At 63.7% G+C, this 53,972-nt stretch carries 64 protein-coding genes, 1 tRNA gene and 3 pseudogenes; 28 read left to right on the forward strand and 40 right to left on the reverse strand.

Features of this window, described 5'->3' with window-relative positions; translation table 11 throughout:
• Positions 1-129 precede the first annotated feature (129 nt).
• The 5 genes from ABIB56_RS14215 to ABIB56_RS14235 all read right to left on the reverse strand — a co-directional run bounded on the left by ABIB56_RS14215 (position 130) and on the right by ABIB56_RS14235 (position 3,294).
• Complete coding sequence (locus ABIB56_RS14215) at positions 130-375, reverse strand: hypothetical protein (RefSeq protein ID WP_354569884.1); 246 nt, start codon at positions 373-375, stop codon at positions 130-132.
• Between the two features lie 173 nt (positions 376-548).
• The gene (locus ABIB56_RS14220) at positions 549-836 is read right to left on the reverse strand and encodes a PRC-barrel domain-containing protein (protein ID WP_354569948.1); all 288 of its coding nucleotides are present in this window, start codon (positions 834-836) and stop codon (positions 549-551) included.
• Positions 837-959, reverse strand: coding sequence for a hypothetical protein (locus ABIB56_RS14225; protein WP_354569885.1), 123 nt, complete (start codon positions 957-959; stop codon positions 837-839).
• A 513-nt stretch (positions 960-1,472) separates the two neighbouring features.
• The gene (locus tag ABIB56_RS14230; protein WP_354569949.1) at positions 1,473-2,120 is read right to left on the reverse strand and encodes an APC family permease; all 648 of its coding nucleotides are present in this window, start codon (positions 2,118-2,120) and stop codon (positions 1,473-1,475) included.
• A gap of 829 nt (positions 2,121-2,949) precedes the next feature.
• Positions 2,950-3,294, reverse strand: coding sequence for a hypothetical protein (locus tag ABIB56_RS14235; protein ID WP_354569886.1), 345 nt, complete (start codon positions 3,292-3,294; stop codon positions 2,950-2,952).
• Positions 3,295-3,588: 294 nt separating this feature from the next.
• Between ABIB56_RS14235 and ABIB56_RS14240 the strand changes: the two genes are divergently transcribed.
• From ABIB56_RS14240 to ABIB56_RS14250, 3 genes are all read left to right on the forward strand, one after another.
• Positions 3,589-4,281 (forward strand): GAF and ANTAR domain-containing protein, encoded by a 693-nt coding sequence (locus ABIB56_RS14240; RefSeq protein WP_354569887.1) that lies wholly within the window; start codon positions 3,589-3,591, stop codon positions 4,279-4,281.
• A gap of 28 nt (positions 4,282-4,309) precedes the next feature.
• Positions 4,310-5,044 carry a GAF and ANTAR domain-containing protein gene (locus tag ABIB56_RS14245; protein ID WP_354569888.1) on the forward strand — a complete coding sequence of 245 codons (735 nt, stop codon included), beginning with the start codon at positions 4,310-4,312 and terminating at the stop codon, positions 5,042-5,044.
• A 169-nt stretch (positions 5,045-5,213) separates the two neighbouring features.
• Positions 5,214-6,686: an MFS transporter gene (locus ABIB56_RS14250; protein WP_354569889.1), complete on the forward strand. Its 1,473-nt coding sequence runs from the start codon at positions 5,214-5,216 to the stop codon at positions 6,684-6,686.
• Between the two features lie 138 nt (positions 6,687-6,824).
• Here the strand turns inward: ABIB56_RS14250 and ABIB56_RS14255 are convergent, their stop codons facing one another.
• From ABIB56_RS14255 to ABIB56_RS14285, 7 genes are all read right to left on the reverse strand, one after another.
• Positions 6,825-7,781, reverse strand: coding sequence for an ROK family protein (locus ABIB56_RS14255; RefSeq protein ID WP_354569890.1), 957 nt, complete (start codon positions 7,779-7,781; stop codon positions 6,825-6,827).
• Positions 7,778-8,530 carry a copper homeostasis protein CutC gene (locus tag ABIB56_RS14260; protein ID WP_354569891.1) on the reverse strand — a complete coding sequence of 251 codons (753 nt, stop codon included), beginning with the start codon at positions 8,528-8,530 and terminating at the stop codon, positions 7,778-7,780. The genes ABIB56_RS14255 and ABIB56_RS14260 overlap by 4 nt, the downstream gene beginning before the upstream one ends.
• Positions 8,527-9,504, reverse strand: a complete 978-nt coding sequence (locus tag ABIB56_RS14265) for an asparaginase (RefSeq protein WP_354569892.1) — start codon at positions 9,502-9,504, stop codon at positions 8,527-8,529. Before ABIB56_RS14265 ends, ABIB56_RS14260 begins: the two co-directional genes overlap by 4 nt.
• Positions 9,497-10,360, reverse strand: a complete 864-nt coding sequence (locus ABIB56_RS14270; RefSeq protein ID WP_354569893.1) for an amino acid ABC transporter permease — start codon at positions 10,358-10,360, stop codon at positions 9,497-9,499. The genes ABIB56_RS14265 and ABIB56_RS14270 overlap by 8 nt, the downstream gene beginning before the upstream one ends.
• A gap of 10 nt (positions 10,361-10,370) precedes the next feature.
• Complete coding sequence (locus ABIB56_RS14275; protein WP_354569894.1) at positions 10,371-11,015, reverse strand: amino acid ABC transporter permease; 645 nt, start codon at positions 11,013-11,015, stop codon at positions 10,371-10,373.
• A 55-nt stretch (positions 11,016-11,070) separates the two neighbouring features.
• Positions 11,071-12,024 carry a glutamate ABC transporter substrate-binding protein gene (locus ABIB56_RS14280; RefSeq protein WP_354569895.1) on the reverse strand — a complete coding sequence of 318 codons (954 nt, stop codon included), beginning with the start codon at positions 12,022-12,024 and terminating at the stop codon, positions 11,071-11,073.
• Positions 12,025-12,107: 83 nt separating this feature from the next.
• Complete coding sequence (locus tag ABIB56_RS14285; protein WP_354569950.1) at positions 12,108-12,836, reverse strand: amino acid ABC transporter ATP-binding protein; 729 nt, start codon at positions 12,834-12,836, stop codon at positions 12,108-12,110.
• A 265-nt stretch (positions 12,837-13,101) separates the two neighbouring features.
• Here ABIB56_RS14285 and ABIB56_RS14290 point away from each other — a divergent pair, with 265 nt between their 5' ends.
• Positions 13,102-14,274 carry an ROK family transcriptional regulator gene (locus ABIB56_RS14290; RefSeq protein ID WP_354569896.1) on the forward strand — a complete coding sequence of 391 codons (1,173 nt, stop codon included), beginning with the start codon at positions 13,102-13,104 and terminating at the stop codon, positions 14,272-14,274.
• Between the two features lie 16 nt (positions 14,275-14,290).
• Here ABIB56_RS14290 and ABIB56_RS14295 read toward each other — a convergent pair whose 3' ends face one another.
• Together ABIB56_RS14295 and ABIB56_RS14300 are read right to left on the reverse strand one after the other, a co-directional pair.
• Positions 14,291-14,635 carry a YciI family protein gene (locus ABIB56_RS14295; RefSeq protein ID WP_354569897.1) on the reverse strand — a complete coding sequence of 115 codons (345 nt, stop codon included), beginning with the start codon at positions 14,633-14,635 and terminating at the stop codon, positions 14,291-14,293.
• A gap of 64 nt (positions 14,636-14,699) precedes the next feature.
• Positions 14,700-15,488 (reverse strand): alpha/beta fold hydrolase, encoded by a 789-nt coding sequence (locus ABIB56_RS14300; protein WP_354569898.1) that lies wholly within the window; start codon positions 15,486-15,488, stop codon positions 14,700-14,702.
• 145 nt (positions 15,489-15,633) lie between these two features.
• Here ABIB56_RS14300 and ABIB56_RS14305 point away from each other — a divergent pair, with 145 nt between their 5' ends.
• Positions 15,634-16,266: a TetR/AcrR family transcriptional regulator gene (locus tag ABIB56_RS14305; RefSeq protein ID WP_354569899.1), complete on the forward strand. Its 633-nt coding sequence runs from the start codon at positions 15,634-15,636 to the stop codon at positions 16,264-16,266.
• A 132-nt stretch (positions 16,267-16,398) separates the two neighbouring features.
• On the opposite strand, the gene ABIB56_RS14310 is transcribed toward ABIB56_RS14305, so the two are convergent.
• Together ABIB56_RS14310 and ABIB56_RS14315 are read right to left on the reverse strand one after the other, a co-directional pair.
• Complete coding sequence (locus ABIB56_RS14310; RefSeq protein ID WP_354569900.1) at positions 16,399-16,770, reverse strand: type II toxin-antitoxin system death-on-curing family toxin; 372 nt, start codon at positions 16,768-16,770, stop codon at positions 16,399-16,401.
• Positions 16,767-16,973, reverse strand: coding sequence for a ribbon-helix-helix protein, CopG family (locus tag ABIB56_RS14315; protein WP_354569901.1), 207 nt, complete (start codon positions 16,971-16,973; stop codon positions 16,767-16,769). The genes ABIB56_RS14310 and ABIB56_RS14315 overlap by 4 nt, the downstream gene beginning before the upstream one ends.
• A gap of 85 nt (positions 16,974-17,058) precedes the next feature.
• Between ABIB56_RS14315 and ABIB56_RS14320 the strand changes: the two genes are divergently transcribed.
• The gene (locus tag ABIB56_RS14320) at positions 17,059-17,847 is read left to right on the forward strand and encodes an isocitrate lyase/PEP mutase family protein (RefSeq protein WP_354569902.1); all 789 of its coding nucleotides are present in this window, start codon (positions 17,059-17,061) and stop codon (positions 17,845-17,847) included.
• Between the two features lie 69 nt (positions 17,848-17,916).
• Positions 17,917-18,753 carry a helix-turn-helix transcriptional regulator gene (locus ABIB56_RS14325; protein ID WP_354569903.1) on the forward strand — a complete coding sequence of 279 codons (837 nt, stop codon included), beginning with the start codon at positions 17,917-17,919 and terminating at the stop codon, positions 18,751-18,753.
• Between the two features lie 5 nt (positions 18,754-18,758).
• Here the strand turns inward: ABIB56_RS14325 and ABIB56_RS14330 are convergent, their stop codons facing one another.
• Positions 18,759-19,520, reverse strand: coding sequence for an SDR family NAD(P)-dependent oxidoreductase (locus tag ABIB56_RS14330; protein WP_354569904.1), 762 nt, complete (start codon positions 19,518-19,520; stop codon positions 18,759-18,761).
• A gap of 301 nt (positions 19,521-19,821) precedes the next feature.
• Between ABIB56_RS14330 and ABIB56_RS14335 the strand changes: the two genes are divergently transcribed.
• Positions 19,822-21,177, forward strand: coding sequence for an HNH endonuclease signature motif containing protein (locus tag ABIB56_RS14335; RefSeq protein ID WP_354569905.1), 1,356 nt, complete (start codon positions 19,822-19,824; stop codon positions 21,175-21,177).
• A gap of 106 nt (positions 21,178-21,283) precedes the next feature.
• Here the strand turns inward: ABIB56_RS14335 and ABIB56_RS14340 are convergent, their stop codons facing one another.
• The 5 genes from ABIB56_RS14340 to ABIB56_RS14360 are packed head-to-tail and all read right to left on the reverse strand — an operon-like array spanning position 21,284 to position 25,278.
• Positions 21,284-22,213, reverse strand: a complete 930-nt coding sequence (locus ABIB56_RS14340; protein WP_354569906.1) for a prenyltransferase — start codon at positions 22,211-22,213, stop codon at positions 21,284-21,286.
• A complete protein-coding gene (locus ABIB56_RS14345; RefSeq protein WP_354569907.1) occupies positions 22,210-22,524 on the reverse strand; it encodes a lycopene cyclase domain-containing protein in 315 nt (104 codons plus the stop codon). Before ABIB56_RS14345 ends, ABIB56_RS14340 begins: the two co-directional genes overlap by 4 nt.
• Positions 22,521-22,853 carry a lycopene cyclase domain-containing protein gene (locus tag ABIB56_RS14350; RefSeq protein ID WP_354569951.1) on the reverse strand — a complete coding sequence of 111 codons (333 nt, stop codon included), beginning with the start codon at positions 22,851-22,853 and terminating at the stop codon, positions 22,521-22,523. The genes ABIB56_RS14345 and ABIB56_RS14350 overlap by 4 nt, the downstream gene beginning before the upstream one ends.
• On the reverse strand, positions 22,853-24,415 hold the full coding sequence (gene crtI, locus ABIB56_RS14355; RefSeq protein WP_354569908.1) for a phytoene desaturase family protein: 1,563 nt from the start codon (positions 24,413-24,415) through the stop codon (positions 22,853-22,855). Before crtI ends, ABIB56_RS14350 begins: the two co-directional genes overlap by 1 nt.
• Positions 24,412-25,278: a phytoene/squalene synthase family protein gene (locus ABIB56_RS14360; RefSeq protein WP_354569909.1), complete on the reverse strand. Its 867-nt coding sequence runs from the start codon at positions 25,276-25,278 to the stop codon at positions 24,412-24,414. The genes crtI and ABIB56_RS14360 overlap by 4 nt, the downstream gene beginning before the upstream one ends.
• Before the next feature lie 108 nt (positions 25,279-25,386).
• On the opposite strand from ABIB56_RS14360, the gene idi reads away from it, so the two are divergent.
• On the forward strand, positions 25,387-25,983 hold the full coding sequence (gene idi, locus ABIB56_RS14365) for an isopentenyl-diphosphate Delta-isomerase (RefSeq protein ID WP_354569910.1): 597 nt from the start codon (positions 25,387-25,389) through the stop codon (positions 25,981-25,983).
• Here the strand turns inward: idi and ABIB56_RS14370 are convergent.
• Complete coding sequence (locus tag ABIB56_RS14370) at positions 25,980-27,167, reverse strand: FAD-dependent oxidoreductase (protein ID WP_354569911.1); 1,188 nt, start codon at positions 27,165-27,167, stop codon at positions 25,980-25,982. The genes idi and ABIB56_RS14370 overlap by 4 nt on opposite strands.
• Positions 27,168-27,236: 69 nt before the next feature.
• Between ABIB56_RS14370 and ABIB56_RS14375 the strand changes: the two genes are divergently transcribed.
• Positions 27,237-27,860, forward strand: a complete 624-nt coding sequence (locus ABIB56_RS14375; protein ID WP_354569912.1) for a TetR/AcrR family transcriptional regulator — start codon at positions 27,237-27,239, stop codon at positions 27,858-27,860.
• A gap of 10 nt (positions 27,861-27,870) precedes the next feature.
• Here ABIB56_RS14375 and dcd read toward each other — a convergent pair whose 3' ends face one another.
• A complete protein-coding gene (gene dcd / locus ABIB56_RS14380; protein WP_354569913.1) occupies positions 27,871-28,470 on the reverse strand; it encodes a dCTP deaminase in 600 nt (199 codons plus the stop codon).
• Between the two features lie 65 nt (positions 28,471-28,535).
• On the opposite strand from dcd, the gene ABIB56_RS14385 reads away from it, so the two are divergent.
• The 3 genes from ABIB56_RS14385 to ABIB56_RS14395 all read left to right on the forward strand — a co-directional run bounded on the left by ABIB56_RS14385 (position 28,536) and on the right by ABIB56_RS14395 (position 29,438).
• A tRNA-Gly gene (locus ABIB56_RS14385) sits at positions 28,536-28,606 on the forward strand.
• A gap of 278 nt (positions 28,607-28,884) precedes the next feature.
• The gene (locus ABIB56_RS14390) at positions 28,885-29,175 is read left to right on the forward strand and encodes a type II toxin-antitoxin system Phd/YefM family antitoxin (protein ID WP_354569914.1); all 291 of its coding nucleotides are present in this window, start codon (positions 28,885-28,887) and stop codon (positions 29,173-29,175) included.
• Entirely contained in the window at positions 29,172-29,438 is a 267-nt protein-coding gene (locus ABIB56_RS14395) for a type II toxin-antitoxin system RelE family toxin (protein WP_354569915.1), read from the forward strand. The genes ABIB56_RS14390 and ABIB56_RS14395 overlap by 4 nt, the downstream gene beginning before the upstream one ends.
• Before the next feature lie 126 nt (positions 29,439-29,564).
• Here the strand turns inward: ABIB56_RS14395 and ABIB56_RS14400 are convergent, their stop codons facing one another.
• Together ABIB56_RS14400 and ABIB56_RS14405 are read right to left on the reverse strand one after the other, a co-directional pair.
• A complete protein-coding gene (locus tag ABIB56_RS14400) occupies positions 29,565-30,011 on the reverse strand; it encodes an SRPBCC domain-containing protein (RefSeq protein ID WP_354569952.1) in 447 nt (148 codons plus the stop codon).
• 90 nt (positions 30,012-30,101) lie between these two features.
• Positions 30,102-30,263 carry a hypothetical protein gene (locus ABIB56_RS14405; RefSeq protein ID WP_354569916.1) on the reverse strand — a complete coding sequence of 54 codons (162 nt, stop codon included), beginning with the start codon at positions 30,261-30,263 and terminating at the stop codon, positions 30,102-30,104.
• A gap of 349 nt (positions 30,264-30,612) precedes the next feature.
• Here ABIB56_RS14405 and ABIB56_RS14410 point away from each other — a divergent pair.
• The 7 genes and pseudogenes from ABIB56_RS14410 to ABIB56_RS14440 all read left to right on the forward strand — a co-directional run.
• Positions 30,613-30,729, forward strand: a pseudogene (locus ABIB56_RS14410) (hypothetical protein); the annotation flags it as partial.
• Between the two features lie 58 nt (positions 30,730-30,787).
• Positions 30,788-31,000, forward strand: coding sequence for an SDR family oxidoreductase (locus tag ABIB56_RS14415; protein ID WP_354569917.1), 213 nt, complete (start codon positions 30,788-30,790; stop codon positions 30,998-31,000).
• Between the two features lie 53 nt (positions 31,001-31,053).
• On the forward strand, positions 31,054-31,515 hold the full coding sequence (locus ABIB56_RS14420) for a MarR family winged helix-turn-helix transcriptional regulator (RefSeq protein WP_354569918.1): 462 nt from the start codon (positions 31,054-31,056) through the stop codon (positions 31,513-31,515).
• Positions 31,512-31,757 (forward strand): hypothetical protein, encoded by a 246-nt coding sequence (locus tag ABIB56_RS14425; RefSeq protein WP_354569919.1) that lies wholly within the window; start codon positions 31,512-31,514, stop codon positions 31,755-31,757. Before ABIB56_RS14420 ends, ABIB56_RS14425 begins: the two co-directional genes overlap by 4 nt.
• 240 nt (positions 31,758-31,997) lie before the next feature.
• Positions 31,998-32,336 (forward strand): ArsR/SmtB family transcription factor, encoded by a 339-nt coding sequence (locus ABIB56_RS14430; protein WP_354569920.1) that lies wholly within the window; start codon positions 31,998-32,000, stop codon positions 32,334-32,336.
• Positions 32,337-32,576: 240 nt separating this feature from the next.
• Entirely contained in the window at positions 32,577-32,984 is a 408-nt protein-coding gene (locus ABIB56_RS14435; RefSeq protein WP_354569921.1) for a dihydrofolate reductase family protein, read from the forward strand.
• 9 nt (positions 32,985-32,993) lie between these two features.
• Entirely contained in the window at positions 32,994-33,455 is a 462-nt protein-coding gene (locus ABIB56_RS14440; RefSeq protein WP_354569922.1) for an SRPBCC domain-containing protein, read from the forward strand.
• Positions 33,456-33,589: 134 nt separating this feature from the next.
• On the opposite strand, the gene ABIB56_RS14445 is transcribed toward ABIB56_RS14440, so the two are convergent.
• From ABIB56_RS14445 to ABIB56_RS14470, 6 genes are all read right to left on the reverse strand, one after another.
• Complete coding sequence (locus ABIB56_RS14445) at positions 33,590-34,918, reverse strand: family 1 glycosylhydrolase (protein ID WP_354569923.1); 1,329 nt, start codon at positions 34,916-34,918, stop codon at positions 33,590-33,592.
• Positions 34,915-35,784, reverse strand: coding sequence for a carbohydrate ABC transporter permease (locus ABIB56_RS14450; RefSeq protein ID WP_354569924.1), 870 nt, complete (start codon positions 35,782-35,784; stop codon positions 34,915-34,917). Before ABIB56_RS14450 ends, ABIB56_RS14445 begins: the two co-directional genes overlap by 4 nt.
• Positions 35,774-36,718 carry a carbohydrate ABC transporter permease gene (locus ABIB56_RS14455; RefSeq protein ID WP_354569925.1) on the reverse strand — a complete coding sequence of 315 codons (945 nt, stop codon included), beginning with the start codon at positions 36,716-36,718 and terminating at the stop codon, positions 35,774-35,776. The genes ABIB56_RS14450 and ABIB56_RS14455 overlap by 11 nt, the downstream gene beginning before the upstream one ends.
• Complete coding sequence (locus ABIB56_RS14460; protein ID WP_354569926.1) at positions 36,718-37,983, reverse strand: ABC transporter substrate-binding protein; 1,266 nt, start codon at positions 37,981-37,983, stop codon at positions 36,718-36,720. The genes ABIB56_RS14455 and ABIB56_RS14460 overlap by 1 nt, the downstream gene beginning before the upstream one ends.
• Positions 37,984-38,040: 57 nt before the next feature.
• On the reverse strand, positions 38,041-39,105 hold the full coding sequence (locus tag ABIB56_RS14465; protein WP_354569927.1) for a LacI family DNA-binding transcriptional regulator: 1,065 nt from the start codon (positions 39,103-39,105) through the stop codon (positions 38,041-38,043).
• Positions 39,106-39,279: 174 nt separating this feature from the next.
• The gene (locus tag ABIB56_RS14470; RefSeq protein ID WP_354569928.1) at positions 39,280-40,503 is read right to left on the reverse strand and encodes a serine/threonine-protein kinase; all 1,224 of its coding nucleotides are present in this window, start codon (positions 40,501-40,503) and stop codon (positions 39,280-39,282) included.
• A 68-nt stretch (positions 40,504-40,571) separates the two neighbouring features.
• Here ABIB56_RS14470 and ABIB56_RS14475 point away from each other — a divergent pair, with 68 nt between their 5' ends.
• The 5 genes from ABIB56_RS14475 to ABIB56_RS14495 all read left to right on the forward strand — a co-directional run bounded on the left by ABIB56_RS14475 (position 40,572) and on the right by ABIB56_RS14495 (position 43,990).
• Positions 40,572-41,084 (forward strand): MarR family winged helix-turn-helix transcriptional regulator, encoded by a 513-nt coding sequence (locus ABIB56_RS14475; RefSeq protein ID WP_354569929.1) that lies wholly within the window; start codon positions 40,572-40,574, stop codon positions 41,082-41,084.
• 133 nt (positions 41,085-41,217) lie between these two features.
• Complete coding sequence (locus tag ABIB56_RS14480) at positions 41,218-41,382, forward strand: hypothetical protein (RefSeq protein WP_354569930.1); 165 nt, start codon at positions 41,218-41,220, stop codon at positions 41,380-41,382.
• A gap of 36 nt (positions 41,383-41,418) precedes the next feature.
• On the forward strand, positions 41,419-41,676 hold the full coding sequence (locus tag ABIB56_RS14485) for a DUF6458 family protein (protein ID WP_354569931.1): 258 nt from the start codon (positions 41,419-41,421) through the stop codon (positions 41,674-41,676).
• 120 nt (positions 41,677-41,796) lie between these two features.
• On the forward strand, positions 41,797-42,213 hold the full coding sequence (locus ABIB56_RS14490; protein ID WP_354569932.1) for an AMP-binding enzyme: 417 nt from the start codon (positions 41,797-41,799) through the stop codon (positions 42,211-42,213).
• 25 nt (positions 42,214-42,238) lie between these two features.
• Complete coding sequence (locus ABIB56_RS14495; RefSeq protein WP_354569933.1) at positions 42,239-43,990, forward strand: aldehyde dehydrogenase family protein; 1,752 nt, start codon at positions 42,239-42,241, stop codon at positions 43,988-43,990.
• A gap of 17 nt (positions 43,991-44,007) precedes the next feature.
• Here the strand turns inward: ABIB56_RS14495 and ABIB56_RS14500 are convergent, their stop codons facing one another.
• From ABIB56_RS14500 to ABIB56_RS14525, 6 genes and pseudogenes are all read right to left on the reverse strand, one after another.
• Positions 44,008-44,583: a TetR/AcrR family transcriptional regulator gene (locus ABIB56_RS14500; protein WP_354569934.1), complete on the reverse strand. Its 576-nt coding sequence runs from the start codon at positions 44,581-44,583 to the stop codon at positions 44,008-44,010.
• A complete protein-coding gene (locus tag ABIB56_RS14505) occupies positions 44,583-45,320 on the reverse strand; it encodes an SDR family oxidoreductase (protein WP_354569935.1) in 738 nt (245 codons plus the stop codon). The genes ABIB56_RS14500 and ABIB56_RS14505 overlap by 1 nt, the downstream gene beginning before the upstream one ends.
• A gap of 104 nt (positions 45,321-45,424) precedes the next feature.
• On the reverse strand, positions 45,425-45,760 hold the full coding sequence (locus ABIB56_RS14510; RefSeq protein WP_354569936.1) for a hypothetical protein: 336 nt from the start codon (positions 45,758-45,760) through the stop codon (positions 45,425-45,427).
• Between the two features lie 46 nt (positions 45,761-45,806).
• Positions 45,807-46,961 (reverse strand): GDSL-type esterase/lipase family protein, encoded by a 1,155-nt coding sequence (locus ABIB56_RS14515; RefSeq protein ID WP_354569937.1) that lies wholly within the window; start codon positions 46,959-46,961, stop codon positions 45,807-45,809.
• 9 nt (positions 46,962-46,970) lie between these two features.
• Entirely contained in the window at positions 46,971-47,546 is a 576-nt protein-coding gene (locus ABIB56_RS14520) for a TetR/AcrR family transcriptional regulator (RefSeq protein WP_354569938.1), read from the reverse strand.
• A gap of 162 nt (positions 47,547-47,708) precedes the next feature.
• Positions 47,709-47,915: pseudogene (locus ABIB56_RS14525) on the reverse strand (helix-turn-helix domain-containing protein); the annotation flags it as partial.
• A gap of 433 nt (positions 47,916-48,348) precedes the next feature.
• Between ABIB56_RS14525 and ABIB56_RS14530 the strand changes: the two are divergent.
• Entirely contained in the window at positions 48,349-50,922 is a 2,574-nt protein-coding gene (locus ABIB56_RS14530) for a GDSL-type esterase/lipase family protein (RefSeq protein ID WP_354569939.1), read from the forward strand.
• 475 nt (positions 50,923-51,397) lie between these two features.
• Positions 51,398-51,514: pseudogene (locus ABIB56_RS14535) on the forward strand (IS3 family transposase); the annotation flags it as partial.
• Between the two features lie 7 nt (positions 51,515-51,521).
• Here ABIB56_RS14535 and ABIB56_RS14540 read toward each other — a convergent pair.
• On the reverse strand, positions 51,522-52,811 hold the full coding sequence (locus ABIB56_RS14540) for an IS30 family transposase (RefSeq protein WP_502917613.1): 1,290 nt from the start codon (positions 52,809-52,811) through the stop codon (positions 51,522-51,524).
• Between the two features lie 123 nt (positions 52,812-52,934).
• Here ABIB56_RS14540 and ABIB56_RS14545 point away from each other — a divergent pair, with 123 nt between their 5' ends.
• Positions 52,935-53,468, forward strand: a complete 534-nt coding sequence (locus tag ABIB56_RS14545; RefSeq protein WP_354569941.1) for an NADPH-dependent FMN reductase — start codon at positions 52,935-52,937, stop codon at positions 53,466-53,468.
• A gap of 61 nt (positions 53,469-53,529) precedes the next feature.
• On the opposite strand, the gene ABIB56_RS14550 is transcribed toward ABIB56_RS14545, so the two are convergent.
• Entirely contained in the window at positions 53,530-53,790 is a 261-nt protein-coding gene (locus ABIB56_RS14550) for a hypothetical protein (protein WP_354569942.1), read from the reverse strand.
• Positions 53,791-53,972 lie beyond the last annotated feature (182 nt).

Raw genomic sequence — 53,972 nt, forward strand, 5'->3', positions numbered from 1 at the left:
CTCGCCAACGCCAACATCATCGACCGCAGACTCATCCGAGAAGGATGGACCCGCTACCGCTGGATCGGACGACCCACCCGCAAACCGTGACCTATCGACGCAATCTCTAAGGCATCTTGCGGCCGCTCGCTACTTTAGTTGTGGGTTTTCCCGATCATCGGCCATCGCGAGGTATCCGCTCAGCCGGTTGATGAAATCATCGTCAGGTATATAGTTCGGGTCGGCGAGACTCTTCGTGTACTCCCCTTGTAACTCATCGATTGCTTGATCGAATTGCAAGACGGCCAAGGCGTTGCTCTGCGAATTGTCAAGATCGACCAGCAGCGCGATCGCTCGATCGATATCCGCCGCTCCCCCATAGTTGTAATCGGCCATTTGGTGCCTCTCTCATAATTGGGAAAATCGTATCGGACTGGGCCGAGCGCTCGAATTAGCGGTGTTGCCGCCGAATCGACCTCAAGTGGTCCTCGCCACAACCCTGTGCGGGTGCGGTCCCGTCGCTCCGCAGCACCATCACGCGGAGCGCCAGTTTTGGGCCCGGAGCACTTTTATACTGTCCGGGGTACATGTATCCGACTCCCCAGAAGGGCAGGTATCCGTAGTTCGCGTGAGTGTCGGTGTAGAACGATTGTTCTTGCACGAGCGCCGGGTCGTACGGGGGGCGCTTCCGAAACTTGGCTTCGCGTGTGGTTGAGGTGAACTTCGTCTTCGCTGATCGAGGCGATAGCGTCGATTGGAATCAGTGACTTCTTTTCGCCGATACCGAGAAAGCCGCCGGTCTCGACCCGCAGGAAGCGAATCTTCCGTGCTTTGTCGTCGATGAGCAGAGCGTCGATCTATCCCATCTCTTGACCGTCTTTATCGATTACTTTGCGACCGCGAATATCGTTGCTCGCCTCGGCGACCGTTTTCCCGAGGTCGTCCAAAGTTACGAGCTTTGCGTACTCATCTGTTGCCATTGTGTCTCCTGACTTCGCGCGGGAAAAGGCGTAGCCGAGGGCTGGAGCAACACCGCGAACGTACCTCCACCAGGACTGGGGTGTCAATACGCAATGCTATTTGTGGATCTGGATTGCGAGTGTCGCGAGTCCACGGGCGGGATCCTCATTCACCCGTTCCAGCGGGTGGATCCGAAATCACCCATCTTGCCGAGGAAGATGTCGATGCATCGAATCAGGCAAGACTGCCTGTTTGAGCAGGCCCGCCGGTAGCGCACGGGGCCAGAATTTTAATTGCGGTCCGAGCCAGAAAGGAATTTCGAATGTTCGATGTGCCCGGGTGGATTCTGGATCGAACTTGAAGCGATAAAACCGTCGATGTCTTCCTCTAATGCCTGAATCACGGCAATCGGGGCGAGCAGTCGACCGCGGCATATTGAACAGATATTCTTGCTGTCAACAGCCTGACAGGCGCTGATGCCGAGTGAGCGCAGCTTCTGTCTCGGGGACAAAGGTCAAGCCGATGAAGTGCATTCAGGCGCAAGTTCTCTCTCGAGTCTTCAGACCGACCAGTTGCTGCCAACTCGGAAATGGCAGCAATATCACAAGGCCGACGACGAAGTTCACGATGAGACCCCACAGCGGAACGCCGAATCTGCTCCTTCGAGCAAGGGCAGCCGGAGCATCTTCGTTACGCGCCAGCGCGTAGGAAACTCGGGCGGCAACCGCCGTGTAGACCAGTCCCGTATCGGCAGGGGAGATGATGGCGTCGGCATAGAGGATGACGGCCAACCAGGTGGGGCCGGCAAGAGTGCTGATCGCCGCGAGCGGACCGAAGTCGTTTGCGAAGGCTGACTGTGCCCATCCACCCGGCTTTGCGCGAACCGAACCCGGCACACCCAAGGTGAATGCCATTTGCAACAGGGCATAGATCACGGAGGTGATCAGGATGGATCCGATCACCGCGAGGGGGATATTCCGGCTCGGGTTCTTGGTCTCACCAGCAAGCTCGATGCCCCGACGGAAGCCAAGAAAAGAAAAAGTGATCCCTGCAGTGGAGATGGCTACGAAAATACCCGGCATGCCTCCCGGGGCAAACCCGTGAGAGGTGAAATTGGCGGGGGAGCCCATGGTGGTTGTGGAGAGGGCAGTGAAGATGAAGACCACGATCACCAACAGAATGACCGCTAGTGTCGCGTGTTAAGGGTGCGCCACTTGAGAACACTCGGCTGGGACAACCCCGTCAGCCGGCCGATCTCCACATTCGCCGTGCCCTCAGAAGCCAACAACACCGTCCGGGCACGCACTGCCAGCGACGCCGATTACGCATGCCCGCGCGTCAGACGCTCAACACCAGAACGGTCGGCCTCACGCAAAACCAACGCTCGAGCCACATACACCATGACTCGACCCTCCTCACCAACCTAAAACCCTTCAACGACACGCGACACGCGACACGCGAGCCGAGTTCCTGCCCTGGATGGCCGGTGCTGGATGATCCATGTGCTTGCGAAGCTCAGGAAGGACCATGGTTGGTCAGCGTTCTTTCTGGAAAGCGAACCACCAGCATGTTTTGGCATGGAGCAATTGGGGAGCGTGTTCTCAGCTCCGTGCGGTGACATGGCAGATCGAATTCGGAATCGCGTCCTCGCTTGACCGCAAATGGTTCGCTATCGTGCAACGTCCTGGCCACGACCTAGCGTAGTGAAGCTACGACGATAGTGAGGGCTGGTGAACCGCGCGGGCGGCGGGAGGTGTTCCACGATGCGAGAGGGTTCCGTATCGCCGCTGTACCTCGGCTCTGTGGCGAAGGCGGCCGCTGCCAATCGAAGTGAGGAAACATAAGCCCATCGAGGCGGCTCTGTTGTCCAGAGCAGCTCGTAGCGCGAGTACCTCATTCGCTCAATGAAACCGAGAACGCGCCCCGGGTCTGACTGCAGCGCTCTGGCGTCCACCACCCGCCAGTCCGTGGGGGATGTTCGGACCAGTTCTAAACCGTCTCCGAGGGATGTCAGCTGACCCATGAAAGATTCCCATCGGCTCGCACGTGGTCAATTTCGGCCTGCGAGGCTGAAATGTGCTGGATGGCGGAATCCATCGTCTCGAACGTTGTCCACACAAACTTGTCTGCGATTTGCATCACGTCGTATTGGCCGGCCCGTTCGTCCACGAACGCCACCATTCGCCTGGCGGTCCCTTCGGGGATTCGACTATCGCAAACCCTCCACGAGTGCGGCGAAACCGGTTCGAGAATCAACGCTTCGTCAAAAAGTTGCCGCATACCAGCGCCCGCGCCGGTGCAGGAAACTCGGAAATCTTCGGCAAGATTTGTCGGAGAAACGGGTGCGCGAAGCATGGAGTCCTCGATTCGATCGCGAAATCAACCGACACCGAGGGCAAGAGTGACTTTGGTAAGTGTGCCGCCCACGATCAGCGAAGTCAATCGATACCGCGTTGGGATGTTCTCGGACTCCAGACCGATAAAGGAAACAACCTGTCGCCGAACCGTCTCGTGCAGGCGGGTCTGTGACGGATGCGTGCGTATGCGATAGCGTTGACGGACTGTCCTGGCCCCTGGCAGCTCCACTGCGAGAGGTTCCGATGTTTTCCTGTTCACTACCTCCGTCCATGCCAGCGGCCCACTGCGGCGATGATGATGGTTGACAAAAGTGGAGACCCCACCGCGACGCGCAATCCGGCGAAACTGGATTTGTGTCAACCGTTTCTCAACGACCTCCCCATTTCTGGGGCTTCGGTCACGGTGATCAGTTCCTCGGGAGCGCAAGTGGCGTTGTGTGCAAGCGATGCGGTGGCCGCTCGCCTGGATGAGTTGCAGTTCGAGTTAGGTGAAGGACCCCAGTGGGTCGCCACCAAAACCGGCACCGTAGTGCTGCTGCCCGACGTCTCCTCCGCTTCACATGAGCAGTGGCCGATATTTGCTGCATCGATGGGGCAGCTGAATGTGGGGGCGATCTTCTCCATCCCCATACGAATGGGAGCAGTAACTGTCGGGGCTGCCACGTTGTACCGCGACACTCCGGGTGAGTTGGATGAAGACCATCAATCGACCGCTCTGGCTATTGCGTCCGCGATTGCAAGCACGGCCGTGCAACGAGCTATGACCTTCGCCACCGACGACGATATTTCCGAATCGGTAGCGGTACCTGCGCTGCGCCGGGAAGTGCATCAAGCCACAGGCATGATCATGGTCCACCTGGACAGCACTGCAACCGTCGCTTACTCGCGGTTGCAGGGTTACGCTTTTGTTCAGGGACGCACAGTCCTCTCAGTTGCACGCGACGTGGTTGCTCGCACTCTTGTATTCGACGACTTGCCCCTCTAAACCACTGATGTAACAGGAGACGCTCACGATGACAGCCAACAGCAGAGAAGCTCAGCTCAGTGCTGCGTTCGTGAAACTCGCCGATACGCTCGTCACTGACTTTGATGTGGTCGACCTCCTCCACTGGTTGGTCGAGGAATGCACTCGCATTCTGGATACCGAAGCAGGAGGACTTCTCCTCGTCGACGCCGTCGGAGTTTTGCAACTCATCGCCTCTACCAGCGAAGAAGCGCAACTTGTCGAAGTCCTCCAACTCGCCGCCGGCGAAGGACCCTGCCTCGACTGCTTCCGCACCGGCACAGCGGTCACCGTCGGCGACATGCAAGTCAACGCCGGAAAGTGGCCCAAGTTCAGTGCCGAAGCCATTAGACGAGGATTTCTTTCCGTGCACGCAACGCCACTGCGACTCCGCGGTCAGATCATCGGCACGATGAACCTGTTCAGCACCCATACCGGAGAACTGAACCCGGCCGACATTGCTGTAGCCCAGGCGTTAGCAGACGTCGCCACCATCGGCATTCTTCAAGAACGCACCATCAAAAGCTCCAGCATCATCACCGCGCAACTTCAACACGCGCTCGATTCTCGTATTCTGATCGAACAAGCCAAGGGGGTTCTCGCCGCCACTTCCGGGATGACCATGAACGACGCTTTCATCGCGATTCGCGCGTACGCCAGAAACCACAACCTCACACTGGCGAAAGTCGCAGACGGGGTAATCGCACGCACTTTGGACGTCACCACCGCCACCATCGGCAAATGAACTAGGCCTGCACCGCAGGGACCGAAAAAGGTCGAAGCGTAGCTCGCAGGCCTACCTGCAGGCTGTGGACACGGGCGACTCGCTCGCCAGTTAATCCTCGGCGGTCCTCGGGCGAAACGACCGGTTCGGTGTCGCCGAATGTTTACCGGTCGCCACTAGCCTGTGGAACATGACGGACACTCCTCCCGCCGGCAGCAATGGCGCCACCGGCGATCCCAGAGCAAAACCGGTTCCGAAACCCGCGCGAACCGGCGCTATCGCCATCGCCGGCCTCGACCTGCAGGACGGCAAGAAGATCCCCCGCAGCTGGGTCGTCGCCTGGGCGTTCTGGGACTGGGGCGGGGCAGCGTTCAACGCCGTCATCACGACCTTCGTTTTCACCGTCTATCTCACGGGCAGCCTGTTCGTCGATCCGGTGCTGCGCGCCAACATGCTCGCCGAGACCGATCCCGCCGGGCCCGCGCACAAACTCGTCGCGGCCGCCGAGGCGCCGCTGTCATCCGGTCTCGGCTACGCGCTGGCCATCGCCGGCATCGTCGTCGCGCTGATCGCGCCCGTGCTCGGCCAGCGCACGGACGCCTCCGGACGCCGCAAACTCTGGCTCGCCATCAACACCGGTGTCGTGGTGCTGGTGACCGCACTGATGTTCTTCGTTCAGGGACAGCCCAGCTACTTCCTGCTCGGACTCGGGCTGCTCGCGGTGGGAACCGTCTTCTACGAGATCGCCACAGTCAACTACAACGCGATGCTCATCCAGGTGTCCACGCCCAAGACGGTCGGCAAGGTCTCCGGTCTCGGCTGGGGAGCCGGATACCTCGGAGGCATCGTCCTGCTGCTGGTGGTGTACTTCGGCCTGGTGGTCAACGGCGCAACGCCAGGCACGGGCGGACTTCTCGGCGTCACGGAAGACAACGGACTCAACATCCGCATCATCGCGGTGATTGCCGCGGTCTGGACACTGGTGTTCTCACTGCCGATCCTGTTCACCGTGCCCGAAATCCCGGCGGAGGCCAGGCGCGCCAGGGTGGGCTTCTTCGAGTCGTATCTCGTGCTCTTCCATGACATCGCCTCCCTCTGGAGGGAGAGCCGCAACACCGTGCTCTTCCTGATCTCGAGCGCGCTGTTCCGCGACGGGCTGGTCGGTGTCTTCACCTTCGGGGGCATCCTGGCGCAGGGCACATTCGGTTTCTCCAGCGGACAGGTGATCATCTTCGCCATCGCGGCGAACGTGGTTGCCGGCGTGAGCACCTTCATCTCGGGACTGTTCGATGACAGGTTCGGCGCGAAACCGGTGATCGTGGTCTCGCTCATCGGACTCATCATCGCCGCGATCGGCGTGTTCTTCGCTCACGACCTCGGCACGAACGCCTTCTGGATCGGCGGGCTCATCCTCTGCCTCTTCGTCGGGCCCGCGCAGTCGGCCAGCCGCAGCTTCCTCGCCAGGGTGACCCCGGCTGGCAGGGAGGGCGAGGTCTTCGGCCTCTACGCGACCACTGGACGCGCCGTCAGTTTCCTCGCCCCGCTGCTGTTCTCCACCTTCGTGGCGGTCGCCGGCGCACAGTACTGGGGCATCCTCGGAATCGTGATCGTGCTGTTCATCGGTCTCGTGCTGCTGATCCCGGTGAAGGCGACGGAGAAGTAGGGTCGCTGCACCTCTCCGCCCGAGCCCGTCGGCCACCCGAATGTTCCCGTTCGGAACGAGTGTGCCTGCTCGGGAAGGAACAACTCTTCCCAAGGGGAACGATCGCGGCTGGGTGCAGCTCGGCCACAGCGGGCGACGCTAGCTCGCGAGCACTCCCTCGCGGTGCCATCTGGTCACGACATCGCCGAGACCGATGCTGCGGAATGCGAGCACGGATGCCCCGATCCGGCCGGCATCGCTGCCGAGGGTCGACAGGGCGATCCGTGGGGCCGGGCGCCAGGTGAGCTGGGCGTCGAGCGCGATCCGCAGCGGGTCGAGCAGTGTGTTGCCGGCGCGGGACAGGCCACCGCCGAGCACCACGAGTGCCGGGTCGAGCAACTGCGTCACGGTGGCGAGGCCGAGAGCGAGTGCGTGCACGGCCTCCGCCCACACGGCGTCGGCGATCGGATCGCTACCGAGACGGGCGACGATCTGTTCAGCGTCGCGCGGTTCTCCCCCGCGCGCCTGGTAGCGGCGGGCGAGCCCGGCGCCGGACATATAGACCTCGAGGCAGCCGCGCTGACCGCAGGTGCAGGTCTCGCCGTCGGCGATCACCGGGATGTGTCCGAGTTCCCCCGGCGAACTGGTCGCTCCGCGTAGCACGGTGCCGCTGTCGAACAGGGCAGCTGCCACTCCGGTGCCGATGGCGACGTGCACGAAGTCGTCCACACCGCCCGCGGCGCCGAGCAGTTGCTCGGCAAGTCCAGCGGCGCGCACATCGTGCCCGATCGCGACGGGAACGCCCGCGCGCTCCGCCATCAGCGAGCCGAGCGGCACATCACGCCAGTCAAGGTTGGAGGCGTAGCCGATCACACCCGTCGAGTCATCGATCGTGCCGGGCGAGACCACGCTGCCGGCCACGATCCGGAGTCCGAGCGACTCTCCCCGTTCGCGCAGTGCGACCAGCAGGTCGCCGACAGCCTCGATCACCAGATCGCCACCGACGGGTGTGGGCCTCGCCTCCTCGTGCACGGTTCGGCCCGCGGCATCCACCACGGCGCCTTTCATGGACGTGCCGCCGAGATCGACGGCGAGAACTGCGGATGTCACGCTCATGCGCCAGCCTTCCCCAACATGGCCAAGTTAGCCAACTCGGCCACGACGCCGCGCACGACGCCTGGGTCCGTCGCCGTCACGCTCGCCGCATCGTATCCCTGCTCGGGATTGGACCAGCTGTTTACGCTCGGCCGCTGAACGGCCGCCTGCAGATGCACTTCTGTCACACCGCTGGAACTCACGACTTCGCCCGCATTCTCCGCGCGAATGGCGCCACCGGCCATGATGGTTACACGACCTCCGGCCTGCTCGACCAATGTGCGAAGCACCGAGGCGCCCTCGAGCGCGGTGCGCCGGCCGCCGGAGGTCAGCACGCGCTGCACGCCGAGGTCGATGACGGTTTCGAGTGATGATGAGAGGTCGCGGGTGCTGTCGAAGGCTTTGTGGAAAGTGACAGGAGCGTCACCGCAGGCGTCGACCAGTCGGCGGCTCGCCTCGACGTCGATCGCACCGGATGCCTCCAACGCTCCGACCACGAAGCCCGCAGACGGCGCGGCCGAGCGGAGCGACTCGATGTCGCTGAGCATCACCTGCACCTCCTGCTCCGAGTAGACGAAGTCGCCGGCGCGCGGCCGGATCAGCAGCATCAGCGGGATGGTCAACCGGGCCGCCACCTCGCGGACCAGGCCGATGCTGGGGGTGATGCCGCCATCCGCGAGTGCGTTGCAGAGCTCGATCCGGCCCGCTCCAGCCTGCTCGGCAATACGGGCACCGGCCACGTCGTCCAGGGCGATCTCGACGAGGGTCACCGGAGCGCGCTCATCGCGGCTTCGAGGTCAGAGCCTGCTGCGATCTCCCCGACGCGAACGCCTCCGCCGAGAACCGGCAGGGTGAGCAGAGCGTCGGCGGCTGAGATGTCGACGCCCAGAGCGCCGAGTACGTCCAGGCCGATGAGTGTGGTCGCGCGCGGGCTGCCGTCGATGACCTTCATCGACACCGATTCCCCGCTGGCCGCAGCGATGCCAATCACGCCCTCGGCACCGCCCTTGGCGAGCGTGCCGGGAACCAGGGTCATGGTGAGGGAGTTCTGGTGGTTCGTGCCGCCGACGTAGTAGGGGTAGGTGCGCATGGCCCAGGCGACATCGAACTCCGGGCTGCCCTCCTCGGCGAGCACGAGTCGTTGGAAGGCTGTCGCGATGCCGCGCACGGTCGTGCTGAACAGTGGGGCGCCGCATCCGTCGATGGCGTCGTGTTCCACCGGCACGCCGGTGAGCGTCACTATCGCCTCCCGCACGTGCTGCTGCAGCGGATGTTGCGGGTCGAGGTAGCTCGCAATGTCCCAGCCGTTCGTCGCCGCGGCCAGGATCATCGCGGCGTGCTTGCCAGAGCAGTTCATGCGAATCGGCGACGGACCCTCGCCGTCGCGGATCAGCCGCTCACGGGTCTCCGCGTTCTCCGGCCAGTCCGCGGGGCAGCCGAGCGCGCTCTCGCCCACGCCGGCCCGTTCGAGGAGTTCGCGAACCACCCGCACATGCTCGTCCTCCCCGGTGTGGCTGCCGGCCGCGATCGCGATCTCATGCTTCACGAGCGGCGCACCGGCCGTGAGGCAGGCGAGAGCCTGTGCGGGCTTGACGGTGGAGCGCGGGAGGATCAACGCATCCGGATCCCCGAGGCTCATGGCCACTGATCCGTCGCGGTGCAGGGCGAGCAGGCAACCGAAGTGACGGCTTTCGGTGACGCCGGAACGTCGAACGATGGCAAGTTCCGCGAGGAGGTCAGGCATGTGGTGCTTTCTGAGCTGTCGGGGTGAGGTCGGGCGTGACCGGAGGGCGGATGCCGCGGCGAACCGTGCGCGAACGCAGCCGTGAGGCGACCGCCGACAGGCTCCCGTTGCACACGAGGTAGATGAAGGTCACGACCAGGAAGGTCTGGATGAGCAGGTGGTTGAAGGCCGAGAGTACCTGACCGCGATAGAGCAGTTCGGTGAACGCAACGATGAAGCCGAGCGAGGTGTCTTTCAGCAGGCTGACCAGCTGGCTGACCAGCGACGGCGTCACGCTGCGCAACGCCTGCGGCAGCACGACATAACTCATGGCCTGGCGCGGAAGCAGGCCGAGGCCGAGCGCGGCCTCTTCCTGTCCCCGCGGCAGGCTGAGCACGCCGGCGCGGATGATCTCCGCGAAGACGGCAGAGTTGGCCACCGTCAGCGGGATCACGAGTTTCCAGATCGTCGGCACGTTGATGCCGTAGTGCGGCAGCCCGAAGAGCATGAGGTAGACGAGAAGCAGCACCGGAATGGTGCGGGCGATCTCGATGTAGGCGGTGGCGATCCAGCGGATCGGGCGCACCCGACTGAGGCGGCCGACGGCGAAGAGCGCGCCGAGCGGCGCGGACAGCACGGCGGTGAGGGCAGCGGCCTGCAGCGTGCCGAGCAGCCCGACCAGGAGGTACTGCCAGATCGGCCACTGCAGGAATGGCGCCCAGCGATCGCCGTCGAGCTGGCCGTGGTCGGCGAACTGCCACACCCCGAGGCCGATAATGCCGAGCAGCACGATCGCGCTGATGACCGAGCCGATGAGGATACGACGGCGGCCCTGCGGGCCCGGAAGGTCGTAGAGGTGGGAGAAGTTGTCGCTCATCGAAGTCTCCTCATCGAACAATCGCCACCCTTCGTTCGACCCAGCCAGCTGCGACACCGATCACCAGGGCGATGGCCATGTAGATGATGCCCGCGCCCGCAAAGATCGCGATCGGTTGCGCCTCGATCAGGTTGATCTTGTTAACCTCCGAGGTCAGTTCGACCACACCGACGGCTGCGGCGAGCGCGGTGTTCATCACCAGCGCGATCATCACGTTGCCGATCGGCTGCACGACAGCTCGCAGCGCCTGCGGCACCACGATCAGCCGAAGCGACTGCATCTGGTTGAATCCGAGGGCACGGGATGCCTCCAGCTGTCCGACGGCGACGGTGTTCACTCCGCTACGCACCGCCTCGGCCACATAGGCCGCCTCGTAGAAGGCGAGCACGATGATGGCCGTCGGTTCGAGCGGCGCGATGAGTCCGGCATCCGGAAGCGCGAAGATGGCGAGAACCAGCAGCGCCAGGAGCGGAACGTTGATGAAGAACTGCACGTAGGCGAACGCGACCCACCGCAAGAGCGGGATCGGGCTCACCCGTGCGACCGTGACCAGCACACCGATGACGATGGAGCCGATCCCGGCGATCAGGAACATCACCAGGGTGGTGGCGAGGGCACCGAGAACATCCCCGAGGTGATCGATCAGTACGTTCATGCCATTCTTCTCACTGGCGCTGCCGATTCACTGGCGCTGCCGATTCACTGACCGATCAGGAGCCGGGAACGGATCCGATGGCCGGAGGCGTCGGGATCTTAGAGTCGACGACGGTGCCGAGCGAAGCCTTCCAGACTTTGCCCCATGTACCGTTCTTCTGGATCTTCACGAGCCAGCTGTTGATGAACTTCTTGAAGTCGGAGTCGTCGTGCTTGAGACCGATGCCATACGCCTCCTTGGTGAATGGCTGCCCGACGACCTTGATCGCCTTATTGCTCACCGCGTCGCTCGCGAGCAGGGTGAGGTCCTGCACGTAGGCATCGCCGCGACCCTGGGTGAGCGCCTGCACGGCCTCGGGGTCGGTGCCGAAGCTCACAATCTTGGCTGTCGGCTGCTTTTCGGGGACCGCGGTGACGGCCGGCGTGTTGGCGCCGACGATGACGGTCTTGCCGGCAAGGTCGTCGATGCTCTTGATGTTCTTGTTGTCGGATTTCACCGCGACCGCGAGCCCCGACTCGAAATATGGTCCGGCAAAGTCGACCTGCGCTGCACGCTGCGTGGTAATCGTGTAGGTGTTGAACACGACGTCGACAGTGCCGTTGGCCAGCAGTGCCTCACGAGTTTCGGATGCCGGCGGCACGATCTCCACGTTCGGCTTGCCGATGATGTAGATGGCGAGCAGCTTGGCAAGGTCGGCGTCGAAACCGGTGACGCTGTCAGGGTTCGACGGGTCCTGCTGCGAGAGCAGCGGGGCGTCGAGTGCCTCGGCCACGATGAGCTTGCCGCGCTTCTTGATCGCGGCCATGGTCGAATTGGGCAAGATGTCCGCGGCCTTGGCGACGATCGCATTCTTGTACAGGGCGTCAGACGAGCCGGAGGCGGCTGTCGACGTTGCTCCGGGAACGGCGGTGGAGCCCGATGAGGAGCAACCAGCAGCGGTGAGAGCTACGGTCGTGAAAACCGCGGCGACGAGGGGTGCTCGCCATCGGTTCGAGGTAGACGTGAACATGGACTTTCCTTTCTGGTGCACGGGTACTGCGGCAAGCCGCTCGAAAATGAGCGGACGTCTTTCGTCGGTAATTTCTTTAGTGATTAGTGGTTAAGGACGGAAGACAGGAACGAGCGGGCTCGTTCAGACTGTGGGTCGTCGAAGAATGCGGCTGGCGCATTTTCTTCGACGATCTGGCCGTGATCCATGAAGATCACACGGTCGGCTGCCCGACGAGCGAAGCCCATCTCGTGGGTGACAACGATCATGGTCATACCCTCGGCGGCCAGTGAGACCATCACGTCGAGTACCTCGCTCACCATCTCGGGGTCGAGAGCGGATGTCGGTTCGTCGAAGAGCATCACCTTGGGTTTCATGGCGAGCGCCCTGGCAATCGCGGCGCGCTGCTGCTGGCCGCCGGAGAGTTCGGCAGGAAACTTGTTCGCCTGCTCGCCGATGCCCACGCGCTCGAGCAGCACCATCGCCTCGGCCTCTGCAACCTTACGGTTCACCCCGCGCACTTTGCGCGGCGCGAGCGTGACGTTGTCGAGGATCGTCTTGTGGGCGAAGAGGTTGAAGGACTGGAACACCATGCCCACGTCGGCGCGGTGCCTGGCGAGGGCTGCACCCTCGACGGGAAGCGCGTGCCCGTCGATCACGATGTCCCCGTTGTCGATGCCTTCGAGGCGGTTGATGGTGCGGCAGAGGGTGGACTTGCCGGAGCCGGACGGTCCGATGATCACCACGACCTCTTGCGGGGCGACCGTGAGGCTCACATCGTTGAGCACGTGAAGATCGCCAAAGTGCTTGTTCACTGCGGTGAGGCTCACCATGGCGTTGACCGGGTTCACGGCAATCACCCTTCCTGCGGGTTCACTCTCGCGTCGGCGCGAGACTGTCGAAATCAGAGGCTGTGCTGTTCAGAGGCTGTGCTGTTCACATGCGATGCTGCTTATGGGCTGTGCTGTTTATAGTAAGTGCGTAAAGTTACGCTTGCATTACAACTAATAAAATCCAATTTCGAATAAAGTACAGAGAGTCACCTCAGTAGAGTCATCTCACCCAGTAGGCCGCCCCGTCTCGATTGGCCCGAAACCCATGCCGCAGGCCCCCGTCACGCCCCTGTCGTCCCACTCGTCGCCGGGAGCAATTCTTCGACTGATCCGCTCGGGAGCCGCCTCCTCCAGGGCCGAAGTCGCCCGCCTGGTCGGCATCTCCGCATCCACAGCCACCACGCGTGTCGACGAACTGATCAGGCTCGGCTACCTGCGCGAGGCCGGTGCGGGCGCGTCGCAGGGGGGTCGGCGTCCGCAGCTCGTGGAGGTCTCGCCGGCATCCGGAGTCGTCGGAGCCGCCGACCTCGGCACCAACCACGCATCCTTCGGGCTGTTCGACATGGGTGGCACACTGCTCGAAGAGCGGCACCTTGACATGACCATCGCCGACGGGCCGAGGCCGATCCTGGCCTGGGTACTCGAGCAGATGACGCAGATGGCCGGCGACCAGGAGATCAGGGGGATCGCCCTCGCGCTCCCTGGCCCTGTCGACTCCCTCACCGGCCTGCTCGTCTCGCCCTCGCGCATGCCAGGCTGGAACGGGATGGATGTCGCGGCAATCATGCGCGAACTGTCCGGCGTTCCCGTTCTGGTCGACAACGACGCCAACCTGATGACGCTGGGCGAGCACAGCCTGCCCACGTCGCACGTGCAGCATCTCGTCTTCGTGAAGGCCGGATCGAGCATCGGCTGCGGCGTGATCGCCTCCGGCAAACTGCACCACGGTAGCCACGGCATGGCCGGCGACATCAGCCATGTCTCCGTGCCCGACGCCCCGCACGTGCTCTGCGGCTGCGGTCGCTACGACTGTCTCGACGTGCTCGCGGGTGGCGCCGCCATCGTCACCAATCTGCGCTCGGCCGGCATCGAGGTGGAGGACACCGCGCACGTGCTGAGGCTGGCGCTTGACGCGCATCCGCTGGCCACCCGGATGCTGCGCGACGCGGGCACGCGCACCGGCAACGTGCTCGCCACCATCGTCAACTTCTTCAACCCGGAACAACTGGTGCTCGGCGGCAACCTCAGCCAGGCCGAAGCCTTCGTGGCCGGGGTGCGATCGGCGATCTACACGCAGTGCCTGCCCATGGCCACCGATCACCTGGAGATCGTGGTCAGCCCTGCTGGAAAACTGGGCGGTGTGCGCGGTGCAGCCCAGCTCATTCTCGATCATCTCTTCGACAGTGACGTGGTCGACCAGCTGATCCGCGCGCGGTAGCTACAGCTCCGACTGCCTAGCCGTGGACGAGCGCTCGAACCTCCACGGGCGTGAATCTGGCCTCGACGAACCGGGCCGCGATCTCGATGGCCCGGTCGACGCCGTCGACATCCACCAGGTAGTAGCCGCCAACAATCTCCGCGCCCTCGGTGAACGGGCCATCGGTGATCGTGATCTCGCCGTCACCGGTTCTCACCACCCTGGCATCCGTGACGCTCAGTTCGTTGGAGTCGACCAGCTCGCCGCTGGCCCTCAGCTCCGCCTGGATATCGTCGTGGACCTGCCGGAACTCCTCAAGGTCGGCACCCTCGATGGCCACATTGGCCGCGTCGTTGTTGTAGATCGTGATCATGTACTTCATTGAATACTCCTTGGTGATACGTCTGAGCAGCGGGTTACGGGGCAGCGGGTTACGGGGCAGCAGGTTACTGGGCGGCTGTGACAAACGCGGCGAGCTCGGTCGCCATCGGCGTCGGCTCCCACGAGTGATTCGCTCCCGGCATCCGCTTCTGCGTGGATCCGGGAATCGCGTCGACGATAGCGTCGGCCGCCACCAGCATGACGGGGTAGGTCTCCTCCCCCATCAGCACTTCGACGGGCACCCGGATGCCGGCGAACAGCTCCGCGAGCGGTGCCGACTCCGCCCAGGCCAGCGATTCGCCGTCGGCGCGCAGGCTCGGTGCCTGGGCAACGATGCCCGCCCACATCGGCGAGTTACGCACGCCATCGAGAAACTCTGCAGGCATGTCCTTCATGTAGTAGAGCTGGGCACCCTCGAGGTCACCGGCCGTGAGCCGGCGGTCCACCTCGTCCGCCCACTCGCGAGCCCCGCCGTCCTGCGGGCCGAGCGGTGCCTCCCAGAGCACGAGGCCGTCGACGGGCAGGCCGGCGGCGGCCGCAGCCAGGGCGATCGAGCATCCGGATGAATGCCCGCACAGCACGGCGCTCCCTCCGGCGACACCGATGAGCGCTTCGATCACGGCGAGCTCCCGCTGCAGGTCGATGCGGTCGTCGACGGGGCTCTCGCCTCGACCCAGACGGTCATAGACGATCGTAGAAATACCCTGCTCGGCTGCGGCCTCGGCTGTTGCTGTTGTCACCGGATCGATGGCGCGGTAGGGGCCCGCCCCGGCGATGAAGATCAGCGCCGGACCGGATCCGCGATGGTCGTAGGCAACGCGGTCGCCTCGAGAAGTTGTGACGAAGTCGCTCATGTCGGTTCCTTTCGTGGATGCGTGGTTGTCAGTTCAGTCGTTCGTGGAGGCGCGCAGTCACCCATTGACATCAAACTAGACGGTTCAGTTCCGAAAATCAAGACTAGACTGTACAGTACTTGAATTGACAGGGTGAGGAGGTCGCATGTCCGTACCGATAGGGATGGCGCCTCGCTCCGTTCTCAAACGCCAGGCAATTCTCGATGCCGCAGAAGACGTCTTCCTCAGGAGCGGCTATCTCGGCACCAATATGGACGAACTCGCCGCGCTGTCAGGGGTGTCGAAACAGACCGTCTACAAGCACTTCGGCAGCAAGGAGGCGCTGTTCGTCGAGCTGGTGATGTCGATGACGAATATCGCCAGCGACACCGTGCACCACGAGATTCCCGACCCCGCGGATGACGCAGAGCTCACGGCCTACCTGGTCGACTACGCGGAACGGCAGCTCGCCATCGTGCTGACCCCGCGCCTGCTGCAGCTCCGACGGCTGGTGATCGGCGAAGTCAGCCGGTTCCCGGCGCTGGCCACCGCCCTCTGGGAGAGCGGCCCGAGCCGCGCGATGTCCGCCCTCGCGCTGGTGTTCGGCCGGTTGGCGGAGGCTGGGCTGCTGGAGATCGACGACGCGCGAGTCGCGGCATCCACCTACAACTGGCTGGTGATGTCCGGGCCGCTCAATGAGGCGATGCTGCTGGGGGATGCCGCGGTTCCGAGCACGGCGCAGCTGCACCACCACGCCGCCGAAGGGGTGCGAGTGTTTCTCGCCGGCTACGGGCGCTGAGTCGGCGTACGACCTCCACCTGTCACTGGGCTGCACAAGACGCGTTTCTCCGGAGGATGTGCACACAGCACCCGGACTGGGGTGATTGCGGACCGGTTGGAGCCAAACCTCCGGAGAAACGTGTCGGTCGGGCTAGCGGCGCGGAACGCGGTGCGCCGAGAGGCGTCGCTCGGCCTCGTCCAGGTCGATGGTTCCCTCGGCCACGCCGAGGATCAGGTCGAACCCATCGTCGGCTGTGAAGTCGTGCTGATATCCGTTGATCCAGAGAAAGAGCACCATAAGAGTCCAGCCGGCACGCTTGTTGCCGTCGACGAGCGCGTGGTTACGCACCAGCGATTGCACCATGGCCGCCGCTTTCCTGTCGAGTGATGCATAGGCATCTGCCCCAAACATGGATGCCGCGGGCCGAGCAAGCGCCGACGACAGGAGCCCGCCGTCCCGGAGGTGAAAGCCGAAGCGCTCGATCACACGGAGCGCGTCGTCGAGCCGCAGGTACTCGGTCACGCGTCTGCGAGCCGCTCCAGGATTTCAGCGTCGTGCGCCAGTACGAAGTCGATACCGCGATCGACATCTTCGCGGCGAGCTCGTGTGCGCACCATGAGCTCAGCCCCCTGCAGCAGCAGGGAATGCTTGGAAACGTGCTCGCGGGCCGCCAGTTCATCGAGCTGCCGATCGAGCTCCTCGGGAATCCGAACGTTCATAGCCATACCAGAATGGTACCACCGGCCATGATGAGGTAGCCGTGTCGGTAATCCGCTGGTGCTGGCAGGATTTGGGTGACAGCCTTGCCTTATGAATACCGCTGACAAAGCCACACTGCTCACCTCCCTCCACATTCCGGGCGAACCGCTCATCGTCACCAACGTGTGGGATGCCGTCACCGCCCGCATCGTCGCTGAGGCGAGGGGCGTGAAGGCTCTTGCCACCGCGAGCCATGCCGTGAGTTTCGCGCACGGGGTACCGGACGGCGAGGGACTCACCGTCGAACAGGCCCTCGAGACGGCCAGGCTGGTCGCGGGCGCGGTGGAGATCCCGGTATCCGTCGACTTCGAGAAGGGCTACGCCGCGGATGCCGCGGGCGTGCAGCAGAACGTGGTTCGCCTGATCGAGGCTGGCGCGGCCGGCCTCAACATCGAGGACTCGCTGGAGTCGGCCAGCGGCCCACTCCGTGACGCTGACGAGTCCGTCGCCCGAGTGGCAGCGGCTCGAAAGGCAGCGGATGAGGCGGGCGTGCCGCTCGCGATCAATGCGCGTGTCGACGCTCTTGTCGGTGCTCCGCGCGACTGGGCCGGCGCGATGGAACGAGCCAACCGCTATCTCGACGCCGGAGCGACGAGCATCTTCGTGCTCGGGCTCCCCACCGAGGGCCTCGTGGAGCGAGCGGTGAAAGACGTGAACGGGCCGGTCGCGGTGATCTCAGGCGCGACATCCGTGCCACTGCGCAAGCTCGCCGACCTCGGGGTCGCCCGCGTGAGCTTCGGCCCGGGAACGCTCGGCCTCACCCTGGCGCACCTGCAGCGCGCGGCGACCACCCTCACCGCCCTCGGTGAGTACCCGGAGGAACTGGGGTTCGCGTACTAGTCGGCGACAGCGCACCGGGGGGATCGCCAATCCCTGTACCGACGAGCCTCCGCAGGCGAGACTGGGTGGGTGGACAGAGCACAGCTAGCCGACTTCCTTCGCACCCGCCGCGAGTCGCTCCAGCCGGAGGACGTCGGCCTCACCCGCGGGCCGCGGCGCCGGGCCAGCGGCCTCCGCCGCGAGGAGGTCGCAAGCCTCAGCGGCATGTCGGTCGACTACTACAACCGGATCGAGCAGCAGCGCGGCCCGCAGCCGTCGGAGCAGATGCTGGCAGCGATCGCCCGCGGCCTTCACCTCTCGGTCGAGGAACGCGACCACCTGTTCCGCCTCGCCGGACACAACGCGCCGCTGCGTCTGCCCCGCACCGACCACATCGGCCCCGGTATCATGCGCGTGCTCGACCGCCTCGGCGACACCCCAGCCCAGGTGATGAACGGACTCGGCGAGACGCTGGTGCAGACCCCACCGGCTGTTGCGCTGCTCGGCATCGAGACCGCCTTCACTGGGCTTGAACGCAGCGTGGTCTACCGCTGGTTCACGATGCCGGCAAGTCGGCGCATCTATCCGGAGGAGGATCAGCCGATGCATGCCAGGTACTTCACTGCAGACCTGCGCGCCGGATACTCACGCCTCGGCGAGCGCTCACGGGCGGGCGAGATCGTGGATGCCCTGCTCGACAGCAGCGAGGAGTTCCGCGACGAGTGGAGCAGGCACGAGGTCGGCAAGCGGCAGGGCACCCGCAAGCGGATCCAGCATCCGGAACTCGGAATCCTCGAACTCGACTGCCAGGTGCTGTTCGACGCCGACCAGTCGCAGTCCCTGCTCGTCTTTACCGCGACGCCCGGCAGCGAGAGTCACGAGAAGATGCAGCTGCTGAATGTGATCGGCAGCCAGCAACTGGCGTAGCTCTCCTACAGCAGGGTGCCACCGGATGCCTCGATCAGTTGCCCGGTGATCCACCCGGTGCCCGGTGCGAGCAGGCTCGCGATCACGCCGCCGATGTCGTCGGGTTCGCCAATACGACCGAGGGCGGAGAGCCCAGCCATCGCCGCGCGGGCCTGCTCGTTGTCGCGCATCATGCCGCCGCCGAAGTCGGTGCCGATCGGCCCAGGTGCGACGGTGTTGGCACGGATGCCGCGCGGGCCGAGTTCCGCTGCAAGATAGCGCGTGAAGACCTCGATCGCGCCCTTCATCGCCGCGTAGGCCGACCAGCCCTGACCGGTGAAACGGGCAAGCCCCGTCGACAGGTTGATGATGCGGCCGCCGTCCGCGATCAACGGCATGAGGCTCTGCGTCAAAAAGTAGACGCCCTTCAGGTGCACGCCGTAGAGCATGTCGAAGCTCTCGACCGTCGTCTCGGCGATGCTCCCATTGGCCGCGACTCCGGCGTTGTTGACGAGAAAGTCGAAATCGGTGCGATCCCACCTCTCGCGCAATTCGGTCTCGACCGAGGTCCTGAATGCGGCAAACCCGTCGACGACGCTCGTGTCGAGCTGGATGGCAACGGCGACGCGCCCCGTCCCGGTGATCTCGGCGGCGACGGCTGAGGCTTCGTCGGCGTTCGATCGATACGTGAGGATCACGTCTGTGCCGTCCTCCGCAACCCGCAGCGCGGTCGACCTACCGAGCTCGCGGTTACCTCCGGTAATGAGTGCGATCTGCCCTTCAGACATGATGTCCTTCCGTGCGCCGGGTGGTGCGGATGCCGCACTCGCCATGCCCGTTCGCTGAGTTCCAGCGTCGTCGCGTCGCCGTCGGGCGGGAAGGACCCGCTTGTCAGGGGATCGGGAATCCGGGTTTGCGCCGGCGCGCCACGTTTCTCGGCCGCGAAGGGTGCCTCGACTGCGCCCGAAAGCTCAGCCGCATCCACTCCTCCACGGGCCGTCTCTGCGCTCGCCATTCCACAGGAAAAATGCTGTCCAGCAAGATATTGACGGCTCGAAGAATGTCGGTGGTCGATGCCAGAATCGTTGTATGGACTCCCCGATCGCGTTACTCGAAACGCGCGTTGCTGCGATCGAGGTGAGCTATGCCAGCGGTCCCTCCAGCAGCCTCGGCGAGATCGAGGGGATGTCCGATGTCGGGGTCGTCGACGCCGCACGCGAGCTAGCAGATCTGTCACGCCGAGTCGACATTCTGCGGCTTCACATCGCCGGGGAGGTTGCCGACCGATCGCGTACTTCCCTCGGCAATGACGGCCTCGCCAAGCGTGCTGCCTATGCCAGGCCAGCGCTCATGCTGGCCGCGCTGTGGGGCATCACCGTCGCCGAATCCTGCCGACTCTGCGACGTAGGTCTGGCTATCCGTGCACGACAGACGATCGGTGGGGAACCGCTGCCGCCGCGGTATCCATCGGTCGCGGCCGGTATCGAAAATGCTGTCATTGGAGTCGCCACAGCGGCGGTCATCATCCGGCAGCTCGAAGCCGTCTCGCTGCGCTGCTCGGCGGATGCCCGGGAAGATGCCGAGGCGCAGCTGGTCGCCCTCGCGCATGACTACACGGTGGAGGAGATGGTGCGGTTTGCCCGTCTCGTCCGTGATCGGCTCGACCAGGACGGCGCGGAACCGCGCGACGAACTGCACCGCAGACGGCGTTCGCTCACCATTCGCACCACCTCCGACGGCATGATTCACGTCGACTGGTACCTGCCGCCCGAATCCGGCGGGCTGGTGAAAGCCGGCATCGATGCGCTGGTTGGTGCCGAATTGCGTCAGAGCCGAGAGGATGGTTCCACTGATAGTTCGTGCGAGCTTGTCGACGATCGTTCCCTCCCCCAGTTGCGATCGGATGCCGCGGCTGAGATCTTTCGCCATGCGGCCACCTGCGTCGGCTCCGGCGGCCAACTGCCGGCCTTCACCATGGTGGTTCGCATGGATCTGGATTCGCTCATCACCGGACTCGGCACGGCGGAGATCGATGGCATTGATGAAACGATCTCGGCCACCACCGCCCGGATGCTCGCTGCGGAAGCAGAACTCATCCCCATCGTCCTCGGCGGCAGAGGCGAAGTGCTCGACCTGGGGATGAGCCGTCGACTGTTCACCAAGGCCCAAAAGCTGGCATTTGGCGAGCGGGACGGCGGCTGCGCATTCGGGGGATGCTCGAGCGTTCCCTCCTACGCGGAAGCTCACCACATCGACTGGTGGTCGCATCTCGGACCGAGCGACCTCGACAACGGAATACTGCTCTGCTCCCATCACCATCATCAAATCCACGATTTCGGCTGGGAGATAGAGATCCGCGAAGGCGTTCCGTACTTCCTTCCGCCGCCACACGTCGACCCCTATCGACAGGCGCGGCGTGGTGGCAGGATCGCGCTCGCAGCATAGCCCCGCGGCAGGTATCCCACGAGGCCGCGCATCGAGGAGAGCCCCTCACATGAGCGCTCGTCGGGCGCCACTCGCCGCTGTCAGCCTCCTGTTTCGCCGAGTACAGCTAGCCGCACGACGTGAAAACAGAGCTGGACAGCGGAACATAGGCGAACCATCCGTTGGAGCATCCGGGATGCAGCACCCAGAACCAGATGAGCAGCATCGTCACGAAGAATCCGGTGACGAAATTGAGCCAGAGGAATCTCTTCCAGCCGCGGTTCGCGGTTTCGGCTTCAGCATCCGAAATCGACCAGAAAGGCAGCACGGATGCCGCGTACGGCAGCATCAGGATCGCCGCGAGCTGCCCGGGGAAGGACGTGAAGAGCAGCAGCACTCCGGCCAGCAGATAGGCGAAGAAGGCGAAACGTACAGTCGCCCTACCACCGATCACCGTCGCGATCGAGCCGATGCCGCCCTCGCGGTCAGCGACGATGTCCTGTACAGCACCGAACGCGTGGGAGGCGATGCCCCAGAGAAAGAAGGCTGCGAGCAGCGCCCACAATCCCGGGGTGAATGCCGCGCCGGCGAGCACCAGGCCGTACACGGCCGGTGAAACGAAGTGGGTACTCGAGGTGACGGAGTCGACAAAAGGCCGCTCCTTGAATCGCATACCCGGAGCGGAATAGGCGACCACCGCGAAAACACTCACGGCTAGCACAACCCACGACAACGGATTACCGACGACCACCAGGAACACCAGGAATGGCACGTTCAGGATGACGGCCGCCCACAGCGTGAGTCGGTGCACGCCCGGGTCGAGCAACGCACCCTCGACACCGCCCTTCCGCGGATTGCGCAGGTCGGACTCGTAGTCGAAAACGTCGTTGATGCCATACATCGCGAGGTTGTAGGGGATCAGGAAATAGATCGTGCCGATCACGAAAACCACGTCGACCTCGCGGGTCGCCATGAGGTAGCCGGCCGCGAAAGGGAAGGCCGTATTGATCCAGCTGAGCGGTCGGGACGACACGAACAGGCTTCTCACCGCGTTCACGATCGCGCCTTCCGACGGGCGGTGAGCACCCAGAGCGAGGGCAGCAACAGTGCGGCGGCGACCGCATAGGCGAAGTCTTCGAGCGGCGCGACACCCACAAAGGCACCGGAGATCTTGGCGGTGTCGTAGCCGACCAGACCTATGCCGATCATGACGTTATCGAACACGCTGGTGAATACCAGCAGGATGAGCAGCGGAAAGACGACGGATGTCCACCGCATCCCACCGCCCCGTTGCGCTTTCAGGAGCGCCGCGATCCCCGCCACCGCGACGACGGCCAGGAAGATCGCGTTGAGCGCCCAGTAGCTCACGACCGCTCTCCCTTCGCAGCCGAACTATGCGTGCGGGAGAGGAAGCCGACCAGGTTCATTGTGAGATAGCAGAGCAGCGCGAGGAAGAAGACCTCCTCGACGGGCAGTTCCGGCCCGACGAGCAGGCCGGTCATGAACGCCGTCTCTCCACGAAAGAAGATTCCGAGACCGATACCTGCAATGTCCCAGATGAGAAAGAAGATCACACCCGCGATCAGCACGATCGCGGCGCGCCGAGCATCCCGCCAGAGGAAGAGTCGAAACCGGCGATCGAGAACAACCATCCCGGTCAGTGCGATCAGTAGCGCAAGCAGGTAGAGGATTCCCATCATGCCGCCGGCGGCATGAGCGGTTCCGGCAACGCCTCCGTCGACACATCACCACGCAGGCGTTTGATCAACACCTCGGCGCTGATCAGACACATCGGCAGACCGATACCGGGAATCGTCGAGCCGCCAACGTAGAACAAGCCATGGACCTTTTTGCTCACATTCCCCGCACGGAACATGGCACTCTGCGTGAGGGTGTGTGCCGGGCCGAGCGCCGTGCCACGCCAGGAGTTGAGGTCCTCGACGAAGTTGCCGGGTCCGACGGTGCGACGCACGACGATCCGCGAGGCGAGATCGGGGATGCCCGCCCAGTCCGAGATTTGCGCAATCACCCGGTCGGCGAGCGCCTCGATGCGCGCGTCGCCGTCACCATCCACGTCACCCCGTCCGATCGTCGGATCGGCGGGGATCGGCACCAGTACGAAGAGGTTCTCGAAGCCTGCCGGCGCCACCGACGGGTCGATCCCGCTCGGCTTGCACACGTAGAGCGAGGCTGGGTCGGGCACGCTCGGGTTCGGTCCGAAAATCTTGTCAAACCCCTTCTCCCACTCGCGGGTGAAGAGCAGAGTGTGGTGCTCGAGAGTCGGAAGCTCGCCGCGTACGCCGAGATAGAGCAGCAGGGCGCTCGGTCCAGGGGTCTTCGTGTCCCAGTAACTCTGCGGATAGGTCTGCAGTTCGGCGGGCAGCAGCCGCGTCTCGGTGTGGTGGAGGTCAGCGGCGGAGACCACGAGGTCTGCGTTGAAGGAATGCGTGGTGCCCGCGGCATCCGTGTATTCGACCCCCGTGGCCCGCCCATCCAGGGTGCTGATCGCCGTGACGGACGCCCCTGTCACAATGGTCGCGCCCTCCTTCTTCGCGAGGTCGGCGATGCTCTCGATGAGTCGCGAGAACCCGCCCATCGGATAGAGCACTCCGCCCTCGAGGTCGAGGTGGCTCATCAGGTGGTACATGCTCGGCGCGAGGTAGGGGGAGGAGCCGAGGAAGACGGCGGGGTAACCGAGGATCTGCCGCAGCCTGGTGTCTTTCACCGTGCGCTTCACGAGCGAGGCGAGGGGTCGCAGCAGCAGCGTGCCGAGCTCGCCCATGCGCGAGACGACGTCGCGCCGCAGCAACGGGCGGATGTCCGCGAAAGTCGTGTACAAAAACCGCTTCTTCGCGATCTCGTAGGTCTGCCGCGCCGACTCGAGGTACTTCTCCATGCGCGGCCGCGACCCTGGCTCGATGCGCTCGAACAGTTCAAGGTTCTCTTCCCGGCTCGCGGTGACGTCGATCGGATCGGCCTCTCCCTCGAAGATGACCCGGTAACCGGGATCGAGGGTTACCAGGTTCAGCTGCTCCTCCGCGGTCGTTCCGAGCAGGCGGAAGAAGTGATCGAAAACCTCGGGCATGAGGTACCAGCTCGGCCCGGTGTCGAAGCGAAAGCCGTCGTGCTGCCACGAACCGGCGCGGCCGCCGACATCCTGGCGCGCCTCGAGCACGGTGACGCTGTGGCCTTCGCGGGCGAGGAGTGCGGCAGAGGCGAGCCCCGCGATGCCGCCACCGATCACAACGACGGTGCTCACGTGGTGACCTTCGGCGTGCGGCCGAGGGAGGCGCCGGCGGCGATGCGCAGCTTCACCGGATTCGGTACCCGCACCCTCGCACGTACCAGGCTGTCGGCCGGCGTCGCTCGCAACCGCACCGAGAGCTCGGTGAAGAGTCCCTGCGCGAGGGCGACGGCACGCCGCGATGTGGCCGGAAGCTCCGGCAATACCTTGGCCGACTCGCGGAGATCGGCGTCGATGTCGTCGAGCAGTCGGTTCTTGTCCGCTTCGGAGAAAGATTCGATGCTCACACCGGGAAAATAGCTGCGCCCGAGGGTTTCGAAGTCGGCGGACAGGTCGCGCAAAAAGTTGACCTTCTGGAATGCCGCCCCCAGTCGACGAGCGCCATGCACGAGGCGGGCGTTCTGTTCCGCAGTGACTTCGACGCCGTCGAGGAAGGTGCACAGGCACATGAGCCCCACGACCTCGGCTGAACCGTAGACGTAGTGCTCGAAGCTCTGCTGGTCGTACTCGGTCTGGCTGAGATCCATGCGCATCGACTCGAAGAATGGGCGCGTGAGCTCCGCGCCGAATCCGGTCTGGCGGGCCGTTCTGGCGAAAGCGTGGATCACGAGATTGGCGCTGTAACCCTGGTCGAGCGCGGCCTCGGTGTCACGTTCCAGGTCATTGAGCACCCGCGCCGCCGCGAGCGCGTCGAGGCCGGCATCCGTCGCTTCGCCGTCCACGATCTCGTCGGCGATGCGCACCAGAGCGTAGATGTTTTCGATATGACGGCGGATGCCAGGCGACAGCAGGCGCGATGCCAGGCCGAACGAGGTGGAGTAGCGGCGGATCACGATGCCGGCCGTCTCGTCTGCGACACGATCGTAGAGACTCGCCACGATCAGGAGCTCCGGCCGACGGTTAGGCTGAATGCGCGTCTCGGCTCGGCATCCGTTTCTTCTCTGCTCCCACCGCGGTCGCTCACTCCCTCAGGGTAACGGACACACATGACCACCAGCACAGAGTCGACCACCAACACAGCGCCGACCACCAAGACAGGGCCGACCACAAACCCAGAGCTCGTCGTTCTCGTCGATGAGAACGGCGCACCGATCGGCACCGCCGACAAGCTCTCCGTGCACGGTGTCGACACCCCGCTGCATCTCGCCTTCTCCTGCCACGTCTACGACCAGCACGGGCGTGTGCTCGTCACCAGGCGCGCGCTGGCGAAATCCACCTGGCCGGGTGTTTGGACGAATTCGTTCTGCGGGCATCCGTCGCCGAGCGAGTCGAGCGAAGACGCCACCGCGCGGCGCGCACAGTTCGAGCTCGGTATCGCGATCGAGGGCCTCGAGGTGGTGCTGCCGGACTTTCGCTATCGGGCTGTCGACGCATCCGGCATCGTCGAGAACGAGATCTGCCCCGTCTATCGCGCCGTGACGACGGATGCCGTGCAGCCCAACCCCGACGAGGTGGCCGAGTTCGTCTGGCTCGAGCCGCAATCCCTGCGCACCGCTGTGGCGGCGACGCCCTTCGCGTTCAGCCCGTGGCTCGGCTGGCAGCTTGAGCAGTTGGACAGGTTGGAGCAGCTGGACAGGGCCTAGCCTTCCGACATCGGGTCGGTCAGGCCGGCCAGGTTCGCCGCGACCGTGCGCTGCACCGCCGGTATGCGGCCCAGCGTGGACAACGCCAGATTGCGTACCGGCGCGAAACGCGGGTTGGCCGTCGCGAGCCTGGTCAGCCGATCCGCGAAGGTGACGACACGTTGGGCAACCGCGGGGCGGTTGTGGCCGTAGCTGTCGAGCCGGATCTCGTTGCCGTTCGCGATCGCTTCGACCAGGGCTTTCGTGAGCACGACAGCGTCTCGCAGCCCGAGGTTCATCCCCTGGCCGCCGGCCGGGCTGTGCACGTGGGCTGCATCCCCGGCGAGCAGCACGCGCCCGTGACGGAAGCCTGCGGCCACGCTGTGGTGCACGAAGAACCGGCTGCTCCACTCCAGGCTCGAGACGCGAATCTGCGGCGATCGCGGACCGCGGGCGGCGAGAAGCTCCTGCACGAACTCCAGGCTCGGCTGAGCGGGGGCATCCTCCATCTCGGCGACAATGCGCACACTCCCGCCCGGCAGGGGCGCGGTCACCACCATGCCGGCGCCGGAGAGGAACAGCTGCACCCTGTCCAGTGGCAGCGCTGCGTCGGCGCGAATGTCGGCGAGCACGAACGACTGCCCAGGGCTGGAGTCACCGAAAGAGATTCCACTCGACGTGCGAACCACCGACTTCATGCCGTCGGCGCCGATCACCCAGGAGGCGCGCCGCGTCGATCCGTCCTCGAAGGTCACCGTCACGGCGTCGCCCTCGTCGTGCACGGCGGCGACCTGTCGAGGGCGCAGCACCCTGACCCCGAGTTCGACCAGCCGTTCGTTCAACACCCGCTCCGTCTCGGACTGCGGGATGAGAAGGATGGAACGGTAACGGCTCTCGATCGCGTCGAATTCGAGCGGTATGAGCATCCGGTCCCGGTCGCGGATGTCGAACCGCGACACCTGCAGGCCGCGTTCGATGAGCGCGTCGACGACTCCGATCGACTCCAGCGCCTCGAGCGTTCGCGGATGCACCACCGCCGCCCGGGACGTATTGCCCCCCGCCTCCAGCGCATCGACGATTTCCACCCGGATGCCGGCTTGGGCGAGCCCGGCCGCGAGCGTCATACCGACCGGACCCGCACCGACCACCAGTACATCAACGTCATTCATGGTCATTTTCACGCTGCGCACCTTCACATTCTTCATTAGCCGTACCGTACGGTACCGTCTCGTACGGTACGGTACGGTACGGTTCATATTCAGTATGATGGTGCGATGGTCACCAGCGCAAGAGCCGCCCGCACAGAACGCATCGTGGCGGCGGCTCTCGCGGTGTTCGGTGAACGCGGCTACGCCGCGGCGACCACGGCCGAGATCGCGCGCACCGCGAAGACCTCGAAGGAGACCATCTACGGGTATTTCGGCGACAAGGCCGGCCTGTTCCGCGCGACGTTGACCAGCCTCGTGGCGGCGCCCACGCGCGACGAGGTGCCCGTGCCCTCATCGGGCGACGCTCGCTCGGCACTGATCGACCTGGCCAGCACGCTCATCGCCGAGCTGATGAACCCGGACTACCTCAAGATCGTGCGCATCGTCATCGCCGAGGGCGTGCGCGATCCAGAACTCATCACCGTGTTCCGCGAGTCGATCGTGGAACGCCTCCTCGCCGGGGTGGGTGGAGCGACCAGCCGGATCACGGATGCCAGGCCGGGTCTCTCCGCCGACACCATCGCCAGGGGTTTCATCGGCCCGCTGCTGACCCACGTGCTGCTCGGTGGACTGCTACGAGCGCCGGAGGAACTGCGGGTACCGACGGACGACGAGATCGTCGCGCAGGTCGACCTGTTTCTCGAGGGGGCAAGCGGAACTAGTCGAGCTGGCTCTCATCGCGCCAGCTGACTGCCAGGCTCTAGTCGAGCTGGCTCTCGTCGCGGGCGATGCGCGTGCGGTGGAAGTTCTGGAACGACCGCGACGCCGTCGGACCGCGCTGGCCCTGGTAGCGCGAGCTGTACTCGGCAGAACCGTAGGGCTTCTCGGCTGGCGAGGTCAGGCGGATGAAGCAGAGCTGCCCGATCTTCATGCCCGGCCAGAGCTTGATTGGCAGCGTCGCGACGTTCGAGAGTTCGAGCGTGACGTGTCCGCTGAATCCGGGGTCCACGAATCCGGCCGTCGAGTGCGTGAGCAGGCCGAGGCGACCCAGCGAGCTCTTACCTTCGAGTCGGGCGGCCACGTCATCCGGAAGCGTCACCAGTTCGTAAGTGGAGCCGAGCACGAACTCGCCGGGGTGCAGGATGAACGGCTGGTCTTCCGCGGTCTCGACCAGTCGCGTGAGCTCCGGTTGGTCTTCGGCCGGATCGATGAACGGGTACTTGTGGTTGTCGAACAGCCGGAAGAACCCGTCGAGCCGCACGTCGATGCTCGACGGCTGGATCATCGCCGGGTCGTACGGGTCGAGACCTATCCTGCCCGAGTCGAGTTCGGCCTTGATATCGCGATCCGAGAGCAACATGCATCGAGCCTACCGAACGAGGCGTTGATAGTATTGCGCAGTGCCGCCTGCTCGACGGCGGTCGCGCGAGTGTAGTTCAATGGCAGAACTCCAGCTTCCCAAGCTGGTAGCGCGGGTTCGATTCCCGTCACTCGCTCCGTGTGATGTCTCGCTCGAGTGATGAGACGTGAATCATATAAATGAAACTCCGAAAGCTGGCGCCTGCCCGACCCAGCCTTCACCCGCATCTCTCGATATCACGCGATCGAGCTCGCAGGTGCACCCCGCGCATGGCTAATCTCTTCGACATCGAAGTTGTCGGGGATCTGCTCGAGTCACCGTTCGCACTGATGTTGGTCACTCTCCTGCATTGGCGTACTTTACGCACTCCCTTTCATCAGAGTTTATTTGAGCCCACCAAAGGCTGCTATTCGGGTGTATGGTGCGATCATGCAGATATTGCCCATTTCCAAAGTCAAGGACCGCCTCAACGAGCTCGTTGATGCCGCATCGGTGACGCACGAGACCGTGACGATCACCAAGAACGGCTCGCCGGCTGCGATGCTCGTCGGCGTCGACGAATGGGAATCGCTGCACGAAACCCTCTTCTGGCTGTCACAACCCGAAATCGTCCAGAACGTCGCGGCCGCCAAGGCCGAAGTCGTAGCCGGTCAAGGGCTGAGTGAAGAACAGATCCGGGCCGAGTTCGGCGTGCCGAAACGGTGAGCTTCGAGGTCATCTTCTCGCCCACCGCACGACGTGACATGCACAGCATCCCTCCGAGAATCGTCTCGGCGATCATCGAATTCACCTTCGGTGACCTCGCGGGGTCACCGCGTCGCGTCGGGAAGCCTCTCGAGCGCGAACTCGCCGGCACATATAGCGCGCGACGCGGGCCGTACCGCGTCCTGTACAACATCGACGACGAGCCACCTCAAGTTGTCATTCTTCACATTGACCATCGCGCTGACGTTTACCGACCACGGTAAAAAAACACCGGCCCTACTGGTGACGACCGTTATCCGTTTTCACACTATTTGTGGCTCGCAGGGCATTCGCACGTGTTGGTCGTCGACGAGCTAGGTCAACTGAAGAGAATTCTTCGCGAACGAGTGTTATTCACCCATGTACTGCTCTCGGAGGTCGGCGTGCATCTCCCAGGGAGCTTGGGGCAGCGCGTGGCCAGTCTCGAGGAGTGTCTTTAGATTCGCGAACACGCTCGACCAGCCGGCGGCCGCGGCGGCTCGGTCGTCATCACTCGGGATGTGCATATGCACGACAGTGAGTTTGACGATGTCATAGAACGCTTCGATAGTGAATGTCACGAGAGGCACGGGCGTGGGGGCCTCATCCGAGTCGCCGAACGTCATTGCGAGCAGGCGTGGGCGATCCGATTCCACCACCCGGCCGACGACATCGGCGACCCCCGAGCCGTCGGTTCGCACGTGCTCCCACCGCGATCCGACTGTGAGGCAACAGGGACGCGAAGGGGCGCCGGCAGCGCACTCGCTACCTGGTCTTTCAATAAGTCCAGACGGCCGCTCCCGACAGCCTGGGAGTATGGACTACACGAATGATGTGGCTGGTTAGATGGCGGCGAGCGCGCCTTGGCCGGTAAAGCGAGCCGTGTCGCCTGCGGTGGCCTCGATTTCTCAGAGCCGATTCCATTTGGCGAGCTGCACTGTGCGTGCAGCTCGCGTGACCGTCCCCGCCTGATTCGGTTTGATCAAGACGACGTTCGCCGCACCCTCGGAGACGCCGCGCGCGAGACGTTCGCGGTTGGTGGCGAATAAGTCGTCGCCGACGATCTGCACTCTGCCGCTACTCAGAGGAGAGCCGCCGCACGGCCACACCGCCGCCTTGATACCCGATTCGGCCTCGATTTCGTCAAAGGTGAATCGGTACTCGAAGGCTGACTAGCCCGGTGCAGATCGACGACGGCATTGATGAGGTGGGCGTTGTCCCAGTCGGGCGTCTCTGCTCAGCCCGCGGGCTGTGCTATCAGATCTGCACCGCAGAACGAGAAAGGGGGCTGACCACCGGTCAGCACCCTTTTCGTCGTGACAACGTCTATCCTGCCCGCAATAGACGTTCGTTCCAGGCCGTGATGTCGAGGCCGACCTCAGCACTCCCCGGGGTATCACCGATTTCGCTGCCGAAGTTCTGAGCCTCGGCGAGATCGATGTTGTTATCCAGAATGCGGCAGCAACGAGTGTCGACGCCCCGGCCCTCGACATCCCGGACGACGCATGGACAGCCGACCTCGCCTTCAACTTTCTCGGCATAGTCCGACTCGATCGCGAACTCGTACCTCATATGGTCACGCGAGGCCACGGAGGTGAATCCGTCGGGCGTCCGAGTCGTCAACGTCCTTCCCGGGTCCATCAAGACAGAAGGCGCCGCCGCTTCCCTCACCCAGATGGTCGAATCCAACGGAATCACGCTCGAACAGATGGAGCAGAACATCGTCACACACCTCGACATCCCCATGCGCCGACCCGGCACACCAGAAGAGGCAGCCGAAATGGTAGGGTTCCTGGCCTCCGATTGAGCGAGCGTCAGTCCGTGATTGACAGCGCGCTGTCAAGTTGATACGGTCACGATATGCACGCGTCACCGCCTAACGACGACTGGACGCGGTTCGCCGTCGCCGTCTTCGCCCTCAATAGCATGCTCGTCGAGGCGGGTGAAGGAATCGTCGCTCCACTGGGCCAGAGCAGTGCGCGCTGGCAGGTACTCGGCCGGGCCTTCGCTCCAACCACCGTGGCGCACATGGCGCGCGACATCGGGCATGCACGCCAGAGCGTGCAGAGAGTCGCGGATGACCTACTGCGTGACGGCCTTCTCGAATATCGCCCGCATCCGCAGGACCGCCACACGCAGCTCGCTGCGCTTACCCCGCGCGGACGGGAGGTGCTGGAAGCCATATACAACCGCCAGCTCGCCTGGTCGCGCGATGTCGTCGCACGCATCGGCGCCGACCAACTGAGGGCCGCAATCGTGGCCCTCACGGAGGTCGCCGAAAGCCTCGGTACCGCATCCCACACCCCAGGAGAATCGCAATGAGCAGGTATATCGCCCTCTACCACGCGCCCCTCGATGTGGCGCAGCGCTTTGCGCAAGCCACCCCGAAGGAGGCCGCGCTCGGCCTCCAAGACTGGATCGACTGGTCGGCGAAACTCGGCCCTGCCCTCGTCGACCCCGGACAACCGCTCGGCAACGCGAAACTCGTCACGTCGGCCGGGGTCACCCGCCGGCCGCGACGACATCATCGGGATGTCGATCCTCGAGGCCGACTCCATGGATGACGCCCTCAGAATGGTCGAGGGACACCACCACCTGCGCTGGGCCGACGGCTGCAGCATCACCGTTCTCGAGGAAATGGGCGTACCGGAACTCGCCTAGCACCTTCCCCTGCCTTCGGCGCCGGGGTCGGTGCCCTCCCGGTCGTGCCGGACGGTCGCGAACATAGGTCACAGGCGGACGCGACCAGTTTCTTGGCGTGCGCCGGTTGACGAAATCCCTGCCCGTCAATAATAATTAGGCGTATGCCTAAGTATTATGATGAGCTCGACACGGTTCTCCGCGCTCTGGCGGATCCAACGCGCCGGGCCGTTGTGGAGCGGTTGGCGAAGTCCCCAGCCGTCGTGTCCGAACTCGCGGCGCCGTTCTCGATGGCGTTGCCGTCGCTGATGCAGCACCTGAGCGTGCTCGAAAACGCGGGGGTGGTCACGTCGCAGAAGCACGGACGGGTGCGCACCGTGAGCCTGCGACCGGGCGCCCTCGACGTGCTCCACCTATGGCTCGGTGAGCAACGAACCCCTGCAGAACACCAAGCCGACCGGCTCGGCATCCATCTAACCCTCACTAGCCCGAAGGAAATCTGACATGACCCGCATTCGCATGGACCTGTTCACCTCGCTGGACGGCTACACGCCGGACGACCCGACACCCGAGGATCCGATGGGCACCGACTGGGGACGCCTCACGGCGGCGTATTCCGCGACTCGCACCTTCCGCGAGCGAGTCTTCGGCGACACCAGCGGCGCCGGCACGACCGGCATCGACGATCAATATGTCGCCGCGTTCTTCGCCGCCGGCGTCGGCTCCGAGATCATGGGGCGGGGATGTTCGGGCTCCACGCCTTTCCCGACGACGTGGATTGGAAGGGCCGGTGGGGTGAGGAGCCGCCGTTCGGCACCCCGGTCTACGCCCTCACCCACACCGCACCGCGTCCGTCGATCCAGATGAAGGGCGGAACGACGTTCCACTTCCGCAATGCTGCAATCGAGGCCGTGCTCGCCGAGGCGACCGAGGCTGCCGGCGGCCTCGATGTGCGCATCGGCGGTGGAGTCGGCACCGCGGGCGACTTCCTGCGCACCGGCTTGGTCGACGACTTGCACCTCACGGTCGCCCCGGTCATCCTCGGCCGCGGAAATCGACTGTGGGACGACCTGGTCGGGCTCGACCTCAGCCACAAAATTTCGACAGAAGCGGCCGAGAGTGACACGACGCACCTCACCTTCACCCGATAGGAGATTCACATGACAATCGAACGCCGACTCGCCCGCGCCGGATTCACCCTGACCCGCGACTACCCCACTCCCCTCGAGCGCGTCTGGGACGCATTCGCCGACGAAGACCAGAAGCTCGGCTGGTGGGGCGCCGGCGACTCCATTGAACCCGGTGAGTGGGCATTCGACTTCCGCGTCGGTGGACGCGACGTCGCCGAGGGGACCTTTCACGACGGTCCGGTCTCGCGGTACGAGGCCACGTACACCGACATCGTCGAACACCTCCGCATCGTCACGACGTACGACATGTGGATCGACGGGGTCCACATGTCGACGTCGGTCGCGTCGTTGGAGTTCGAGTCGATCGACGAGGGCACCCGATTCACGCACGTCGAGCATGGTATCTTCTTCGACCAGTTCTGGGCCGACGGACCGGGCCGCGAATCAGGCACCCAGGGCCTGCTCGACGCTCTCGGCAACTACCTCGCCTGACACATTTCCCGCAATTGGACAGTAGCTGAGCAACCAATCCGGGCCGATGTCGTGGCTCAGGTGGTTGATGACTCGCCGAGCCGGGCTTCATGAAGTCGGGAAAAAGGTCTGCCAGGTAGCGAGGCTAAATCGGCTCACACACGGGCATCCTGCGTTGAGGAGGCCGAAGTGGACGAGGTGAGATCGACGAACCGCTCAGCTGCCGAAGTGCGGGTGCGCTCGAGACTGCCATCAGGGCGTTCGTCGAGACGGATGAGCCCCATGCGCCGCAAAAAGGGCGTCTTCGACTGCACGCCCGTGTGATCTGCCGACGCGGTGCGCGATGCGATCACGTCGTCGTCGACCAGGAACTCCTCGACGTTGCGCCCGCCAGAGGCATACGACCAGTCCACGAAATCGAGCAGCGGCCACCAGGTGTACCCACGAATATCATGGCCCTCGTCCCGTAGGGCGTGCACCGAGGCGATCGAATCGTCGAGCCAGCGCTTGCGGGTGTCGTCGTCACCCTCGATGCTCGTTTCGGTGATGAGTACCGGTAGGTCGTAGCGTTCGCTGAATCCGCGCAGAACGGCCGCGAGTCCAGCCGTCCAGCCATCGGTGGCAACCTGGTCGACTCGGCCGTCCACGGCGACGAGAGTGCGGGGCGTGAGCGCCGGGTAGTAGTTGACACCGAGCAGGTCGATCGCGGGTGGATCGGTTTCGAGCTCCGCGAGGTCCAGCTCAGAGGCGCCGTTCTCGAGCAACCATGACCGCTGCGGATGATCGGCTGTCACCCTGCCGAGCACCAGGTCCGTGGGCAGCGTCCCGAGGCCCTGCAGGTGAAGCGAATGATCCTTCAGCGCCTCATCGGCAGTTCCATAGAGCGATGACGCCTCGACGTGCACGATCACCGCTTCGGGGTTGGCCCGCCTGATGGCACGAATGGATCGGGCGATGCCGCGCGCGATGCTCATCGTCACCGTCGTCCACCCCGACCATCCGGTCAATGCCGGCGGCCACACTCCCCGGAGCCCGCTGAACGACGCGGTCGTCATGGGTTCGTTGAGAGGGGTGATGTGATCGACGACTCCGCGATAGCGTGCCGCGAAGGCGCCGGCGAACTCCGCGACGACGTCGGGGTAGTCCGGGTCGGCGAAAGCTCCAGCGAGCCAGCTTGGCGTGCCGTAGTGCACGAGGTCGGCGATCACCGTGAGGCCGAGTTCCCGTTGCGCGAAATCGAAGCGTTCGTCGAGCATCGACCAGTCGAACTCGTCCCTCGCGATATGCACCAGCGGCCAGTTGACGCCATATCTCACCGCGGTCGCGCCGAGGTCGCGTACGAGACTGAGGTCCGACCGCCAATTCTCGGTATGGCCGGTCAGGTCGTATTCATCGAGCGGCTCCATCTCGAAACCGGCGGCTGGATAGACGCAGGTGTCTTCGATACCGGCGATCCAGGCAAAGTCGCCCTTGAAAAAATTCACTTGAGTCCTGTCGTCGCCACGCCTGCCACGAAGTACTTCTGGGCGAAGAAGAACCCGATCGCAATAGGCAGAAGGGAAATGGTCGCACCGGCGAGTAAAACAGCGTGGTCGGTCACGTGCTGCCCGCCGAACAGGGTAAGGCCCGCCGGCAGGGTGAGCATGTCAGGAGAGCTGGTGATCACGAGCGGCCAGAGCAGGTCATTCCACAGGTTGACGAAGTTGAGAATGGCCACGGTGGCGAGCGCCGGTTTCGCCAGCGGCATGATGATCTGCCAGTAGATGCGAAGGTGACCGGCGCCATCGATGCGGGCCGCCTCATCCAACTCGGCGGGAATGCTGATGAAGAACTGCCGAAGCAGGAAGATCCCGAACGCACTCGTCGCCCTCGGGATGATGAGGCCTTGGTAGGTGTTGAGCCAGTTGAGATGGAACAGTTCGATGAACACAGGGATGAGCGTCACCTGGAACGGCACCATGAGCGTTGCGATCACCAGAACGAAAGCAACAGTGCGACCGCGAAACCGAAGCCGCGCGAGGGCGTAGGCGGTGAGCGAGTCGAACAGCAGGCACAGTGCAGTCGTAACACCGGCGAAGACGAAGGAGTTGAACAGCAGTCGTAAGAACGGGAGTTGCTGCCACACGCCGATGTAGCCGTGAAGGGTCCAGGTCGTGGGAACGAGGCTGGCCGGGTTGCCGAACAGGTCGGACTCGCTCCGAAACGAACCCGACACCATCCAGATGAAGGGAACTATCGCGAGCACCACTCCGATGCTGAGGAGAACCCATTTGAAGACCGCGGCGACGCCCGCGGTCCTGCGGACGGCCCCGCCGCGGATCGTCCGTGCGGATGAGGTATTAGTCGACATCGTTGTACCTGAATAATCTGAGCTGGAGTGCGGAAATGATCATGATGATGGCGAAAAGTACCCACGAGATCGCTGAAGCGTAGCCGGTGCGAAAGTTGACGAACCCCTCGCGGTAGAGCTCGTTGACGAGGCTGTCGGTCACAAACAGCGGGCCGCCGCCGGTCATCACGTACACGAGGTCGAACACCTGGAACGACTGGATCGTGAGAATGAGCGTCGTGAAGAGAAGAGTCGGACGGATGCTGGGCAGCGTGACGAAGGCAGTCAGCTGACGGTTGTTGGCACCGTCCAATCGCGCGGCCTCGTACCTCTCGGCGGGAACCCCTTTGAGTCCCGCGACGAAGAGCACCATCGCGAACCCGACGTTGCGCCAGATAGCGACGAAGATGACCGACGGCAGCGCGAGGTGCGTCGACTGCAGCCAGGTGATGGGGGTGATGCCGAGCAACTGGGTCAGTCCGCCGACGAGTCCGATGCTCGGGTCGAGGAGGAACTTCCAGACGAGGCCGATCGAGACCAGCGAGACGATCGTCGGAAAGAAGAAGATCGAGCGCACGATGCGCGTGATGAGGTTCTCCCGCAGGAGCAGGAGGGCGACGAGAAAACCGATGATGATGACGACGACGACTGTCGAGACGGTGAATATCAGGGTGACGGAAAGGGCGTTCCAGAAATGTGGGTCATGGAAAAGCTCGATGTAGTTGCCGAACCCGACCCATTGCTGGTCGACAGCGCCGATGGTCCAGTTGAACAAGCTGTAATACAGCGACTGGAGAATCGGCCAGAAAACGAAGGCGCCGAGGATGATTGCACTCGGAGCCATGAACAGGATGGCCGGCGAGAGCCGGCGCTTGTAGACACGGCGGGGCTTCGCCGACCCGGAGCCGCCGCGCGCGGCGCGCGACGACTCCGGGTGTGTGGCGGTGGCAGACACTACGACTTGCACCCCGTGAGACCGTTGATGGTCGCGCCGATAGACGCGGTCGAGCCGGCGACGCTTTGGCCACGGGTGATCTGGCCGATCAGCGGCACGTATCCGTCGGCGTCGACCTGGGTGGCGTTCGGCACACCGGGCAGGTAGAGACGCGAGTCGGGCACCTGGGCGGCGAACACGGAGACGACCGGATCGGCCTTGAGTTTGGCGTCATCCGAAAGGTCGGTGCGCAGTGGCGGGAAGCCGGTGGAGAGCGAGAACTTCTGCTGCACGGACTTGCTGGTCCAGTAGGCGAGGAATTCCTGGGCCTGCGCCGGGTACTTGGTCTTCGCCGAGATCGAGAGCGGTGCGGTCGACCCGAGGGTCACCTTGCCGTTAACTCCGACCGGGATGGTCGCGATTCCCAGGTCGATGCCCGCATCCTTGAAGCCGGGCGCGGCCCACGGTCCGTTCATCTCCATGGCGGCCTTGCCCGCGGAGAAGAGGGAGTCGGCCTCTGCGCCGGTGAGTCCGACCGGAGCGATCTTGTCGTTGACGACCATGTCGCTCCAGGTCTTCAGGCTCTTCTGCCCGGCCGCGCTCTGTACGACACTGCAGTTCTTGGCGTTGACGATGTCGCCACCTTCGAGCCACTGCAGAATGGGCCACATCTGGATCGTCTGGTTGTCGGCCAGTGCGAGTCCGAACTGGGTCTGACCGCCGTCGATCGTGAGCTTCTTCGCGTCGGCGGCGAACTCCGCGACCGTGGTGGGCGGCCCGGAGATACCGGCTGCAGCGAAGGCCTTCTTGTTGTAGTACAGGCTGAGGGTTGCGAAGTTGGCTGGTACCGCGTAAAGCTTCTTGTTATAGGTGAACTCTGTGACTGTGCCGGGCGCGAGCTTGTCGACGTTGATCTGCGTATTCGACGAGCCGGTATTGGTGAGCGGCAGCACCGAGTTGGTCTTCACGTACTGTGCGACCGCGTTCGGGTCTGAGCTCGGCGTCGCGAGGTCGGGCCCCTGGCCGGTGAGCCAGGCGGAAGGCAGCTTCTGCTGGATGGTGTCCCACGGCTGCACGGTCATGGTCACTTGGATTTTGGGATGCGAGGCGTTGAAGTCTTTGACGATCTCGGCGTAGCCGGGGCGGTCGCCGCCGGTGAATCCGGTCCAGACGGTGAGGTCGACCTTTCCACCGTCGGATCCGGAGTTCGATGGGCTGCCCGAACAGGCGGCCATGGCCAGCATCATGCCGATGGCACCGATGCCGATCGCGATCTTGCTTTTCATTTGTGCTCTCCTTTGAGTGTGATTTGTTGTGGTGCGCTGTGGATGTTCATGGCGGGATTAGCGGTGTGCCTGTGCTCCCTCCGGCACGCAACCGCATGAGCTGCGGAGCGTGAGGGAGACGGGAAGTGTCTGGTGGGCTGGTCCGTCGGTCACGCCGTCGATGATGTCGAACAGTCGCTCCGTCGCCACCCTGGCGAGGTCTTCAGCGGGAACGCTCACGGTCGTGATGCTGGGCGTGGTCAGTCGTGAGAGACCGAAGTCGTCGAACCCGACGATGGCGACATCCCCTGGCACGCTCAGCCCCTGGTCGGTGAGTGCTTCGAGCCCGCCGAAGGCCATGTCGTCATTGGCGAAGACGATTCCATCGATGTCGTGGATGCGGTCGCCGAGCGACTGCACCGCCTGCCATCCGGCATCCTCGCTGAAGTCGCCCTCGACCACGAACGACGACTCGACAAGCCCCGCCTCGGTGACGGCCGCGAGAAACCCCTCGCGGCGGTCGATCGACGTCTGGTGGTCGAGCGGGCCCGTGACATGCATGAGCCTGGTGCGGCCATGTACCTCGATGAGATGGCGCGTGATGGCCGATTCGGCGGCGACGTCGTCGATGCCCACGGTAACGGAGTCCGGCAGGTAGGGAAAGTTGCCGACTAATACGACCGGGAGTCCGCTCTGCGACAGACGCTCGACGTTGGGGTCGGTGACGGCCGCGCTCGTGACGATCGCGCCATCCGCGCTTTTCGATCGCATGACTCGCTCATAGGCGGCGAGCCCGTTCGCCTCGTCGGAGTTGGTCGAGACCAGCACCTGGGTGTCTCGATCGTTCGCGACCGACGACACCCCGGTGAGCACGTGCATGAAGTAGCTGTGACCAAAGACGTGACGGGTGGTGTTCGGCACGATGAGGGCTATCGCGCCGGCGCGCTGATTGCGCAGGGCACGAGCTGCGGAGCTCGGCACGTAGCCGAGTTCGGCGGCCGCCGCGCGCACCATGGTCTTTGTCTTCTCGCTGATTCGCGAACTGTCAGACAGGGCCATCGAGGCCGCGGATGCTGTGACCCCGACACGTTCAGCCACATCGCGCAGCGTGATCGCCTGCCGTTCGGTGGGCACCTTTGCCATCTGTCATTCCTTTGCTCAGCCCTGCTTTATCGTTAAAGCACATCAGCCAAAAAATACTCCAACCGGAGAAGGTCGGAGAAGCTCAATCGATAAAGCACAACCATACCCACGAGCCCCAGAGGCGTCAAGCAGGAAGCCGAGGCGGTGCTCCACGCGACCGACGCATACCAGGCTCTACTTCTTTTTGTCCTTGCCGTTTCCGCCCTTGTTGCTCTTGTCGTTCTTCGGCACGCTGGTCGTTGCGGGCACGGCCGGGGAAGGCGCCGGCGCTGGTGTCGACGAGCTGGACGGCGTCGGAGTGGTGCTGATCGTCGGGGTGTGTTGGACCTGCTCGTGCGAGGTCGACAAGAGCGGGATCACCAGGAGACCGAGCGCGAGCAGTGCCGCGAGGACGGCGATGACCGCTGCGGCGACAAGTCGACGTCGAAATCGTCGGACGGAGGAATATTCCGACGGCTGATCGGTGGCTGCGGGTATGGGAAGCACCTTCGTCGCAGCGGGCAGCGCCTCGGTCTCGTCGTTCCCGGCCTCGGGTGCCTCGACCGGCAGGATCCACTCGTCGAGCCTGTTCCCGATCTCTCGAGTTCGTACGGCCACTTCCATCGCGGTGGGGCGAAGCGCCGGATCGCGAGCAGTCATCTGTGAAAGAAGCGCAGTCCATGCATCGGGGATTGTGGCTGGGATGGATGGATCGTGGTCGATCCGAGCACTCATCGCTTCGACGATTGTGCCGGGGTAGGCACGTTCACCGGTGAGGCATTCCAGCACGACGAGTCCGAGCGCATAGATGTCCGCTTCCGGGCCTGGTTCGGCCCCCGAGGCTTGTTCCGGGCTCAGATATGACGCCGTTCCCACAACAGTTCCGATCGTCGTCATTCGATCGGCGCCGACGAGATGTGCGATCCCGAAATCAGCGAGTTTCGCTCGATGGGTTGGTGTGGGAAGTCCGGTCGGCACGAGCAGGATGTTCGCTGGCTTCAGATCACGATGGACGACGCCGATCGCGTGGACAGCGACGAGCGCTTCTGCGATATCGGAGGCGATCAGAGCCGACACGTGGCCCCGCAGCGGACCCTGTGCCAGAGTCGAGCGCAGGTCCGGTCCGTCGACCAGCTCCATGACGAGATAACTCGGCATAACTGATTCGGCGCCCGCGAGATGAGCGTCATGGAGGGTGACGAGGTTCGGATGGTTCAGACGGGCGAGTACGTCTACCTCACCGTGGCGGCGAGCATCGTCATTCGCGGCACCAGCGGCAAACAACTTCACGGCGACCTGCCGATGGAGCCGTATGTCATCGGAGCGATAGACGGTTGCCATGCCACCGCGGCCGATGATACTGGTCACTCGATAGCGATCCGAGAGGAGTTGCCCGATCCAGGGATCGTCCGGGTCCATGGCGCTCCTCCCTGATAACTTGTCGGGTTCGCTAGCGTAACTAGCAAAATGCGTCTTCACTGGTCAGTGTGACTGATTCATTCGATTACAGCGAACTCGTGCATCCGATGAGCTCAACTCCTGCGCCAGCCGAATCCGATCCACGACCGGGGATCAGCGTCATGGAGGCCCTTCAGGTCTATCACGCAGCCGAGGCAGCCATGCGCCGACGAACGGGATCGGCGATGAGGCTGGGGGGCAACGACCTTCTGGCGCTTCGCTTCCTTCTCGACAACCAGGCCGCCGGGCGAATTACAGCATCCAAGGATGTGACGAGATACCTTGGCATCTCAAGCGCCTCCACCACTGTTCTTCTCCATCGACTAGAGAGGGGCGGATTCATCGAACGACGTCCGAGCAGCACCGACAGGCGTTCTATCGAGATCGCGCCGACTGCGTCTGCCGAGGGCGACACCGGCCCACTTCTGGCCGTCGCCCAGAATCAGATCGCCGATGCATCGAGAACCCTGACGACGGAAGAAGGGCGGATCGTCACGAGATTCCTCACGCTGATGCGCAAGACCGTCGACCAGATCGGATAGGAGTCCGCCGCTGCCATCCTCTCTCGTGAGCCATTTGTCAAGACATTGCTAGATAGATGAACTAGTTGTTAGATGATCTACGTAACGTCCGAATGACGTATTCGGGCCGACTCACCACCAAGGAGATCGAACAGTGAACATTCTCGTCATCATCGTCGCGGTCATCGCGGTTGTCCTTCTCATCACCGGCGGAGTTGTTCCGTCGCTCAATTTCCTGCTCTGGGTAGGGATTGTGCTGCTCGTCATTGCAGCCATCGTCTATCTCCTGCGTTTTCTCACCGGCAGCCGACGCGGCTGAGCCAGTGACCAACAAGCCTGAAAGGACAACCTACTCATGAGCCTCGGAACTGGAATCGTACTTTTTGTCATCGGCGCCATACTCGCGTTCGCCCTCCAAATCCAGGTCACCTGGATCGATCTCCACCTCGTCGGCTACATCCTCATGGCCGCCGGAGTGGTGGGCATCATCCTCGGCATCGTGCTGATCACCAGACGTCGCCAAACGACGGCCACCTCACGCACCGCCGTGGATCCCGCCACAGGTGACCGGGTCTCGCGCAGCACCGTCGACCGCGACGACCCGCTGATCTAACGGAAGGTCCTTCGACCGGCTCGAGTGGGCATCACCGTGCCCACTCGGCCGAGTACGTCCTACCCCGCACTGTCTGAGAGGGTGTGAAGACTGCTGTAGCGGGCGGCGGCGAAGTCAGCGGTGGCGGTTGAGAAGCCACCAGGTGGTCACGAGGTCTTCGGTGCGGCGTACATCCAGACCGGTCAGCTCCCGGAAGCGGTTCACGCGGTCAACACCCGGTTCGAGCTAACGCGGCCGGGAACCGTTGGGCGCCCGCTGTGGGGTGTTGAGGTGGCCTTCGCCGTGCCGCACGAGGTTCACGGCCAGGAAGTGCACGCGGCAATCGTCGCGCCAGAGGGCCAGTCGGTGGACGCCGAAGAGGTTGCCGCGTTCACTCGCGAGCGCGTGGCTGCCTACAAGTACCCGCGAGTGATCCACGTTGTCGACTCGCTCCCACTCGGACCGAGCGGAAAAGTGCTCAAGCGGGTACTGACCGACCAGTTCGCGCCGGGCGGCGATACGGAGCCGACGCCCCATGCGGCATCCAGCACAGGTTAGATTGAACGCGATCGAAGGAGATCCCATGAGCGTCATCGAACAGGCCGCGCCGTCGGCCGCCGCGAACACCGGGGCGCTGACGGATACTGAGCGAGAGCATTTCGACTCCCTAATTGCGGAACTGCAGGCTGGAGAGATGGCCTGGGCAGCCGTCTCGCTCGCCGATCGCGCCGAACTGCTGATGCGGGTGCACGCCTCGGTCGCCGCATCCGCTGAGGACTGGGCGCTGACCGCGGCCGCCCTCAAGGGCATGGACCAGTCGTCGCCTCTCGTCGGCGAGGAGTGGATGTCCGGACCATACTCGATGCTGACGGGACTTCTCACCGTCGCCGGGAGCCTGCAGTCCCTGGCCGCCCTGCGCAATCCGCTCGACGGCCTCACCTTCGGCACCGCGCCGGGCGACCGCATCACGGTGCCGATCATGCCGGCCTCGACCTTCGAGGGCATGCTCATGAACGGCTTCACGGCCGAGGTATGGATGCCGCCGGGCGTCGACGGTGAGACGATTCGCGCCGGCGTCGGCCTGGCCTCACGGCGCACCGACCAGACCCACGGTGTCGGACTGGTGCTCGGAGCAGGCAACATCACCTCCATTGCCCCGCTCGACGTGCTCTACGAGCTGATCGCCAACAACCGGGTCGCGCTGCTCAAGCTCAACCCGACCATGGCGGCGATGGAGCCGGTCTATGCGAAGGCGCTCGCGCCTCTCATCCAGCTCGGGGTTCTGCGCATCGTGCAGGGTGGCAGTGAGGCCGGCAGCTATCTCGTGCGTCACCCGGGCATCGCGCACGTGCATATCACCGGCAGCGCGGCCACCCACGACGCTATCGTTTACGGCTCGGGCAAGCAGGGCCGAGCCAACAAGCAGGCTGGCATCCCGACGCTGGAGAAGCCGATCACCAGCGAACTCGGCGGCGTCTCGCCGATCATCGTCGTTCCGGGCGACTGGACCAACGCCGACCTCGCCTTCCAGGCCGAGCACGCGGCGACCATGCGGCTGCACAACGGCGGCTACAACTGCATCGCCGGTCAGGTCGTCATCCTCAGTTCTGACTGGCCGCAGAAGGATGCTTTCCTGGCCGAGTTGCGCCTCGTGATGGACACCGCTCCCGGTCGCACGGCGTGGTATCCCGGCAGTGACGACCGCATGAACACGGCGCGCGCATCGTATCCGGATGCCGTCGCCCTCGGCCCGGGAGGCGCACGCCTGCTCATCGACGCCTCCGCCTCGGCCGAGGTGATGGAGTCGACGGAGTACTTCTCTCCCGTGCTCGGTGTGGTCGAACTGGCCGGCACCGGACAAGCGTTCCTCGACGCCGCCGTCGCGACATCGAACGAGAAGCTGGTTGGCACCCTTGGCGCCAACGTCATCATCGACCCCACGGAGCGCAAGCGGCTCGGCGCAGGCTTCCGCGAGGCCATCGCCCGGTTGCGCTATGGCAGCATCGCCATCAACGCGTGGACGGGGGTCATATTCCTGACAGCCGCGGCGACCTGGGGTGCCTTCCCGGGCCACACACTCGAGGATGTGCAGAGCGGCCGAGGTGTTGTGCACAACGGCCTGCTGCTCGATGGCCCCGAGCGCACAGTGCTGACCGGCCCGTTCCGCCCGTTCCCGCGCTCGGTGCGACACGGCGAGAACGCCCTCATGCCCAAGCCGCCGTGGTTCATCACAGCGCGGAGCGCTGCCATGACCGGGCGCAGGCTCACCGAATTCGCCGCCAAGCCGGGCTGGAGAAGGATTCCCGCCGTGTTCGCGGCGGCCTTCAAGGCATAGGGGCGGTCTCCTACCGGCTAGACCCGGATGCTCCGCAGGAACAGCTCCGTCAACTGCCCGGCCACGACGGTTGTGGTCTCAGGCCCGTCCGGCGAGTACCACTGCGGCAGGTAGTGCGTGTCGCTGAAGAAGTGCGCGATGAGCACCGCCGACGGGATGTCGGTGCGGTAGAGCCCCTCGGCCTGCCCTCTCTCGAGGAGCACGGCGAAGGCGTCGTGGTATTCCCGGCGACGTCGGGTGACCTCCAGCTGCCGCGGCGCGCTCAGCATGTGGGCGCTGCGGAAGAAGACGGTGCCTTCCCGCAGCGAGTCGATCGAGGTCTCCACCACGTCAACGCACACGGCGCGAACTACGTCGTCGGTCTGTCCTCCGCGGGCGATGATGTCATCCATTCGGCTCTTCTGCATCGACAGCAGGCGGTCGTAGATGCCGAACAGCAACTCGTCCTTGGATTCGAAGTAGTGGTACATCGCGCCCTTGGTGACGCCAGCGGCCTCCACAATCTGCTGCACAGCGGTGTTCGCGTAGCCCTGCGCGGCGAACAATTCGACAGCGGCACGCCTCACGTCGTCCGCGACACTGGTCGGCCCCATCACCAGAGCGGGCGGATGCTGATGCCACCGTCGATGGCGAGCGTCTGGCCGGTGATCCAGGCGGCGTCGTCCGAAAGCAGGAATGCCACCGGCCCCGCCACGTCGTCAGGCACTCCGAGCCGCTTCAGCACGTAATCGGCGGCGGCCTCATCCTCGTGCCCCTCGTAGAGTGCCCGCGCGAAGTCGGTTTTCACGACGGCGGGCGCGACGGCGTTCACCCGGATGCGCGGGCCGAGTTCCTGTGCCAACTGCACGGTGAGGTTGATCAGCGCCGCCTTGGAGACCCCGTACGCGGCGATTCCCGGGCTCGCGGTAGTGCCTGCGATGGATGCCAGAGTGACGATGGATCCGGCGAGCCCGGCGGCGACGGCCTCGCGCGTCCAGGCCAGTGTGGCGATCACGTTGACCTCGAGGATCTTGCGCATCGCCGCCTCGTCTACCTCGAGCAGCGGGCCGTACGCCGGGTTGATGCCGGCGTTGTTGACCAGGTGGTCGAGTCGACCGTGCCGCGCCGCGATGTGTTCGTAGACGGATGCTCGATGCTCGGCGTCGTCGGACTTGCCAGCGACCGAGCTCGCGCGCTCGCCGAGCTGGGCAACGGCCTCATCCAGACTCTCCTGCTTGCGACCGGTAATGACGACGGATGCTCCCTCCGCGACCAATCGCTGCGCGATCGCGAGACCGATGCCCCGACTTCCCCCGGTGATCAGCGCCACCCTGTCCTGAAACCTTTGCACGTTCGCCTCCTCGTCGAGCAGCGGCCTACCGACCGCGCGGTATGTCGATGCTACGCGGTCGACGCGACGGTGATCGTCGCTCCCCCGTGGCGACTTTCCGGTGGTTACTGCTGCAGGGTCATGGCATAGATCTGGAGGTCGCTGTTCCGTTGCCAATCGAGCCCGCCGGATCCTGGTGCGACCCAGGCTGGTACTGATGGGGTGGCCAGGGACAGCGAACGCACCTGCTTGCCAGGCGTCAAGGGCACCGTGGTCTCGTAGAGCGAGGCCTTTGTCGTGGTCTTCCCGGTTCCGGCTTTGAGTTGGTAGGCGGTGTCGAGCGCGACGGTGTTGCCGAAGTCCGCGGTCTTGTTGGCCCAGCCGGTCAGTTCGAGCAGGACCGTTGCGGTGCTGCCGTCTGTATAGGTGACGACGGCGGTGGCCGACGCGGCACCCGTCAATGAATCCAGGATTTCGTCGTCCGCGCTTGGTGTCGCCGACGGCTGTTCACCGGGTTCTTGGGAACGGCCCCCCGCGTGTGAATGCCAATGCGGCGAACCGTTCGCCGATCCGTTGATGGGCCTCGGGGCCAGGGTGGAGACCGTCAGGCAGCGGGAGCTGGAGAGCATCCGCCTGCCCATACAGGCTCGTGCCGTCCAGGTAGTGCAAGTGCGTGTCCGCCGCTCGCCGTTCCACCAGCGAGGCGAGTTCTCGTCGAATCACCTCCAGGGTCAGGGCTCCGCGAGCTACCTCTTCTGGTCGGCCGGTGGCGATGAACTGCACATGATCGGTGCCGAGGGTGGAGACATCCACGGCACCTGGCCCCGGCGTGTTCTCGTGGATGCCGCAGAAGATCGGCGAGATGAGCACGATCGGAGTGGTGGGATGGCCATCCCTGATCGTGTCGAGGAAGCCGTGCACGGCCGGCACGAACGCGCGCAGACGCATCGCATCCGTGTTGACGACGTTGATGCCGAGCTTGACGCTGATGAAGTCCGCCGACGAATCGCGGATGACGCGAGCCATGAACGGGTCGACCAGCGCGCTGCCACCGAAACCCAGGTTATGGAGATCGACGCCGGCGAGGCGTGCCGAGACAACCGGCCAGATCTCGGTAGGGGCGGCGGCGTTCGAACCGTGGCTGATGGAACTGCCATGGTGTACCCATATCGGTGCCGGCGAATTGTCCGCCTGGATCGGTGCGTCGGAGCGAAGCGAGACCAGTTCGATGGACTCGTTGTGCGGGAGCCAGATCTCAATTCGGTTGGAACCTGCAGGCAGCGCGGACACCAGGGTCGTGTGGGGTTGGCCCGATTCGAACGAGGTCGTACCGGATTCGAAGTCGACCACCATGGCGTCGCCACCATCGAGGGTGTCTCGGCTGAACAGCTCGCCATTGACAGTCACATCCACGGATCCGCGTGGCCGGTCGGCACCGCGATAAGCGACCCGGGTCGGGTGCGTCACCAATTCGATCACTGTCGCCATGGTGCTCAGCGACAGGCGCACTCCCGACGGCTGGGATTCCATGGAGAGCAGCTGCGCGTCCGGATACTGCTGGCGCACCCAGGCGGGAAGGCGGTGCAGCCGCACACCTCGGTCAGTCGCTTCGAACTCTGCACCTCCGCGGAACAGGTTCGCCGAGATGTCGGTGGTGATCATAGTGAATTCCTATTCGGATGGTGTCGGCCACGCGCGGAACAGCGCGTCCAGCGCGGTGAGGATACGCTGCCACGACGCCTCGGTATCCGGCTCACGATGGGCGAAGTTGCCAGCTCGCTCCAGCGTGATGAAACCGTTGACGGAGGCACCGAGCATCCGCGTGACGTGGACGAGTTCGTCGTCTGGCAGGGCATATCCACGAAGTACGGCGAAGGTGAGAGTCACGACGCGCGCCGCAGCCTCCGACTGCACCGTGGATGATGCGGCCGGCCGTTGCAGCGCCTCCCACCGACCTGGCCACCGCCGGGCGTAGGCGCGCTGTGCGTCGGCCAGGCCGACGAGCGCTTCATGACCGGCGCGACCGGCCACCGCGGTGGCGATCTGCTCGGCGAGTTCGTCAAGGGCCAATTCATGGACGCCGTCCAACACGGCGGCGCGATCCCGGACATGGCTGTACAGGCTTGCCGTCTGCACGCCGAGCTGACGCGCGACTGCCGACAGGGAAATCGCGTCGAATCCGCTGAGGTCCGCGAGATCTGCGGCTGCGGTGATGATCGACTTCGGAGTCAAGCGTGCCCTGGCCATGCAGCCAACCTAACACCTTTAGGTAAAACTTGTGCTGCCTTAGGCTGCGTGAAAGGTCGAACCACCACATTTCTGGGCGCCGTCTGTGCACGCCGTTCGCGGCTGTGGAGTTGATCGATAAATGGCGGTGTTCTGTGATCGCTCGGTGTCGCTGGTGTTCTGCTAATTGGTGAGAGCTCGAGATGTTCTATAGAACGTCGCTCGCGACATTCCGAGGTCCCGAGCTACCTGGGCGGCTGGGTCGCCGCCTTCGACAAGGCGGATGGCGCTTCGGATCTGGCTGTCGGTGACGCGTTGTGGGCGTCCACCGAGGTCCTTGCCGGCGTCGCGGCGCTTGCTGACAGAGTCGATGATCCGCTCGCGTTTGATATACGTGGAGCGTAGACAACAGCGAGCTTCGAACCATCCTCGACGCGACAGTAGTTGCCGACCCAGCGGTCTGTTTCCACTCCGGGGACGGACAAGGTCGCGATGACCTTCCACTGATAGCCGTCCGTAGCGACTTCTCGACTCTGACAAAACGTTCGCCTTCGACGCCAGACTCGGATACGCGACTGGCGCGGCCGCCGATCCCTCGAGTGAGTCGATCAAAGGCGGAGGCGATGATTCACGCAAATTGAGTGTGCAGACGACGGGGTCAAGTTCCGATCCTGGAGAAGCGGAGCGTGCGTGCGCAGTTTCGCGCAACGACCCCAACAGCCAGGTACTGCAACCAATGCCTCGTCAGGTCGAATGGGCCGTTGATCGTGCTGTCGCTGGTGAACTAACGATTCAACGGCCGGCGAACTGGAACAACTTAGGAATGGCCGCATACACGCCGCAGGGAATGTTTCCAAGAGGAGCGCTATCGGGCGGTGGAAGATTGCCCGCCCAGATCGTTCTGGGAGTTCTTGCTCAAGAATCCAACCTGTGGCAAGCATCGAGATTCACAACCCCCGGCGAAACCGGCAACCCCCTGATCGGCAACTATTACGGTAGAACCGACCTGACGGCAGGCATCGGCGACAATTCATTTTGGCGTATCGCATTCCTGGCCGATGCCGACTGCGGATACGGCGTGGGACAGATCACTGATGGAATGCGGCTCGCGGGCATGGAGGGCAACAACCCGCCCGCGCTTCCAGTAGCCCAACAGCGCGCCATCGCGCTCGACTACACGGCAAATATCTCCAAAGTCGTTCAGATGCTTCAAGACAAATGGAACGAATCCCGCGATGCGGGAACTACTGTCAACAACGGGGACCCATCCAAAATCGAAAACTGGTTTGCCGCAGTCTGGGCTTACAACTCCGGCTTTCACCCCTACGTCAACAGCCAAACTCCGTGGGGTTTGGGCTGGCTAAACAACCCCGTCAATCCGGTCTATAACGCCGGTCGCCACGCCTTCCTTGATGGCAATCCGGCTGACGCTGCCCATCCTCAGCTCTGGCCATATCCCGAGAAAGTTATGGGCTTCGCCGCGAATGCGTTGAGTCTTGTCGAGCATCAAACAGCAACCTCCGTGGACGAAGTAGCGGCATTCCGCCCGGCCACCTGGAACGGGGGTGACATCGGTGGGCCAGCCAACCGCACAGCCGTGAAACCGCCGCTCGGTACCTTCTGCACCCAAGCGGTCAACGGCTGCATCCCCGGGGGGACGCTCCAAGACCCGACATGCACGGTTGCCGACGACCACTGTTGGTGGCATGGCAATGCCACATGGAAGTCGAACTGTGCAGATACATGCGGATTGGAATTCAACCGTTTCACGCCCGCGGCGTCCTATATGGCGGAGCAGCCCAATGGAACGAGCTTTCCGGCCAACTGTGGGACGACTGGTCTCCCGGCAGGAGCGCTAGTGATAGATGACCTTCCGCTGGTAGTGAATGGGACAACCGTCAGCCAAGCCCCAGTACGCCCGGGATGCGCCGCGGTGGCATCCAGCGGGACATTCGCACTCAATTTCGGAACGGCGAACTCGAATGGTTCCCATCCGTCGAAGATTGACCTCCAACAGCTCGGGAGCGGCTTCAACGGACACTTCTATTTCACCCACACGCGAAATGTCGACAATCCGAGCTTGGGATCCAGTGTCGTGGGCCAATGGACGCTCAACCAAACATTCACTAACCAGTGGGCACGCGTAATGGTACATACGCCCGACCATGCCGCCTTCACACAGCAAGCTGTCTATAAGGTTAACACGGGTAGTGGCACCGAATCTCGCTCTCTCACTCAGCGCACGTATCAAAATCAATGGCGCTCGATCGGCGTATTCCAATTCAACGGCCAACCGAGCATTTCGCTTTCGAACATCACCAAGGACGGTGATGGTGTAGACGATATAGCTTGGGACGCGGTCGCTATCCAACCGCTGGCAGCTAAGCCCGCGGACTTCATCGTATCGATGGGTGACTCCTATTCATCTGGTGAAGGCGCCCCAAGTCTGTCGGTGCCCCGATACGCCCGCGATTCGGATAACAACGGGAACCCCATGGACACCGGTCCTCACGTGACGTATTCCGACGAAACTGCGGGGAACCGCTTCACGGACGCTTGCCATCGATCGCCCCTTGCCTGGCCCCGAAAAGCGATTGTCGGAGCGAGTACGACCCAGAGTGTGGGCGCAAGAGCAGATTCTTTGGCCAGCGATCTCGACTTTCATTTCACAGCGTGTTCCGGAGCCACCTCTACTCAGATGAAGGCGGGCAATAAAGGTCGGTTCCGCGAGTTGAGTCAATTGGATCAGGGCTACCTGGACGCCAACACCACACTGGTCACACTTAGCATCGGGGGCAATGACATCGGGTTCGGCGACGTTCTCCTCGCCTGTGTCACTACGTATTTCGGTTCGGGCCATTGCATGGACCAGACGCCGGACGGAACTGTGCCACTACATCAGTCCACGGATTTGAAGATCAACGGACTGCCTTCAACTTTGACACCACTCCTTTCACAGATCCAAGCCAAGGCACCTAATGCGAAGATCCTTCTCATGGGCTACCCGCCGATCTTCCAATCCGGCGGGGCCTGCGTTCTAATCAGGGGGCCTGAGGATGAGACATGGCTTAACCACGTGTCCCAATTGCTGAACCAGACGCTGCAAGGAATCGCAACCTCTGCAAATACGTCAACTCACCCGGTGTACTTTGGCGATCCGACTAATGCCTTTTATAACAGGGGGGTTTGCGGGACCAATCCAGCGATAAACCCGCTACTCGGTTACGTGAACGGCCTTGAAGGCAACCGAACGTACGGCGACCAGCCCATGGTGAACTGGGCGATACCCGGTCCGAACTTTCAGCTGGGTGTCTCGCAGCAGAGCATTCACCCGAGTAGGGATGGGACGACCCTCTACGCTCAAGTCATGCAGTCAACGTTGGCGGGGAATTATTGAAGGCCATCGATTGCCTCGACCGGCCGTCATAGGGCACAACGCGTGTGAAGTGGGAGCAGATATTGGAGTCGAAGACACTGCGCTCTAATCGTGTGGCCATTGCATCGACAGTTTTTGTCGGCGCCGCTGTCCTGTTGGGGATTTTCATATACGCAACGTTCCTCCCCCTTCCAACGCCCGGGACAGGTGCCACCGATGGGTCGGCAGCTCGCCTATTGATAGCCCTAGTGCTCAGCCTTGTCGACTTCGGTCTACTTATCGCTGGATTGGTTCTAGCGATCGTCGCGGTAAGTCAAAGGGACCGTCCGAAGACTCTGGCGGTAATCATCCTCATTGTTTGCCTCCTCCTTATCGCGGCTGCTGTTGCTCTCACGTTAGGCGGGACGACCTTCAAACCCCCTTCGTTGTTCTGAGGTGTCGGCAGATGAGTGAACGAAGCATTGGCGCGGCCATTCAGTGCCGAGGGGATAATTATCTCGGGTACTCCATCGATTCCCGGATGAAGTCCGAACTCGCCGCCGCGGCGCTGCGTAACGCGATCGCGCTCCGCGCCCCGGCCGGCACGATCGTACATTCCGACAGGGGCAGCCAAGCCGTATTCAACCGGTCGTCGCAACAGTTGTTTGTTGGGTCGAGCGTAGCTGGTCGGCGAAGGCTTCTGCGGGGGTGCGCCAGCCCAGGATTCCGCGTGGCCGGTTGTTGATGATGTCGGCGACCGCTTGGATCTCTGCCGTGCTCCATCGGGAGATGTCGGTGCCCTTGGGGAAGTATTGCCGGAGCAGCCCGTTGAGGTGTTCGTTGCTGCCGCGTTGCCAGGGGCTTTTCGCGTCTGCGAAGTAGACCGGCAACCCAATCTCTGTGGTCAGGAGGGCGTGCGCGGACATCTCTTTGCCTCGATCCCAGGTCAGCGACCGGCGCAGCTCCTCGGGTAACGTCTCGAAGGTTCGGGCGAGTGCGTTCTTCATCGTGACCGCCCCGTAGCCAGCCAACGCGGGACCGTTCTTCTTTGGCTTGATCAGGCCGTAGCCCTTTTGTCGGGGCAGGTGGACGAGCATCGCGAAGCGGGTGGTGCGGTCGATCAGAGTCGCGATCGCGGACCGGTTCAACCCGATGATGAGGTCCCCCTCCCAATGCCCGGGAACGGCTCGGTCCTCGATCTCGGCTGGCCGGTCAGAGATCATGACCATGCCCGGCAATCGTCCTGCCTTCGGGCCGCCCGGTTTCTGGGGGCGGCGCCGTGCGCGCCCAGATCGCAACGCGGTCGCGACTTCTAACCGCAACGAGCCGCGGCCCTGAACGTAGAGGGCCTGGTAGATGGTCTCGTGGGACACGTGCATCTCCACTTCCTCAGGATGCTCGAGGCGGAGCCGGCCCGCAACCTGCTCGGGGCTGAACCGCTCGGTGAGCATCGACACGACCTGTTCTCGCAACGCTAACCCGTCCAACTTCCGCGCCCGCGGACGGCGGGCCCTCGACCACGTCTGCTCCTGCGCCAACGAGGGCACATACCGGTCATAGACCCGGTTCCTCGCCACCTCACGGCTGATCGTCGACGGCGCACGACGCAACAGGCCCGCGATCTGACGAACACCGTGGCCGCGGGCGAGGTGGAAGCCGATCTCTTCACGCTCTCGCAATGACAATGAGCCGGGACGAGTAACAGCGAAGTTCAGAAAAGGCGATGGCAGCACCTCCCGATCTTCACCGAGCCACCGATACGCGGTCGCCCGCGACACCCCCGCGGCCCGCGCCGCGACCGACGTCGGCAGCCCGGCGTCCATTCCCTTCCAGAACGACAAACGAACACTCAGTGGCGACCACGGTCTGCCCATCGACAACACCCCACACGACTCAGGGTGTTGCGCCCACCACCTGAACTCGCCAGCCATGGGATCCAAGACAGCTCTGCCCCGAGATGCGACACGGAGCGATCACAGAACGCCGCCAAAGAGCGATCAACTCCACAGTTCGCGGCGCTGCCCGAGACCTGACAGTCGCGATACGTTGCATTAGTGACCAGCATCCTGATGATCAGCGGCAGCGTGCGCAGCGGCTCTGTCAACTCGGCTGTCATCGCGACGGCAGCCGAGCTTCTGCCCGATGACGTGACGCCGGTCATCTACTCGGGCATCGGAGAGCTGCCGCATTTCAATCCCGATCTGGACCACGAACCCTTGCCGCAGAGCGTGGCCGAATTGCGACGGCTGATCGCCGAGTCATCCGCTCTCCTTTTCAGCACTCCCGAATACGCGGGTGCGATGCCCGGCGCCGTGAAGAATCTGCTGGAGTGGACCGTCGGCGGAATCGAGACGACCCACAAACCGACAGGCTGGATCAATCCGTCGACGATGCAGAACCGCGCTGCGGGAACGTACGCGTCGCTGCGAATCGTGCTCGACTACACCGATGCGAGCGTCATCGACCGAGCTTGCATCGATGTGCCGGTTCCGCGCTCGCTGATCGACGACGACGGCATCGTGCGCGACGGGGAGATTCGGACGGCGATCTCCGGAGCAATCGGTGCGCTTGTGGCGGCCGCCGAATAGGCACGAGGGCACGATCCCGACGCTGAGGTGGTGATTCCTCCCGACCCCGGAGGCCAGGAATCTACAGGGCCGTGAGCCGCGCGACCACCCGAAGCACAATGGTCTGGATGCTGCCCGTTTCGACGGCCAACGCGGCCGCGTTCTGCCAGATGTGCATCCAGACGGCATTCATCAGGGCGGTGGCGTTCTCCGGGCGTTCCGACAGCAGACGGCACAACGAATAGGTCGGCAAACTGAATGCGTCGTAGAGGGCGTCGAAAACCGCCACGTCGCCGGCTGCGATGGCGTGCAGACGAGAGTGTTCCGCTCGAAGCCGTCTCATTCCGTTCCCACCGCGGCTACCCGAAGGTGATGTCGCAGTCAGCACAGTGCCAATCCTCGTCAACGGCTGTCATCGTCGCTGAGCACTGGGGGCAGACATCCTTCTCGTGAGCCATCGTGCGACCATTCACCACAGGTTCGCGACCGAACGCCTCTCGCGCCGGTCTGTGATTCGGCACACGG

The organism is Glaciihabitans sp. UYNi722, from assembly GCF_040549465.1.
In the GTDB taxonomy this organism is placed as follows: domain Bacteria; phylum Actinomycetota; class Actinomycetes; order Actinomycetales; family Microbacteriaceae; genus Lacisediminihabitans.

What these genes read in the sequence shown, in the direction of transcription:
- ABIB56_RS14315 (WP_354569901.1), bottom strand. Translation starts at nt 16,973, where the DNA reads ATGGCTATGAACGTTCGGATTCCCGAGGAGCTCGATCGGCAGCTCGAT.
- idi (WP_354569910.1), top strand. Translation starts at nt 25,387, where the DNA reads ATGACCACCAGCACAGAGTCGACCACCAACACAGCGCCGACCACCAAG.
- ABIB56_RS14485 (WP_354569931.1), top strand. Translation starts at nt 41,419, where the DNA reads ATGAGCCTCGGAACTGGAATCGTACTTTTTGTCATCGGCGCCATACTC.
- ABIB56_RS14520 (WP_354569938.1), bottom strand. Translation starts at nt 47,546, where the DNA reads ATGGCCAGGGCACGCTTGACTCCGAAGTCGATCATCACCGCAGCCGCA.
- ABIB56_RS14470 (WP_354569928.1), bottom strand. Translation starts at nt 40,503, where the DNA reads ATGGACCCGGACGATCCCTGGATCGGGCAACTCCTCTCGGATCGCTAT.
- ABIB56_RS14250 (WP_354569889.1), top strand. Translation starts at nt 5,214, where the DNA reads ATGACGGACACTCCTCCCGCCGGCAGCAATGGCGCCACCGGCGATCCC.
- dcd (WP_354569913.1), bottom strand. Translation starts at nt 28,470, where the DNA reads ATGTTGCTCTCGGATCGCGATATCAAGGCCGAACTCGACTCGGGCAGG.
- ABIB56_RS14290 (WP_354569896.1), top strand. Translation starts at nt 13,102, where the DNA reads ATGCCGCAGGCCCCCGTCACGCCCCTGTCGTCCCACTCGTCGCCGGGA.
- ABIB56_RS14450 (WP_354569924.1), bottom strand. Translation starts at nt 35,784, where the DNA reads ATGTCGACTAATACCTCATCCGCACGGACGATCCGCGGCGGGGCCGTC.
- ABIB56_RS14330 (WP_354569904.1), bottom strand. Translation starts at nt 19,520, where the DNA reads ATGTCTGAAGGGCAGATCGCACTCATTACCGGAGGTAACCGCGAGCTC.
- ABIB56_RS14350 (WP_354569951.1), bottom strand. Translation starts at nt 22,853, where the DNA reads ATGGGAATCCTCTACCTGCTTGCGCTACTGATCGCACTGACCGGGATG.
- ABIB56_RS14435 (WP_354569921.1), top strand. Translation starts at nt 32,577, where the DNA reads ATGTTCGGGCTCCACGCCTTTCCCGACGACGTGGATTGGAAGGGCCGG.
- ABIB56_RS14320 (WP_354569902.1), top strand. Translation starts at nt 17,059, where the DNA reads ATGAATACCGCTGACAAAGCCACACTGCTCACCTCCCTCCACATTCCG.
- ABIB56_RS14215 (WP_354569884.1), bottom strand. Translation starts at nt 375, where the DNA reads ATGGCCGATTACAACTATGGGGGAGCGGCGGATATCGATCGAGCGATC.
- ABIB56_RS14255 (WP_354569890.1), bottom strand. Translation starts at nt 7,781, where the DNA reads ATGAGCGTGACATCCGCAGTTCTCGCCGTCGATCTCGGCGGCACGTCC.
- ABIB56_RS14500 (WP_354569934.1), bottom strand. Translation starts at nt 44,583, where the DNA reads ATGGGGCCGACCAGTGTCGCGGACGACGTGAGGCGTGCCGCTGTCGAA.
- ABIB56_RS14550 (WP_354569942.1), bottom strand. Translation starts at nt 53,790, where the DNA reads ATGAGACGGCTTCGAGCGGAACACTCTCGTCTGCACGCCATCGCAGCC.
- ABIB56_RS14465 (WP_354569927.1), bottom strand. Translation starts at nt 39,105, where the DNA reads ATGGCAAAGGTGCCCACCGAACGGCAGGCGATCACGCTGCGCGATGTG.
- ABIB56_RS14495 (WP_354569933.1), top strand. Translation starts at nt 42,239, where the DNA reads ATGAGCGTCATCGAACAGGCCGCGCCGTCGGCCGCCGCGAACACCGGG.
- ABIB56_RS14225 (WP_354569885.1), bottom strand. Translation starts at nt 959, where the DNA reads ATGGCAACAGATGAGTACGCAAAGCTCGTAACTTTGGACGACCTCGGG.
- ABIB56_RS14285 (WP_354569950.1), bottom strand. Translation starts at nt 12,836, where the DNA reads ATGGTGAGCCTCACCGCAGTGAACAAGCACTTTGGCGATCTTCACGTG.
- ABIB56_RS14240 (WP_354569887.1), top strand. Translation starts at nt 3,589, where the DNA reads ATGATGATGGTTGACAAAAGTGGAGACCCCACCGCGACGCGCAATCCG.
- ABIB56_RS14375 (WP_354569912.1), top strand. Translation starts at nt 27,237, where the DNA reads ATGGTCACCAGCGCAAGAGCCGCCCGCACAGAACGCATCGTGGCGGCG.
- ABIB56_RS14275 (WP_354569894.1), bottom strand. Translation starts at nt 11,015, where the DNA reads ATGAACGTACTGATCGATCACCTCGGGGATGTTCTCGGTGCCCTCGCC.
- ABIB56_RS14335 (WP_354569905.1), top strand. Translation starts at nt 19,822, where the DNA reads ATGGACTCCCCGATCGCGTTACTCGAAACGCGCGTTGCTGCGATCGAG.
- ABIB56_RS14540 (WP_502917613.1), bottom strand. Translation starts at nt 52,811, where the DNA reads ATGGCTGGCGAGTTCAGGTGGTGGGCGCAACACCCTGAGTCGTGTGGG.
- ABIB56_RS14245 (WP_354569888.1), top strand. Translation starts at nt 4,310, where the DNA reads ATGACAGCCAACAGCAGAGAAGCTCAGCTCAGTGCTGCGTTCGTGAAA.
- ABIB56_RS14460 (WP_354569926.1), bottom strand. Translation starts at nt 37,983, where the DNA reads ATGAAAAGCAAGATCGCGATCGGCATCGGTGCCATCGGCATGATGCTG.
- ABIB56_RS14300 (WP_354569898.1), bottom strand. Translation starts at nt 15,488, where the DNA reads ATGAGCGACTTCGTCACAACTTCTCGAGGCGACCGCGTTGCCTACGAC.
- ABIB56_RS14235 (WP_354569886.1), bottom strand. Translation starts at nt 3,294, where the DNA reads ATGCTTCGCGCACCCGTTTCTCCGACAAATCTTGCCGAAGATTTCCGA.
- ABIB56_RS14295 (WP_354569897.1), bottom strand. Translation starts at nt 14,635, where the DNA reads ATGAAGTACATGATCACGATCTACAACAACGACGCGGCCAATGTGGCC.
- ABIB56_RS14515 (WP_354569937.1), bottom strand. Translation starts at nt 46,961, where the DNA reads ATGATCACCACCGACATCTCGGCGAACCTGTTCCGCGGAGGTGCAGAG.
- ABIB56_RS14370 (WP_354569911.1), bottom strand. Translation starts at nt 27,167, where the DNA reads ATGAAGAATGTGAAGGTGCGCAGCGTGAAAATGACCATGAATGACGTT.
- ABIB56_RS14430 (WP_354569920.1), top strand. Translation starts at nt 31,998, where the DNA reads ATGCCTAAGTATTATGATGAGCTCGACACGGTTCTCCGCGCTCTGGCG.
- ABIB56_RS14530 (WP_354569939.1), top strand. Translation starts at nt 48,349, where the DNA reads ATGGCCGCATACACGCCGCAGGGAATGTTTCCAAGAGGAGCGCTATCG.
- ABIB56_RS14440 (WP_354569922.1), top strand. Translation starts at nt 32,994, where the DNA reads ATGACAATCGAACGCCGACTCGCCCGCGCCGGATTCACCCTGACCCGC.
- ABIB56_RS14425 (WP_354569919.1), top strand. Translation starts at nt 31,512, where the DNA reads ATGAGCAGGTATATCGCCCTCTACCACGCGCCCCTCGATGTGGCGCAG.
- ABIB56_RS14265 (WP_354569892.1), bottom strand. Translation starts at nt 9,504, where the DNA reads ATGCCTGACCTCCTCGCGGAACTTGCCATCGTTCGACGTTCCGGCGTC.
- ABIB56_RS14280 (WP_354569895.1), bottom strand. Translation starts at nt 12,024, where the DNA reads ATGTTCACGTCTACCTCGAACCGATGGCGAGCACCCCTCGTCGCCGCG.
- ABIB56_RS14420 (WP_354569918.1), top strand. Translation starts at nt 31,054, where the DNA reads ATGCACGCGTCACCGCCTAACGACGACTGGACGCGGTTCGCCGTCGCC.
- ABIB56_RS14305 (WP_354569899.1), top strand. Translation starts at nt 15,634, where the DNA reads ATGTCCGTACCGATAGGGATGGCGCCTCGCTCCGTTCTCAAACGCCAG.
- ABIB56_RS14270 (WP_354569893.1), bottom strand. Translation starts at nt 10,360, where the DNA reads ATGAGCGACAACTTCTCCCACCTCTACGACCTTCCGGGCCCGCAGGGC.